Below are 57,038 nucleotides of genomic sequence, written 5' to 3'. Positions count from 1 at the left end.
AGACGATGTTCCAGATCTCCAGGTAGCGCTCGTTTTCCCCGCCCGGATAATTTTCCGGATCGTCATCGGCCACGTTGTTATACTGCTGGCCGCGGTCAAAAAAGATCTCCGTATCCGGACCCGATGGCCCTTCGCCGATATCCCAGAAGTTGTCTTCAACCTCAAAGATATGCGACGCCGGCACGCCGGTCTTTTCCCACAAGGCCTTGGCATCTTGGTCCTTCGGGTAGACCGTGACATACAGTTTCTCTGGATCAAGCGCGAACCATTTCGGGCTGGTCAGCAATTCCCACGCCCAAGGAATCACTTCTTTTTTAAAATAATCCCCGACGGAAAAATTCCCCAGCATCTCGAAAAAGGTCAGATGGCGGGCAGTCTTGCCGACGTTTTCGATATCATTGGTCCGAATGGATTTCTGCGCATTTGTGATCCGCGGGTTCTTCGGGACCACGGAGCCATCAAAATACTTTTTCAGCGTCGCCACGCCAGAGTTGATCCACAAAAGGGTCGGATCATCCACTGGAATCAGGCTGGCTGAAGGCTCAACGTCATGCCCTTTTTCCTTGAAAAAATCCAAGAACATCTGGCGCACTTGGCTGCTCGATAATTCTTTCATCTGTTTTCCTCCCAAAATAAAAACACCGCTGCATATTCAAGGACGCTTGCGCGCGGTACCACCTTGTTTGCAACGATGTTGATCGTTTACCACTTCATTGATGTATTCACTTGATGATCAGGGAGCATGCTCGACATGGACCACACGGCTCTCAGCAATACCGCATTTTCTGGATGGTCAGCCAACTCGAACACATATCCTAACAATGGCTCATTATACGAAGAGAGACAGGGCGTGTCAAACAAGAAAGGGTGCGGAGCGCGGCGTTCAGGTCTGAGCAGCTAGTGCGGCCTAGGCGCGTATGGCGCTTTTAGCCATGCGTGCCCAGGTCGACTAGATGCCTCAGACATGCCGCGCGGAGCCCAACTGAAAAGGGTGCGGAGACCCGCGGGATGGTGGAACAGCTAAGTCGGCTCAAGCGCTTGAGGGCGCTCTTTGCCATCGAGCGTTTGAGTTGCCTAGATGCTTCCACCATGCGGGCCGGAGCCCGACTGAAAAAGGTGCGGAGACCCGCGGGATGGAACACCTAACCCGCCTCGGGTGCATGAAGTCCCCTGCCATCCCGGCGCACCTGCTCTAATTCAGCTCGATCCGCACCAATTTCCGATACCGCTGCTGCTCAAACGGTTGTGCCACCGCCGCCCGATAAAATGGTGACAGCTTCAACAGCGAGTCCCCCTTTTGATAAGGCGCGGCCGCAACCTCATCCCCTTGCGTCAATTCGGCGCTTGACCGCTGCGTTGGGAAGGTCAGGCCAAAGCGGTTTGGCAGATACGCCGGCAGCGTTTCTGGCACCGCGTTTCCCCAGGCAAACAGCTGTAAAAAGCCGCCGCCCAGCAACCATTCATAGTCCCGAGCTGTCGGCAACGCAAACCCGAAGCCGCCGAGTTGTTTGACCAGTGCCGCCTTGGTCCAGCGATGCTTGAGCGCGACCTGATAATGATGGCTGCTGGCCAAGCGAAGCACGACCTGGCCCGCGGTCAACACCGCCGGCCAAGGCTCTTGGGCCGCGGGATCTAGCGAGGTGGTCCGTGGCTCGATCAGTGACAGCACGGTGGGCTTGTACGGCACATAAGCAAAATGATTGCCGCGAAAAACCTGCGTGGTCAAATTGATCTGGCCGATCACTTCCTCATCGCTGGCCACGCTGCTGCGGGCAACCAGCATCGGCGGCAAGTCCACCACGGCAGGCGCACTGAGCTGATCACGCATCTCCTGGCTGGAAAGACCCAGCGACTCGGCCAACCCGGCAAGCTCAGTCGGCAGTGGCGTCTCAATACCGAGCTTGACGTGGCGCTGACCTGGCACGAACCGCAACCACTCGCCACCGATCAAAGCGTCGAAGGTCTGCAGCACCTGGCCAAAATAGCTGACGCTCACCGGCACCAACGCATCAACTGCCAAAAGTGGGCTGAGAAAATACCGCGTGAGTTGTTCAAAGATAAAGCGGCGCCGGTCATCCGGCAAAAGCCGCCAATTGTCCATCAAAAGATCCTGGCTTGCCATCATTTTCCTGCTTTCACACGTTGACGAAACGGTCAGTATTCCTTCTTGTTTTGCTTCCGCGCGGTGCGGGCCGCGTCACGTTTTTCAACCCGGCGATTGAACCAAGCCTCTTTGTCCGCGGCTTTCTTGATCTTTTTCTTGTAGCCTGGCATCTTGGTCTTGGCGGCCTTGGCTGCCATGCCCTTGATGCGGCCCGATCGCGTATCGGCTTGCGGCTTGCGACTGCGACGCCGATCACGATCATAACTATCGACGATGCGGCCATCCTTGACCTGCTTTGGGGCAAAATGAATCCCGAGATGCTCCAATTCGGCGATCTGCGCTTCTTGACCGGGTTCATACAAAGTGATCGCAGTCCCTGAAAGGCCATTGCGCCCGGTCCGCCCCACCCGATGAACGAAGAACTCGTTGTCCTTTGGCAGCTCCGCGTTGATCACCAGCGACACACCTTCGATATCGATGCCGCGGGCGGCCAGATCCGTCGCCACCACGTATTGGAACTTCTGGTCAACGACTTCCTTCATCACGCGCTTGCGTTCACGTGGTGGCAGGCCGCCATGAATCTTCGCCACTTTCAGGCCTTGCTCGGTGAGGTAGTGATGAATCGCATCCACCGAGGTCTTCGTGTTCGCAAAGATCAGTGCGAGAAACGGCTCGCCCATTGTCAGGAGCTGATACAGCAATTGATTTTTATCCCGTCCCTTGGACGCGATCAGCAGATTCTCGACGGTATCGGCGATCACCGACTGCGGCTTGATCATGATCGTGGTGGGATTCGCCATGTATTTTTTCAAAAATGGCTGGAGCTTTTGCGGAATCGTGGCGGAAAAGACCAACATCTGCAGGCCAGCCGGGAAGGTCGACGCGATCTTATCCACATCGCCTAAAAAGCCCATGTCCAGGGTCATGTCGGCTTCATCGACAACAAAGACTTGCGCCGTGTACGCCGCCAGCGCCCCATCTTGCATTAAGTCCAGGACGCGGCCTGGTGTGCCAATGACCAAATGGGGCTGTTGATGATGTAATTTGTCGATCTGTTTTTGCTTGTCGGTGCCGCCGACATAGTTTTGCATGCGCAAGCCCGGTATGAACTGGCCGAGCTGCTCGGCGACGGTGAAAAGTTGGGTCGCCAGCTCCCGTGATGGCGCCGTGATCACGGCCTGAACCTCATCCTTGGCCACGTCGATGTGCGACAAGATCGGCACCAAAAAGGCATGCGTCTTGCCTGAGCCAGTCTGACTTTGGCCGATGATGCTTTCGCCGCGCAAAACGGCTGGAATGACCTTGGCCTGAATCGGCGTCGGCGTGGTGATCTTCATCGCGTCCAGGCCCTGAAGCACTTCGGGACGCAAGGTGTACTGAGCAAATTGATTAGCCATTTTGTCCTGCTTTCTGGTAAGCCTCGACCAACGCGGCCAAGGCGGTGATCATCTCATCGATCTCCGCTTGGTCCTGGGCGTTTGCGCCGGATGCCAAGGGGTGCCCGCCGCCATTGTGCGCCTTGGCCAATTCGTTGATGATTGGGCCTTTCGAGCGCAGATGGACGCGATAGGTGCCGTCTTTTTTCTCAACGAACTCCAGCCATGACTGGACTTCCGCTAAGCGGCCAGGGGTGCTGACTGCCGCGGAGACTTCATCATCCGCAAGCCCCAAGCCTTGAATCGTTGCTTGCGGAATCACGACGCTCGCTGCGCCGGCGGGGGTGACCGTCAGATGATCGAAAACATAGCTCTGCAGGCGCGCTTGGGCCAGTGTCAGAGAATTCATCTGATTGTTGACCTTGGCCGGATCGAAATCCTGCTTGATCAGCTCCGCCGCGACTTGGAACGTATGCGGTGTCGTGTTGTTGTAGAGGAAGCGACCGGTATCGCCGACGATGCCGCCATACAGCATCCGCGCGGCGGCCGCGTTGACCGTCAAAAGGCCATCGCTTGCGGCGACCAGATCATAGATCAGCTCGGAGGCCGAACTGGCATCGTTGTCGACCCAGTTAAGCTTGGCATACGGATCGTCATTGGGATGATGATCGATCTTGATCAGCATTTTCCCCGTCGTGAAGCGGTCATCCGACACCCGCGGCGTATCGGCAGTATCCGTGACGATCACCAGCGCGTCTTGATACAGGTCATCGCCGATTTCCTGCTCCTGGCCAAACCAGGCGAGGTCGCCTACTTCACTGCCGACTTGATAGATGTGTTTCGCCGGAAAACTGGCCCGCAAGATCTCGGCCAAACCGATCTGGCTGCCAAGCGCATCGGGATCCGGATTGATGTGGCGATGGATGATGATCGTGTCGTATTTTTGAATCTCGGTTAAGATTTCTTGTTGAATCATTTCTGGTTCCTTTCTAGTAATTGACAGGTCACGATGGCCTTTGCGACTGGCAAGCCATCTGTTTGAAGGTCGATATCCAGCGTCCCCTCGTGCTTCGTGAGCTCAAGCGGCGTGACGGCGATGTTAACGATCGACTCGAGCTGAATCGGCCGAAAAGTCGTCAGCGACAATTGTTCGATCAACACGTTGCGCCGCCCGGTCGCGTTCAGGAATTTCGTCACACATGAGTTGACCGCCTCGCTCAGCACCCCAAAACTCAAGGTCCCCAGCGCGTTGGTCATCATTGGCGTCGTGTGCAGCGCAAATCTGGCCGGTTGATCTTCCGGCGCACCGACCGTGGTGAGCTGAGCGATCACGGAATCCGCGATCGTGGTTTTGTCCTGGCTGTTGTGGCCAAGTTCGGCCAAGCTGGCAAAAACAGCGCTGCGCGTCACGATACCGAGGAGTTGCCAGGAGTCATCGACCACCGGCATCACATTTTCACCATTGCCTTGCATCGTGTGGCCCACTGTCGTCACCGACAGATAAGGCTTCACGGTCTGCGGGTCCTTGAGCATCACGCGTTCAAGCGGTGTGGTCTGTTTTTTCCCGGCGATCTCACGGGGCGTCACAATGCCAACAAGCCGGCCGCTTGTCGTGATGATCGGCAAGACAAAATCGCCGCGATCGCCGCGCAACGCAGAAAAATCGGCCACGGTCTGATCCGGATGGGCGATCTTCGTGTCCTTCAGCGGGGTGTAGAGCGAGGCCACCGTCATGATATCCTGCTTGATCGCCTGGTCGGACAGTGCGCGGTTGATCATCGTGGCGACGGTGAAGGTGTCGTGACTCGTCTGCAAAACAGGCAATTCAAACCGGTTGGCCAGCTTGATCACGGCATCGGAGGTCATAAACCCACCGGTGATCAGGACCGCCGCCCCATTTTGGAGCGCCAGGCGCTGGGCATCTTCGCGATTACCGATGATCACCAAGGAATTCTTCGTGATGTAGCGCAACATTTCGTCTGGCGTCATCGCGCCAATGACAAATTTATCCAGCTTCTTTTTCAAGCCGGCCGATCCGCCCAAAACGCGCGCATCGATCAGGGTGACGAGGACCTTGAATGTCAGTGAGTCGATGTTGTTGATCGGTTTTTGCTCGATGCGAATGGTCCCGACACGCTCGATGGTCGAGACGAGGCCGGTATTTTCCGCTTCCTTGATCGCGCGATAAGCCGTGCCTTCGCTGACTTTTTCGCGTCTGGCGATGCGGCGCACGGAGATCTTCGTGCCGACTGCCAAGTTCATGATGTAGTTGAGAATCTGTTCGTGTTTCGTCGCCATAGCGCTGCCTCGCTTCACTGTATTCCGCTTCAGTATACCATACGGCTGCGCGCCTTTGAGCACGCGGGTCGTTGTGGTTGTGGTCTTTTGTTTTTGCAGCAGAGTACGGGCAGACTCCGGCCTCACATCGAGGACATGTCCTATCACCCTGGCCGGCCTGCTCTCTGACGGTCACCCCATGAGTCGATCCGCCTCAGCGTAAAAGCGGAAACAGCCACGCTCAGCCGTCAACGTGCCTGACTCATAGGAAGACTGAGGCTCTGCCGGAATGATCGTCGCATCGTTCTAGGCTGGATGACAGAATTCATATGAATCGTATGCACCGGCTGTTCTGCTTATAGGATGCACACAGCGTCCTCACAGAACTTCCCTCACACGTCCAGATCCAGATTCACGTACTGCGCCGGCTCCAGGCCTGTCATGGTGATACCGAGCAGCCGGACGCCGGCTGGGCGTTCGGCGCGCTCTTGCCACAAGGACCAAGCCTGGTCGAAGAGCTGCTGGCGATCCGCGATGAAATGATCGAGGGTCCGCCGCCTTGTTTGCGTCTCAAACTCGCTGTCGCGGACTTTGAGCGCCACGACTTTGCCATGCATTTGGTGCCGTGCCAAGGCGTCTTCCACCATGGCGGCCAGCGCCTCTAACCGCTCGCGGACCTGTGTCTCCGTGGTCAAAAACGTGCGGTAAGTCTCTTCCTTGCCGATGGATTTGGCCACGCGCCGTTCGACCGGCCGCAGATCGATGCCGCGGACGTGTTGATACAGGCCGAAGCCGAATTTGCCAAAAGCGTCGATCAACTCACTTTGCGAAAAAGCCCGCAGATGCGCCCCATCGATCGCGCCCATCGCCTCAAGTTTCGGCAACGTCTTTTTCCCAACACCGCGAAACGCCGCGATCGGCAAGGCGTCCAAAAACAGTTGGGCCTGGGCTGGCATGATCACGGTCCGGCCGCGGGGCTTGTTGTATTCCGACGCCTCCTTGGCCAAAAACTTGTTGTACGACAGGCCAAATGAACAAGTCAATTGGGTCGCTTCACGGATCTGGTCTTGCAGCCACAGCGCCAAGGCGACCTTGCTGGGAAAATCGTGGTTGGCCGTGACATCCAAATAGGCTTCATCCAACGCAACAGGCTCCATCAAGTCCGTCACCTGACGAAAAATATCGTGAATCTGATGCGACACCGCGCGGTACTTGGTGAAATCCGGATCTTTGAACGTCAGCAAGTGTTTCGGCACCAACCGCAATGCCTCATTGGCAGGCATCGCAGAATGCACGCCATACTGCCGGGCCACGTAATTCGCGGTCGTGACGACCCCTTTTCCGCCAGTGGTGCGTGGATCATGCGCAATCACCAGCGCGCGGCGACGCAACGCCGGCGCGTCACGCATCTCGATCGAAGCGTAGAACGCATCCATGTCAACATGTAAGATCCGGCGCTGGGTGTCGTTGCGCATCGGCAATTCAAATAGCGCCATGATGCGCCCTCCTTCCCGCGAAAAAAAGCCGGGGCACCGCTGCCACCGACCGTTTTCTTTCATTGAACCAGGTAAAACCAGCGCGTTAATCTGCCATTTGAATGCGCGTCGGTTGCCAGTACCAGCTGGACCCTGTTTTCGCCAAGAGCTGACTGGCTTCGCGTGGCCCCATCGACCCTGGCGTATACGTCAGCATCGTGCTGTCTTTGCGCCAGGCGCTTTCGATGACATCGACAAAGCGCCAGGTCTGCGCCAACTCATGCCAATTGGTGAAGTTGGTCTGATCGCCTTCCAGCGCATTTTCGATCAAGCGCTCATAGGCTTCCGGCGCGCGCGCCGTCACCTGCGCGTCGTGCTGATAATGCAATTCTTCTGGCATCAAACTTTGCGCTTGGCCGATCGTTTTGCCGTTGATCTGCAGCGTGAAGCCTTCCGTTGGCTCGATATAGATCGTCAGCGCCGACGCCTTAGCATCATCGCCGAACAAGCCTGTGCCGACCGGTTTGAAGGTGACCGTGATCTGGGTCGACTTGCGCGTCAGGCGCTTGCCCGTACGCACATAGATCGGCACCCCGGCCAATGCAGGCTGGTCGGTCAGAATTTTTCCTGCAACAAAGGTCTCGGTCAGCGAATCCGGCGCCACGCCATCTTCGTCGCGGTAGGCCTTGATGTTGGTGCCGGCGATCGTCGCCGCCCCGTATTGTGCCCGGACAAAATTCGCCGCCGCCTCTTCTTCAGTGTATAGATGCAGCTGCTCAAACGCCTCGCGCTTGACCTCGTGAATCGCTTCCGGGGTCATCGCCGCCGGTTTGGCCATAGTCAAAAAGCCCAGCAACTGCATGACATGATTTTGCACCATATCGCGCAAGGCGCCGGCTGTTTCATAATAACCGGCCCGCGTCTCAACGCCGACCGCTTCGGCCAGCGTGATCTGCATGTCCTGAATATAATCCTTGTTCCAGATCGCCTCAAACATCGGGTTGGCGAACCGCAGCGCCAGTAGCGCCTGAGTCATTTCCTTGCCGAGGTAATGATCGATGCGATAGATCTGCTCTTCGTGGAAGGTCGCCGTGATCGAGTCATTCAAGGCCTTGGCACTGGCAAAATCATGGCCAAACGGTTTTTCGATCACCAGCCGGTTGAAGCCATTTGGAGCCAGCAGCGCCTCGGACTTGATGTGCTCGGCGATTGTCGAGAAGAAATTCGGGGCCATCGCCATGTAAAACAGCCGGTTGCCCGCCGCCTCATACTGATCATCCAGCTTTTGCGCCAGGTCCTTGAGCGTCACATAATGCGCCGCGTCCGTGACATCGTGCGACTGGTAATAGAAATGCGAGGCAAACGCCCGGGCCAGCTCGAGCGTGTAATCGGAATCATCTTCCAGCGCGCCGCAAATAATGTCCCGGTAATGCTCATCACTCCAGGGCCGCCGGGCAGTGCCGATCACCGCAAAATGATCATGCAAGATACCGCGCTTGTACAGACCAAACAACGCGGGATACAGCTTGCGGCGGGCCAGATCGCCCGAGCCGCCAAACAAAATAATGACTGCGTGTGTTTCTGTCATGTTCGCTCCTCTTTAGATCGCAAGATCCACAAAAATATGATTGGCACGCTTCAATTCGATTGGCAGTATTTTGCCAGTGCGCGCCTGTTGAAGGCTGATCGTCTCGTCATCCTTGGCCACCACGGTGAAATGATCTTCAATGTGCAGGCCAAGGCCAAAAATATAATCGATCAGCGCCGCTTCGTCGACGACCCGCTCAATGTGCCCCTTTCGCCCCACTTCAAGGCTGGCCAGCGGGACCCGGCTCTGGTCAAAATAATGGCCATCGCCATCTGGAATCACGCCGCCATGGGGACAATATTGCGGATCCCCCAGCATTTTGGACAGGCGTAGCGCCATTTCCGGTGTTGTCGCGTGTTCCAGTTTTTCCGCCTCCTGGTGAATGGCATCGACGGGGTAGCCCAGTGACTGCACCAAAAAGACTTCCCAGAGACGATGATTGCGCACTAATAGCGCGGCATTTTTCTGGCCGCTTGCCGTCAGTTTGATGCCCTGATACGGCGTGTGGGTGACATAGTGCTGCTCGACCAGCTTGGCGATCATCTCACTGACGCTGGCGGCGGAAACATCAAGACCGCTGACGATCTGTTTGTTGGAGATCAGCGCCGTGTCGCCGCCGAGTTCAAAAATCATTTTTAAATAATCTTCTTTATTTGGTGTCATTATCTACCCTTACTTTTTGTCCGTGATGTGTCCTCTCTATTATGCATGAACTCAGGCAAAAAAACACGCCTTTTACCTAGGCGTGTTCATCACAATTCTGATAATCCAGCGTGGCAGGAACCGCCTGTGCGATCAGGTGACGGGCCGTGGGTGCGCCGACACCGTATTTTTCAAGAAGGGGCTTGGCGTGGCCCTTTGCGTCCCAGCTAGAAAACAAAAAGTCCAAGCCGCTTGGCGACCTGAACTTTTTGGCTAGCATGACTGCAAATTAGTTGTGAACGGATGGGCTGGACTCGGTGCCTTCGTACTCATCGAGCACGATCTGCTTCATGTCCGCGATCAACGGTTCAACAGGGTTGGTGACCGTGCAGTTGTCTTCGTAGGCAAGTTCGGCGATACGATCGACATTCTTCAGCACGTCTTCCTTGCTGATGCCCTGATCCTTCAAGCTCATCTTCACGCCGACGCGGTGCGCCAGATCGATGTAGGCTTGCGCAAAGGCTTCAACCAGTTCAGCCGTCGTGTTGCCCTTGAGGCCGAGGTAGCGGGCGATCTCTGCGTAATCTTCATCCGCACGGAAGTAGTTGTACTTGGACCATACAGCACGCTTCTTCGGGGTCTTGGCGTTGTAACGCACGATATGTGGGAAGGTGATCGCAATGCAACGTCCGTGAGGCAGATGGTAAGTCTGGCCAAGCTTATGGGCGATACTGTGGTTAATGCCCAGCAGCGCGTTGGCAAAGGCCATCCCTGCAATCGTCGAGGCGTCATGCATCTTCGCCTTCGCTTCGAGGTCGCCATTGTAGGACAATTCGAGGTTGTCAAACGCAAGCTTCAACGCCTGCAGCGAGAGGCCACGGGTGTAGGAGCTGGCCATCGTCGACACAAAGCTTTCGGTAGCATGGCAGATGACATCCAGACCGGTATCCGCAACAACCTTTGGTGGCACGGTCTCGATGAACTGCGGATCGATCAGTGCAACGTCTGGGGTCAGCGCATAATCAGCCAATGGGTACTTGATGCCAGTCTCGGAGTCTGTGATGACCGCAAATGGGGTCACTTCAGAACCGGTACCAGACGTGGTCGGGATGCAGACAAGCTTGGACTTGGTCGGCTTCGGGAACTTGTATGTCCGCTTACGGATATCCAAGAACTTCTGCTTTGCGCCGAAGAAGTCGCCATCGCCATCATAGAACAGCCAGATGCCCTTGGCCGCATCCATGACGGAGCCGCCGCCGATCGCAACGATTGCGTCCGGCTTGAAGTCTTTGGCAATGGCTGTGCCTTTGTAAACGGTGTTGCTGGAAGGATCTGGTTCAACATCGAGGAAGGTCTGAACATCGACTGGGTTGGTCCGGTTTTTCAAAACATCTTCAACGATGCGGACATACCCGAGTTTTTCCATCCCACGGTCGCCGACGATCAGGACGCGGTCGAGGCCGTCCATCTTCTCCAGGTAACGGACCGAGTTGCGTTCGAAGTAGATCTTCGGTGGCAATTTGACCCATTGCATGTTGTTGCGGCGCTTCGCTAATGTCTTGATATTCAGCAAGTCGATCGTCCCCACGTTATGTGAAATTGAGTTACCACCATACGAGCCGCAGCCAAGTGTCAGAGACGGGATCATTTCGTTGTACAGATCACCGATCCCACCGAATGTGGACGGGGAGTTAACAAGGACACGGCATGCCTGCATCTTGTCTGCGTAATCCAAGGCCAGATCTTCATCCGCGGTGTGAATGATCGCGGTATGGCCCAGGCCGCCGATGTCGAGCATGGTCTCGCAAAGTTTGAAGGCATCTTCATGGCCTTCCGCTTTGAACATGGCCAAAACTGGGCTGAGTTTTTCATGGGACAGTGGCCACTTGTCGCCAACACCTTTGAGTTCAGCAATCAGAAGCGGTGTGTCCTTTGGTACATCAATGCCGGCCCAGTTGGCGATCTGCCAAGCACTTTGACCAACGATCCGCGGGTTAACAGCCATGCGATCTTGATCGATAACTGTTTCGGTCAGTGCCTTGATGTCCTTTTGCTTAACGAAATAGGCACCCTGCTTCGTGAATTCCGCCTTCACCGGTTCGTAGATGGCGTCATCGACGATGCAGCCCTGCTCGGAGGCGCAGACCATGCCGTTATCAAAGCTCTTGGACAAAACGATGTCGTTAACGGCCTGTTTGATGTCAGCTGTCGCTTCGATGTAGGCAGGCGCGTTCCCGGCACCAACGCCCAGCGCTGGCTTGCCTGAGGAATAAGCGGACTTGACCATGCCAGGACCGCCAGTGGCCAAGATCGTCGCAATGCCAGGATGATGCATCAGCGCTTGGCACGCCTCGATGGAAGGAACCGGAATGAACTGCAACGCGCCTGCTGGCAGACCAGCTTTAACGGCTTCGTCGCGGATCACTTCCAGGGCATGCGCGGAAGACTTTTGTGCGCCCGGATGGAATGAGAAGATGATCGGGTTACGGGTCTTGATCGCGATCTCAGACTTGAACATGGTCGTTGAGGTCGGGTTCGTCACTGGGGTCACCCCAGCGATCACGCCGATTGGTTCCGCGATCTGAATGATATTCTTCTGTTTGTCTTCACTGATCACGCCAACGGTCTTGTCGTCTTTGATCGAGTGCCAGATCTCTTCAGTGGCGAACATGTTTTTGATCGCCTTGTCTTCATAGACCCCACGGCCCGTTTCTTCAACGGCCATCTTGGCCAATTCCATATGATGGTCAAGGCCTGCGATCGCCATGCGGTGAACGATATGGTCGATCTTCTTTTGGTCGAAGGTCTTCATGATCTTGAGCGCTTCCTGGGCGTTTGCCACCAGTTCATCGATCATTGCATTAACGTCGAGCGTGGTGTCTGCCTTACTGTCTTTCAGCATCCGGATCCCTCCACAAGTTGTTTAAGAATTTTTGTTAACCATTTCACAAAACACATGATACACAGCCTTTGTGATTTTGTAAACAATTTTTGGTGAATTTTTTCACGGAAATTTTGACGGTGGCGGCATCACGCGCTGTATCAACCTTTTCATTTTTATTTTCATCTGTTTGTTGGTGAGCTTGAAGCGCATACATCGGCCGGATCTGAACACGTCGAGGCCCGGATTCATGGGTGGTGCTTCTGCGCAACCGCGCCAGCCGAGTCACCGGCCAGCCCGGATTCAAGTCCACGCGGCTGGTCCAACGCAAAAAAAGACGCACTAGCCAAAATGGCCAGTGCGTCGTGTGCGACTAGGATCAGTCTTTGTTTTCGCTATCGTCGTTGGTCTCGCTGTCATCCGCTGCGGACTGATCATCGTCTGCAGGCGTGTCTGCGGAATCATCGTTTGCCGGTGTGTCGTCCTTGGCGGCTGGCGCAGCAGTGCCTGCAGCCGGCGTGCCATTTGCCGCACCGTTGACCGTGCGAATCGCGGTCAGGTTGAATGTGAGATAAACGCCATCAAGATCAAGGTCAACGGTTTTTGCGTCCTGATCGATACTATCGACCACGCCGTGCAGACCACCGATCGTCACGACCTTGTCACCTTTTTTCATGTTGTTAAGCATATCTTGGTGCTGCTGTTGCTGCTTTTTTTGCGGCCGCATCATGAAGAAATACATGAATGCAAACAGCAGGACCATCGTAATGAGCATACCGCCGATTCCCAATGTAAGGCACCTCGTTTCAAAATTTGTTCATTGACCACTGTACCAGAATAACCAGCCTTGCGCTAGGGGCTTGAGACTGATTTCGGTCGTGAACGGTCAAAACGCCTTGGCGTTTGGCTGATCATAGCCGTACTTCTCGAAAACTTCTTCGCGTAGATCAAGCAGTGCATCGTCGGCGATCGCCGCCCGCACGCGCTTCATCAGGTGAAGCAGGAAATACAGATTGTGGTAGGTCGTCAGCCGAATACCAAACGCCTCGCCCACATGGACCAAATGGCGAATATAAGCGCGTGAATAATTACGGCATGTGTAGCAGTCGCAATCCGGATCAAGCGGGCCAAAATCATGCGCGTACTTGCCATTTTTGATCACGAGTCGGCCGCGGCTGGTCATCACCATCCCGTGGCGAGCGATGCGCGTCGGCAAGACACAATCGAACATGTCGATGCCGCGCAGTGCGCCATCGATCAAAGCATCCGGCGAACCGACGCCCATCAGATACCGCGGCTTGGTCTCCGGCAACAACGGTGTCGTGAAGTCCAGGACGTGATTCATTTCCTCTTTGGACTCCCCAACGGACAGGCCACCGATCGAATATCCCGGAAAATCCAGACTGACCAGATCTTTGGCACTTTGCGCCCGAAGATCCTTGAACCCGGCGCCTTGGACGATGCCAAAAAGGGCCTGCCACTCCGGATTTTTATGCGCCTTGAGTCCGCGCTCCGCCCAGCGGCTCGTCCGCGCGACGCTTTTGGCCACATAGTCATAGCTTTCGAAAAACGGCGGGCATTCGTCCAGACTCATCATGATGTCTGGCCCCAGCGCATTTTCGATCGCGATCGCTTTTTCCGGCGACAAAAACATCTTGGCGCCGTCGATGTGATTCTTGAAATTGACGCCTTCTTCGGTGATGTCGCGCATGTGCGCCAGCGAAAAGACCTGAAAACCGCCCGAATCGGTGAGGATGCCCTTGTTCCAGTTCATGAACTTGTGCAACCCGCCGGCCTCTTCGACCAGCTCCGGCCCCGGCCGTAGCCAAAGATGGTAGGTGTTGGCCAAAATGACGCCAGCCCCCATTTCATCCAGCTCTTCCGGCGCCATGGTCTTCACCGAAGCCTGGGTCCCCACTGGCATAAACATCGGGGTCGGAAATGTACCGTGCGGGGTGATGATCTCGCCAAGCCGCGCGCCCGAGTGTTTGTCTTGATGTATGAGATGGTACTTGATCGCAGGTTCCATAAAAACTCCTTTGCTGAAACGAGTTGTTTGAGTCCCGCCCGCTGAGCCTCTATAATAAACAGTGGAAGGGGGCCGTTGGACTTACAATGCCATTGCCGCTGGATGAAGGGGCGGCCGCCTGAGAGTGAACGATCTGACACGAAATGTTTCCCGCAGCGATGCGTTAGAAAAAATCGAGTTTAGTCGACTTCGCACAGGGCCCTTTCCACTAGGAGCTGAGACAATTGTCCCGGCTCCCTTTTTGCGTGCCACAAAGCTGATCGCCTTTTAGGCACTGCCGTTACTGCAGTGTCGTGGGCCAAATGTCTGGGTCCGAGCAGCTACGGCGCTACGCTTACCTGTCGGACCCAAGCGCGAGATTTGTCCCACTTTCTTTTAGCGATGAATGTACATCGCGTCACCAAAACTGAAGAAGCGGTATTTTTCCTCGATCGCGTGATGATACGCGTTCAAAATGTTTTCGCGGCCCGTGAAGCTGGCGACCAGCATCACCAGTGTCGACTTTGGCAAATGGAAGTTGGTGATGAAGGCGTCGACCAGCCGCCACTGATAACCCGGCTTGATGAAAATATCGGTCCAGCCAGAATCCGGGTGGATCTCGCCATCATACTTCGTGCCGATCGTCTCCAGCGTGCGAATCGACGTGGTGCCGGTGGCAATGATCCGCCCACCGTTTTTCTTCACCTCGTTCAGCGTATCCGCCGCTTCCTGGGAAAAACGGTAGAATTCGCTGTGCATCTGATGGTCCTCGATATTGTCTTCAGAAACAGGCCGGAATGTCCCTAGCCCCACATGGAGCGTCAAATAAACCAGCTTAGCCCCTTTGTCCTGGACCTTTTGCAGCAATTCCGGCGTCCAGTGCAAGCCAGCAGTCGGCGCCGCAGCGGAGCCACTTTCCTTGGCATAGACGGTCTGGTACATTTCAGGATCTTCCAATTTTTCCTTGATGTATGGCGGAAGCGGCGTTTCGCCCAGCTGCTCGAGGACTTCCATGAAGATACCCTCGTAGCTGAAGCGAATCATTCGGCCGCCGTGATCGAGCTCTTCGGTGACCGTGCCCTTGAGCAGGCCGTCGCCAAATTCGATCTCCGTGCCAACTGGGGCTTTGCGCGCCGGCTTCATCAGCGTTTCCCAGTTATCGCCTTCCGTGTTGTGAAGCAGCAAGACTTCCATATGGGCGCCGGTCTCTTTTTTGACCCCATACAGCCGCGCCGGCATCACGCGGGTATCGTTCATCACGATCGCGTCGCCTGGCTGGATATAATCCAAGATATCATAAAAATGTTTATCCTCGTAGGCCCCCGTGTCAGCGTTGAGTACCAAGAGCCGGCTGGCATCGCGCTGCTTGAGCGGCGTCTGGGCGATCAGTTCCTGGGGCAGATCATAATCAAAATCTTCAGTGGTTAGCAAAATAGATCCTTCCAATCATTTTTCAGTGTAGGCAAACCCAAGATGTTCATAACCAGCAGGCGTCACCATGCGGCCCTGCGGCGTGCGTTTCAAAAAGCCGATCTGCATCAAATACGGTTCGACCATCTCTTCGATCGTCGCGCTTTCCTCACCGATGTTTGCGGCAATCGTGTTCAACCCGACCGGCCCGCCATCGTAGTCGCGAATCATGATCGAAAGCAGTTTGCGGTCGATCTGATCGAGCCCAGAGCCGTCGACTTGCAGTTGATCCAGCGCATGATCGACCAGTGCGACCGAGATCTCGTCGGCCTCGGCCACCTCTGCGAAGTCGCGGATCCGGCGCAGCAGGCGGTTGGCGATGCGCGGCGTCCCCCGCGAGCGGCGCGCCAATTCTAGGGCGCTGGCTTCCGGCAGTGTCATGTTGAAAATACCGGCCGACCGCTGCACGATCTGCGTCAATTCCTCCGGGGCATAATAAACCATATGGCCCGTGATGCCAAACCGGTCGCGCAAGGGCGCAGACAGCATCCCCGCCCGCGTCGTCGCACCGATCAGGGTAAATGGCGGGAGCGGAAAATGCACCGGATGCGCCGTCGGACCCTGCCCGACCACGATATCGACGTAAAAGTCTTCCATCGCCGAGTACAGCATCTCTTCGATCGGTTTGGGCAGGCGGTGTATCTCATCGATAAAAAGCACGTCGCCTGGCTGCAATTCATTGAGCATCGCTACCAAGTCGCCGGCTTTTTCGATTGCCGGGCCAGAAGTCGTGCGAATCCCAGCGCCAAGCTCGTTGGCGATGACGATCGCCAACGTGGTCTTCCCAAGACCCGGCGGCCCATAAAGTAGCACGTGATCCATCGCCTCTTCACGCTTTTTGGCGGCCTTGATGTAGATCGCCAGCTGCTTTTTAATGGCGGACTGGCCGATATAATCATCGAGGCGCTGAGGGCGCAAGGTCCGCTCAATTGTTTCATCATCGCCTGACGCTTCATCCGAAATAAGCCGTTCGTCTGCCATCATGCGCTCCTTTCATCTTATTGACTCAACAGTTTCAATCCGGCGCGCAGATACGCGTCAGTCGTGGTAGCCGAAGCCGCCGCAAGTTTTGGCTGCACCTTGGCCACCGCTTTTTCCGGATAACCCAGCGCCACCAGCGCCGCCAGCGCATCGGCCAGCGCCGGATCGAGGTCGTCGGGCACCTCTGCAATGCTCGCCGCAGCCGGCACGGCCAGTTTTCCCTTCAGATCCAAAATGATCTGCTGCGCGGTTTTTTTGCCCACGCCCGGGAATTTCGTCAAGAATGCGGCATCGCCCTGCGCGATCGCCGCAGCCAGCCCGGCCGCGTCAACATTAGCCAAGATCGCCAGCGCCGACTTGGGGCCGATGCCGGTCACGGACAACAGCTGATTGAAGGTGCGCTTGGCCTCTTCTGTGGCAAACCCATACAGTGTCTGATCATTTTCGCGGATGATCAACTGCACGTACATCGTGACCACCGCGCCTTCGTGAAAATCATAAGGATCGGCGCACAGCAATCGGTAGCCGACCCCGCCAACATCCAGCACGACATAGGCCGGCGTCACCGCAGCGACGCGGCCGGTTAAATACTCGTACATACACGCCTCTCTTTTCCGTCCATAGTTTCGGTCTATTGTAGCATAGATTCACTTTTCATTTTACCGCACGCTGGCCGCGATGTGACAAAATCGTTCGCCTTGCCGACCCAAAAATCGGTCCCGCGCCCGAGCGCCATCGGTAGGCAGGACCGGCCCCCTCTGCTAAAATTAAAGAACGGAGGAAGGGGGATGGCGATGAGCCCAACAGTCTCAAGGCGCCTGCTTAATGTCACAACGCTGCTCGTTCTTTTAGCCACGATCGGCCTGACGATCTATTGGTGGCGGCTCGGCGTTTTTGCCGACCTGCCGCATCTTCAGGCCTATCTCAACGGTAGTGGCCTGCTTGGGCCGCTGATCTTCATCGTCATTCAGATCATCCAAGTCGTTATTCCAGTGATTCCCGGCGGCGTTTCGCTGGCAGCCGGCGTGGTCCTGTTTGGCCCGTGGAGCGGCTTTTTATATAACTACCTCGGCATCTGCATCGGCTCGATGATCAATTTCCTGCTCGCCCGCCATTACGGCAAGCCGTTCATCATGCACGTGATCTCGGAAAAGACATACGATAAATACATCGGCTACACCACCAATCAGAAACAGTTCGACCGCCTCTTTGCGCTGGCGATCTTCCTGCCTGTTGCGCCGGATGACGTCCTGTGCCTACTTGCCGGATTGACCAAAATGAAGACCCGGACGTTTACCTGGATCATCCTCCTGGGCAAACCCGTCACCATCGCCGCCTACTCTTGGGCCCTCGTGACAGGCGCGCAATGGCTGATGAGGCTGTTTGGCTAGGGTGCGGAGCCGAGCGTTCAGGGGTGGACGGCGGTGCGCAGGCCCGCGGGATGGTCGCGGCGCCCGACCCGTTCACTGATCAAAAAGACACGCTGACCGTTTTTCCCGTCAACGTGTCTTTTTTGCATCCTGGCGCATCCCCCTATATCAAGATATCGGCGACATTTGCGCGGCGGTGGTCCCCCATCCCGGGAACATGCTACGATGCGGGTAAACAATGAGGAGGCACTGTATGTCAGACATGACTGAAAAGGCGCGCTCGTTCACCGAGCACCTTTACCAACCTTACGCACCGGAGCTCGTCGAAGAGCGCGATGAAACGATCAAGAAGGTCTACGATTACAACCACATCTACCCACTGGACCGACCGGCACGTGAAGCCAAGTTGCGCGAGATTCTCGGCGGTGTCGGCAAAACGCCAGTGATCGAGCAACCTTTTTTCACCACCTATGGCTCAAACACGACGGTCGGCGATAATTTCTACATGAACGTCAACGGAAAATTGATGGACAGCGGCAAGATCACGATCGGCGACAATGTCTTCATCGCGCCAAACGTCTGCATCATCACCGAGCAGCACCCGCTGAATGTCGAGCAGCGCAACGAAGGGCTCGAGTACACGCATCCTATCACCATCGGCAACAACGTCTGGATCGCCACCAACGTCAATGTCCTGCCTGGCGTGACGATCGGCGACAATTGCGTGATTGGCGCCGGCAGCGTCGTCACCCGCGACATCCCGGCCAACAGCCTCGCAGTCGGCGTGCCCGCCAAAGTGATTCGCCACTTGGACAACGCCAGAGAAGACTAGCGCAACAAAATAGCCTCACCATTTCGCATGAAAAATGCGAAACCGGTGAGGCCTTTTTGATTCGCGCAAAACGACGCGTCAGTACCCAGTCGGTAATTGGGCAAGTAGCCGTGCAAGCGTACTGATCGGCAACCCGACCACGTTGTAAAAATCGCCGTCGATTTTTTTCACGAGCAGCGCGCCTTGTCCCTGGATGCCATATGCACCTGCCTTGTCGCGGTACTCACCGGTCGCCAGGTACTGCTCGAGCTGCTGGTCAGTCAGCGGCCAAAAGGTGACGGCCGTCGAGACTACCGCGCTGACGGTCTGGCCACGGTAAGTCGCAAATATTCCGGTCAAAACGTGATGCGTGCGACCACTGAACGCTTGGAGCATCGCCTTGGCCGCCGCCTCGTTTGCGGGCTTGCCCACCAGCTGTTCGCCGTCGACCACCATCGTGTCCGCCGCGATCACCAGGGCCTCTGGATACAAGACCCTGACCGCCTCGCCTTTTGCCTGGGCCAGCGAGCGAACATACGGCGCCGGCGCCAACAGGGGCAGCGCCCGTTCATCGATCGGCGCGGGCACATGCGTGAAGGTCGGAAACAGGCGGTGCAGCAGCTCGATGCGCCGCGGCGATTGACTGGCCAAAACGATCATTGGTCCACCCCGCCGGACACGTGACTGTCCTGAATGCGCTTGAACATTTTTTCCAAGTCTTGGTTGGAAAAATGGACCAGCACCGGCCGACCATGCGGGCAGTTGAATGGATTTTCGCAATCCGGCAGCCTGGTCAAAAGCGCCTGGGCCTGCTGATGATCCAAATGATGATTGGCTTTGATCGCGCGCTTACAGCTCATCATGATCGCTGTTTTTTCGCGGAACGCGGCGACACTAAGTTTGCCGTCGCGCAGCAGCCAGTCGATCATCTCCTTGATTGTCTCCTCCTCCTGCCCCGCTTTGAACCAGGTGGGGTGTTGGCGGATGATGAACGTGTTTTGGCCAAAATCCTCGAGGTGGATTCCAACGGCGGCCAGCGTCTCGAAATGGTCGCGGATGAGCGCCGCATCACTGGCCGGATAATCCAGCACGATCGGTACCAACAGCGCCTGCTGGTCTGCAGCCACCTCGCCGATCGCCTGGCGGTAAAATTCATAGTTCACGCGTTCCTGCGCGGCGTGCTGATCCAAAATGTACAGCCCGCTTTCATCTTCGGCCAACAGGTACGTGCCATGGACCTGGGCGAGATACGTCAGGGTCGGAAAACGCGGGGTGTCGCCGGCAACGCGGGCGGCCTCCCGGGCAGTCTCGTCGGAAACACCAGTCAGGTCGTCGTCAGACTCCGAAGCCGCAGCCGGCGCCGGGCTTGGCGTGCGCGTTGCAAGCGCCGCATCCCAGGCGGCCAAGCGCTCCGGATGATCAAAGATCGGCGCACTTGGCAGGTCGTCGATGCCCAGGCCAAATGACGAATCGACCGGTTGGCCAGTTGATTCAACCTCGACGTCGCCGTTGTTTTCCGGGACCGGGTGCGCGGTCTGCCCGGTCTGCCCGGTCTGTCCGGTTCGCCCGGTCTGCCCTGGCATGGCCGCGGGTGCCGTTGGCGACTCGCTAGATGCGCCATTGCTTGTGCCTGACGTTTGCCCTGCCCCTTGCCCTGCCCCGGCATCCTGGCCCCACTGCGCGGCTGGTTCGTGCACCGCAGAGGCCGCATTCAGATCGCGGGTCAGCGCATCCATGTCCACCGGGGTGCGGCCGCGCAGATTGGACAAGGCATCCGGAATCAGATTTTCCTTGGCCAGGCGCTCGCGAATGCTCTGACTGATCAGCGCGCGCAGCTGATCCTCCTTGCTGAGGCGCACCTCGGCCTTGGTCGGATGGACGTTGACATCTACCAGCAGCGGATCCATCGCGATGTCGATCACCGCCAGCGGATAGCGCCCGACCATGAGCTTCGAGCCGTAGCCGTCGATCACCGCATGCGTCAACTTGTAGTTGCGGATGTAGCGGCCGTTGATCATCAGCGAGATATACTGCTGGCTGGCGCGCGTGGTGTCAGGCAGCGACACATACCCGCTGACCTTAAAGTCGAGGTCTTCCCCTTCGAAAAATAGCATCGACTTTGCCGCCGAAACACCGTAAATGCCCGCAAGCGTCTGCTGCAGGTCGCCATGGCCAGCGGTGCGGCTGACCATTTTCCCGTTGTGGCGCAGTGTGAACGCGACTTCTGGATGGCCCATCGCCAGCCGGTTGACGATATCCACAATGCGCGCCAACTCCGTGTTTTGCGACTTCACATATTTCAGCCGGGCCGGCGTGTTGAAAAAGAGATCCCGCACGATCAGCTGCGTCCCGCGCCGACTCGCGGTCTCTTCCGTCGTCAAAAGCTTGCCACCGCGCAAATGCGCCTTGGTGCCCAAGCCATTGTCCGTCGCCGTGGTCATCGTGACATCGGCGACCGCGGCGATCGACGCTAAGGCCTCGCCGCGAAAGCCGAGCGAGTGCACATTGAACAGGTCGCGCGTCGTCAAGATCTTTGACGTCGCGTGACGCAAAAAGGCGGTCGGCACATCTTCTGCCTCGATGCCGATGCCGTTATCCAGAATCTCGATCAGCTTCAATCCCGCCTCTTCGACGGTGATATCCACCTGCGTCGCCTGCGCGTCGATCGCATTTTCCGCCAGCTCCTTGACGACACTGGCAGGCCGCTCGATCACTTCCCCAGCGGCGATCTGGTTGCTGAGCGTTGCTGATAATTGATGAATCTTGGCCATAAGATCACTTCTTCTTTAAATGCTTTTGCAGGTCATAGATTAAATTCATCGCGTCCATCGGTGTGGCCGCCAACAGGTCAAAGGCGGTCAGTTTCTTGATCACCGGATCGTTTTTCGGCCGCACCGGCTCGGGCTCAAATAAACTGAGCTGCGCCTCGGCTTCCTTCGTTTCCGGCACCGGCGCGGCCTTGTCGACACTGCTGCTTTCCAGATGCGTCAAGATCGTATCCGCCCGGCTCAAGAGATCCGCCGGCAGCCCTGCCAGCTTCGCCACATGGATCCCGTATGACTTGTCGGCAGGCCCCGGCAGCATTTTGTGTAAAAACACCAAGGTGCCGTTTTGCTCGACGGCCCCGACATGCACATTGCGCAACTTCGGCAGGCTGTCGGACAGCGCCGTCAATTCATGATAATGCGTGGAAAACAGTGTTTTGGCGTGGACGTGGTCGTGCAGGTACTCGATGATCGCCTGGGCCAGCGCCATCCCATCATAGGTGGCGGTGCCGCGGCCGATCTCATCGAACAACACCAGTGAACTCGCTGTTGCATGGGCCAGTGCGGCATTAGCCTCCATCATTTCGACCATGAACGTACTTTGGCCCGCCGCCAGATCATCGGCAGCGCCAATGCGGGTGAAGATCTGGTCGAAAACAGGCAGTTGCGCGTCATCGGCAGGCACAAACGACCCCGCCTGCGCCATGATCACGATCAAGGCAAGCTGACGCATGTACGTGCTTTTCCCAGACATGTTGGGCCCGGTGATCAACAGCATATCCGTGTCGTCGCCCATGAGCACATCGTTGGGGATGTACTGTTGGGCGCCAAGCACATGCTCGACGACCGGATGGCGGCCGCCGTGAATCGTGACGGTGTGGCTGCCGGCATGCATCACCGGCCGCACATAATGTTCCGCTTCGGCCACCACTGCAAAACTCTGCAGCACATCCAGGCTTGCCAATTGCGCCGCCAATTTTTGCAGCCGGCCGATCTGCAGCTTGACCTGTTCGCGGATCTCCTGGAACAGATCGTATTCCAGCGCGGTGGATTTTTCCTCCGCCTCCAGAATCAACGTCTCTTTTTCCTTGAGCGCCGGCGTGATGAACCGCTCGGCGTTTGTCAGCGTCTGTTTGCGCTCGTAACGGTCAGTCGGCACCTTGGCGAGGTTGCTGTTGGTCACCTCAATGTAATAGCCAAAGACCTTGTTGTAACGAATACGCAGGTTGTGGATCCCCGTTGCCTCGCGCTCCGACGCTTCAAGATCGGCGATCCATTGCTTTGAATTTTGCATCGCGTCGCGGTATTGATCCAGCTGCGCATTGTAGCCGCGCATGATCACCCCGCCATCCGTGATACTGATTGGAGGCTCCGGCTCGACGGCGCGGCGAATGAGCCCCGCCACATCGGCCACCGGATCCAATTCCGCCCGCAAGTCTTTGAAGCTCCCATCATCCAGCTTCGCTAAAATATCTTGCAGCGCCGGCACCTGATCCAGACTCGTTTGCAACTGAATAAGATCGCGCCCATTGACGTTGCCATATGCGACGCGCCCAGCCAGCCGCTCCAGGTCATAGACTTTGGTCAGCCGGTCTTGCAACTCGCTGCGCTCAAAAAAGTGATCCAGAAGCGTCTGCACCTGATCTTGGCGGGCCGTGATGTGGCCGAGGTCCAATAGCGGCCGTTCGAGCCACTGCTTGAGCAGCCGGCCGCCCATCGCCGTTTTGGTCGCATCAAGAATCGCCAGCAACGTGTCGCCTTTGCGACCCGTGCGACTGTTTTTCAAAATGTCCAAGTTGGTGCGGGCATCTTGATCCATTTCCAGATAATTCGCGGGCTGATAGAAAACGGCCTTTTGAATGTGGGCCAGGCTGCGCTTTTGCGTCGCCAGCAGGTATTGCATCAACATGACCGCCGTCGCCTTGGCCAGCGGGTCCGCCAGATCCTGGCTGACATAGCTGGCCTCGGCAGTCGGCTGACTGGCGGGCTGTTTGGAGAGCAGCCGCCCGCCACCAAGCAACTTGGCATCGTCTTCGGCCAGGTCTTCCGGCACCACGACCTCTTTGCTGCCCAACGCCCCAAGCTCATTTTGCAAGGTGAATTTCGACGTCAGCGTCGCCACTTTCAGCTCGCCGGTCGACAAATCCGCATACGCAAACCCATATTGACCCTTGTCCGGCACCACCGCGGCCAGATAGTTATTGCTTTTAGCTTCGCCAGCTTTGACATCCATCGTGGTGCCTGGGGTGACCAGCTGAATCACTTCGCGCTTGACCATCCCCACCGCCTTTTTCGGATCCTCCATCTGCTCGCAAATGGCGACCTTGTAGCCATGGTCGATCAGCACGTCGATATAACTTTGCACCGCGTGATGCGGCACCCCACACATCGGAATCGGGTCATCCGCACTTTTATTCCGCGCCGTCAGCGTCAGCTCCAGTAGCTGCGAGCCCTTGATCGCGTCGTCATTGAATAATTCATAAAAATCCCCGATGCGATAAAACAAAAACGCGTCCGGATATTGATCTTTGATCGCCTGATATTGCTGCATCATCGGCGTTTCGCTTGTCTTTTGCGGCATCGCCCTCGTCGCTCCTCACATTCTGCTTTGGTTCAATTCTAACATTGATGGCAACCCCCTGCGCGGTCAGGTTCGGGGAAAAACGGATGGCGGGGATGTCACAGGCCTGCCCGGCATCTCGTGGCCTAATTGACCCGTGAATCAAAAAAGCCAGCCACAACTTCTGGCTGGCCACTGAGATTATTGCTTCAAGTGATAACTATACGTTGCGATGATGACATTTTCCCGACTGGCAAACGCCGCCCGCAACCGCACATTCGTCTGGTTATGCAAAATGTTTTGCCAAGGCTTCTTCGGCACGAATTGCGGAATCAAGACCGTGGTCGTGAAATCGCGTTTAGCCGCATTTTTCGAAATAATGTCGACAAAGCGAATGACCGGTTGCTCGACGGAGCGGTAAGACGAATGCACGTCGACGAAACGGACATCCGGGAAGTCGCGCTTAAATTCCGCCTGTGTCTCTTGTTCCTTGTTCGGGTTCTCATCCATCGACACATGCATCGCGATCACATAATCCCCGATGGTCTGCGCATAATTCAGCGCCCCGCGCGTCACCCGCGTCACATTGCCGACCAGCACAATGACGGTCGAGCCGGCATATTCGTGAATCTCGGTATCCGCTGGCAGTCGCAACTGAGCCGCGACTTTGGTGTAATGATCATGAATTTTATAAAAGACAAACACCAGCGATGGCATGATGATGAAAAATGGCCAAATGTCTGGCAAGCGATAAACGAAGAGAATCACCAGAATCGCAAAGGAAATAAACGCCCCGGCAAAGTTGGCGAGGCTTCGGCCGATCCAGCCTTTGCCGCGCTCGCGCCACCAATGGCGAATCATCCCTGTTTGCGACAGCGTGAACGGGATGAACACGCCGACCGCATACAGCGGAATCAGGCGTTCGGTCGAGCCCTGGAACAATGCGATCAAAAGCCCTGACCCGACAGCCAGCGTCATGATCCCGTTGGAATAGCCCAAGCGATCCCCGCGGTCCATGAACATGTGCGGCACGAATTTATCCTTGCCCATGTTGAAGGCCAGCACCGGAAACGCCGAGAAGCCGGTGTTCGCGGCAACAGCCAAGATCAGCGCCGTGGCAAACTGAATCACATAATACATGATGCCTGTGCCGCCAAATGTGACTTTAGCGACCTGCGACAGCACCGTCACCTTGGCTTCGGGCACGATGCCGTACCAGTAGTTCAAGAATGTGATGCCGGCGAAGAAAAAGCCCAAGATCGTCGCCATGATGGCCAGCGTGGCCGCGGCATTATGCGAACGCGGCTTCTTGAAGAATGGCACCGCATTTGAGATCGCCTCGACCCCAGTCAAAGAACTGGACCCACTGGAAAACGCGCGGAAGATCAAGGCCATCGAGATGCCCGGCACGACCGAACCGACGACCGCCGTTGCCTTGAACGGAATGGCCCCGGTGGCGATCTGAATCAGCCCCCAAACGATCATCGCCGTGATGGTGATCACGAATAGGTAAACTGGAATCATCAAAAACGACGCCGACTCGCTCATCCCACGCAGGTTCATCGCCGTCAAGATCACGATGATCACCAGTGAGATCAGCACCTGGTGGCCGTACAGCGCCGGAATCGCTGAGGTGATCGCCTCCGCGCCGGCCGACGTTGAAACGGCCACGGTCAGCATGTAGTCGATCAACAGCGACCCGCCTGCCGCCAGCCCCGCATTTTGCCCGAGGTTCTGGCTCGCCACGACATACGCCCCACCGCCGCTTGGATAAGCGTGAATGATCTGGCGGTACGACAATGTGAGCGACAGCAGCAAGATCAACACAAACGCCGCGATCGGCAGTGAATACCAGATTGCCGCAGCCGACAGCGTGGTCAGGACCAGGACGATCTGTTCGGTGCCGTAAGCCACAGACGACAGCGCGTCTGATGACAACATGGCCAGCGCCTTGAACTTGCCGAGCTTTTGCCCGCCTTCTTCAGATGATTTTAGCGGCTTCCCCACCAAAAATCGTTTGAGATGCAACATATATGACACTCCGTTCCCCGATGTGCGAGTTGATTAAGATTTCGTAAACAAACATACGATATTCTAGCGCAGCCCGTCGTAAAAGCCAAACTTCTTCGCAAAAACGGGCCAAATGGCGGTCTTGCGACTGTCATTTGACCCTTTGGTGCGTATTCAGAAAGTGATCCGTGCCGCCTTTTGTCGCGAGGTGCTCAGGCGGCCGAATGCGCGACTGGCAGACTGATGATCACCAGGTCATGGACCCCGATCTTATGGTGGACCTGCCCCTCGATTTCATCCTTGGCCGCGTGGTTCACCGTCAGCTGCGCGGTCTCGGTGTTGGCAAACAGTTTGCCGATCACAAAATCGATCTCGTCTTGGCGGATGTTTCGCTTCTCATGGGTCATCACCACATCGATCGACTTGAACCCTTCGATGTAATGCACATGAACAGACCCTAATGTATAGAGCCGAAAAGTTTTGACTGCGCTTTTGCCATAAAGGTAACGCACGGTGTACGGCAGCATTTTATGCAGACTTGCATTGAGTCGAATCGGATTTTCAACCAATTTCATAATGATCAGCTCCTTTATTTAATTTTATCATAGCGCGCCGGGCAAAATATATGGTTGCAGCGTATTTTGCGGGCGTCAGCCTTGTGTGACGCCGCCCGCAGTCTGAGGCGCGGTCGGTAGCCAAGGTACCAGCCACCTTCTCCAGTTCCGGCCCCCTCGCCGTTATTCCCGCGCCGGGCCACTCACCACGGCAGCGGCCCGGCGTTTTCCGTGAACGTCCCGGTCGCGCCGCTGTCATCCAGCGCCATTTTGATGATCTGCGCCGCGCCAGTTGCGACATCCTGCATCCCCGCCGGCGCCGCCTGAGTCACATCGCGGCCGCCAAAGCCCGTCGCCGTCCAACCCGGATTGACCGAATTGACCGTGATTCCCGTCGAGGCGAGTTCCTTGGCAAACGTGATCGTCGCAAAATTTGCGGCGGCCTTGGACGCCTGATAGCCTAGCGAATTCACATGGTAGAATTGCGACGTCGGATCCGTGGCCAAGCCAAGCGACCCCATGTTAGAAGTGACATTGACGATCTTCGCCCTGTGCGTCGCCTTCAAAAGCGGCAACATCACCTGCGTCACATCTACTAGGCCAAAATAATTGACGGCCATGTCCTGCCGCGCGAGATCCAGCGCCAACTGACTGGCCGGCTGATGATGATCCACCGCAATGCCGGCATTGTTGATGAGGACGCTGAGGTAGCCGAACTGGGCGCGAATCCAGTCCGCCGCCGCGACGATCTGCGCGTGATCCGTCACATCCAGCTGAACCGCATCCGCCGTGATGCCTAGATCCCGCAACGTCGCCACAGCCGCCGCCCCTTTTTCCGCGTGGCGCGCGCCGACTAACACATGGTGGCCGGCCGCGCCGACCCCCTTGGCCGTTTCAAAGCCTAAGCCCTTGTCCGCCCCGGTGATCAGGGTGATGAGCGGTCGTTGATCCGTCATTCATGTCGCTCCTTTCTGATTCGCCTGAATTATACGCGCCTTTTGATACTTGTTAAAACAAATTTTTTACAATTAAAAACGCCTCGGTGCGTGCCGAGACGTCAATGCGGGCAAGATCAAAAATCTAAATAATAGTAGATATCCGTTTCTCCGCGAGCGCGCGTGTGGAAATAGTCATTCGTATTAAAGCCACCAATATGAAAACCGTAATTCAGGTAAAAACGGTTGGCGGCCAGATTGGAGCCTTGTGCGACGGTGCAAAATCCCCGCGCCCCTGCCGCTTGGGCAAACGGCCTAGCAAAATCCATCAGCTGATGGGCAAGACCCAGTCGACGTTGGGGGACGTTGACCTTCAGATCAGCGAGATACGTGTATTTGGTCCAGCGATTCTCAAACGTCGCCAAGGCCACGCATTCGTCGCCGGCAAACGCCCCGATGGCAAACCCCTTTGCGTCGATGTCGGCCAGCTGATAATTTTCTTCAGGGAAGGTCTGCTCGCGCACATGGGCGTCTAAGACCTCATGGTGCTGCCAGCCGGCTTCATCGCGCGTGACAATAAAATGGCCAAACAGTTTGAACGGTTGGTTGGGTAGGCGGACCGCCGCCTCATCTGCTTCAGTGATGCGACGCAAGGTAAAATCTGTCAATTTGATGTTCTCCTTTACAGTGAAAGGCGCGCGCGGCGACTGCGGGCGTGCGACCACGACCCACGGGAATCAAAAAACGTCACCACAAGAATTTCGCAGCGGTTGAGGGCTGCGATGGTGAAAATGCCGCGCAACGCTGGGACGAAAAAACCGGACACGAAACAAGCCTTGTTGAATCGTGTGAATTTTTATCCGCGCGCGTTGCTCATAAAAACATTTCCCCTATCTGTTGGTGACACAATTCAACGTCGAGTCTACCTGCCGGGTGGGCGCGTGTCAACTGGCCTTGACGCGGAGAAGTTCGGCTCTATACACCGCACTGCTGTTACTGCAGTGTCGTGGGCCAAATGTCCGGGCCCGAGCAGCTAAGGCGCTACGCAATTGAGCCTGTAAGACGCAAGCGTCTAACGGGCTCATATCCAATCACCTGGTCCAAAGTTCGGACCTGGCGCTTGGAACACTTACCTGTCGGCCCCAAGAACGACATTTGTCCCACTTCCAAAAAAAAGAAAGCCGAGACCGCAGTCCCAGCTTCCTTATTGTTGGCGTGAGGGCTTACATCATGCCGCCCATGCCTGCTGCCGGATTGCCGGCGCCGGCTGCCGCGTTGTCTTGCGGTTCTGGCTTGTCGGCAACGACCGCTTCCGTGGTGAGTAGCAAGGCGGCAACAGAGGCCGCGTTTTGCAGCGCAGAACGGGTCACCTTGGTCGGGTCGATGATGCCAGCTGCGGCCATATCTTCCCAGCTGTCGGTGGCGGCATTGTAACCGAAGCCGTCCTTTTCCTTCTTCATGCGATCGACGATGACGGAGCCTTCCTTGCCAGCGTTTTGCGCGATTTGGCGAACAGGTTCTTCAAGGGCGCGCAGCACGATGTTGATCCCGGTCTGAACGTCGCCTTCCTCTTTGAGGGCCGCGACTGCCTTGATCGTGTTCACAAGGGCGGTGCCACCGCCGGCCACGTAGCCTTCGTCAACCGCTGCACGGGTCGCGTTCAGCGCGTCTTCGATCCGATACTTGCGCTCCTTGAGCTCCGTTTCGGTCGCCGCGCCGACTTTGATCACAGCCACACCGCCGGCCAACTTGGCCAAGCGTTCCTGCAGCTTTTCTTTGTCAAAATCGCTGGTGGTGTCTTCGATCTGCTTGCGAATCGTGGCCACGCGTTCGTCGATAACCGCCTTGTCGCCGGCGCCTTCAACGATGGTCGTGTTGTCCTTGGTGACCGTCACTTTGCCAGCCTGGCCAAGTTGCTCGATCTTCGTGTCCTTGAGATCAAGGCCAAGATCGGCGGTGATGACAGTTGCACCAGTCAAGGCAGCGATGTCTTCAAGTTGCGCCTTGCGCCGATCGCCAAAGCCTGGAGCCTTGACCGCAACTACATTGAACGTGCCACGAATCTTGTTCAAAACAAGAGTCGGCAGCGCTTCGCCATCCACGTCATCCGCAATGATGAGCAGCGCCTTACCCTGCTGCACGATTTCTTGAAGCAGTGGCAGGATGTCTTGAATGTTAGAGATCTTCTTGTCGGTGATCAAGATGTACGGATTGTCGAGGTCCGCTTCCATCTTGTCGTTATCAGTGACCATGTACTGAGACAGGTAGCCGCGATCGAACTGCATCCCTTCAACAACGGACAATTCGGTCTGAATGCCTTTGCCTTCTTCAATGGTGATGACGCCATCGTGACCGACTTTTTCCATCGCATCTGCGATCAGATTGCCGACTTCCTGGCTGGAAGACGAAACAGAGGCAACCTGCGCGATCTCTTTTTTACCAGAGACCTTGTGCGAGATCTTGTGCAATTCATCGACAGCGGCCTGCGTCGCCTCTTCGATCCCGGTGCGAATGCCAACAGGGTTTGCGCCGGCCGTGACGTTCTTCATGCCTTCGCGAATGATGGCCTGGGCCAAAACAGTCGCAGTGGTCGTCCCATCACCGGCGATGTCGTTCGTCTTGGAAGCAACTTCCGCGACCAACTTGGCCCCCATGTTCTCATAGTGGTCTTCCAGATCGATCGATTTGGCGATGGTCACCCCATCGTTGGTGATCTCAGGAGAGCCGTAAGATTTGTCCAAAACAACGTTGCGGCCTTTAGGACCAAGCGTGGTCTTAACGGTATCCGCCAACTTATCAACGCCGTCCAGCATTGCACGCCGGGCGTCTTCACCGAATTTGATTTCTTTTGCCATGTGTGAAATTCACCTCATATATTTTTCAACGTTTGACCGGAGCAACTGTAAAATCGAGTTTAGCCCGCGATCGCCATGATGTCCTTGTCGTGCAGGACCAAGTACTTTTCGCCTTCGTACTTGACTTCAGAGCCGGCATACTTATCGTAAACGATCACGTCGCCGACCTTGACACTCATCGGCAGGCGCTTGCCATCCGGCGTGAGGCCGCCTTCACCGACAGCGATAACTTTGCCGGATTGTGGCTTCTCTTTGGCGTTGTTGGCCAAAACGATACCGCCGACAGTCTCTTCTTCCTCTTCAACGACTTGAACGATGACACGATCTCCTAACGGTTTTAACAAGACGATCCCTCCATACATTGATTTCGATTTAGCACTTTGTATTGTTGAGTGCTAACACAATTGTCAGTATACCGAGACGAGTGCTAAAATGCAACCCCGTTTTGCATCCCCGTCTGGAAAAATGCCCCAGATCTTGCCGCCATGCCGCAGGGGCCAGGCGGTCTGGTATACTAGCGGTATCAAAGACAAAGGAGACGTTCACATGTCACTTCGCAAACACGCGTTGACGATCATCGCCGCGTTCATTGCCGCCGTGGCCGGCAATGCTTTACTGACGTCGTTGCTAAAAGGGGCGGCCGGCTTATGGGCGACCACCGCCTTGTTGCTGGTGCTCACGATCCTGGCTTGGCAGCGCGAACGCCACTTGGTGATCGCCAATGCGATCGAGACCCCCGGCGTTGCGGGACGCCAGGAACAAGTCCTGTGGGGCATGATCGGCATCGCCATCGTGCTGGCGTGCGAATTGCTCGGTGCCTTCATTGAAGTGCGTCTCTTCCACCAAGTCCAGACCAGCCAAGCCGTGAGCCAGACCATGGCCGCGATGATGACCGCCCCAGGTTATGCCGTTGCGGTGGTGATCTGCTGGCCGATCTTGCAGGAGCTGACCTTTCGAAAAGTCGTGTTCGGCGATCTGGCGGAGACCACCGGCGTATTTGGCGCCGCGCTGATCTCGAGCCTGCTCTTTGCGCTCAGCGTCGACCCTGCGCACTGGTTTACCCAGACGCTGGTCGGCCTCGCGCTGGCCTATCTTTACCGCCACACCGGCAGCCTGGCCACGCCACTCATTGCCAACATTGGCACCACCGCGTTGACGCTACTCTACGCATTTTCGCGCTAAGCGGTCCGGCCAAATCTTTAACGAACCGTTAAAAAACGGCCAAAACACCCCAACGCACGAGGCAGGCAGGTATTCTGATGGCAGAGGAAGTGGGTAAAAATGGAAACACGTCAGCAGCACCGCCAGCAGCGGCCCCCCCGCATCGCGGGCAAATTGATCATTTTAGTCGTCATCGCCGCGCTGTTTGCCGTCGCCGCGTATGGCTTGCGGCTCTACAGTCAGGCGCGCTATGCCGCCGATCAGACCTACCACGGTGTTGACGGCAAAGTCGCCACCGAGATCCAGCAGAAAAAGCCGTTTGCGGCCTTGCTGCTGGGGGTGGATACGGGCGCGCAGGGACGCGTCGACAAGGGCCACTCCGACACCATCATCATCGCCGTGGTCAACCCTGCGAAAAACCAGACGACCATGGTCAGCATTCCGCGCGACACTGCGGCGCAGATGATCGGCACCAAGTCTTTCAACATGCAAAAGATCAACGCCGCGTATAACATCGGCGGCTCAAAAATGGCGATCGACACGGTTTCCAGTTTGGTCAACGTGCCGATCGACTACTACCTGACCATCAACATGGGCGCCTTGCAAAAAGTGGTCGATGCAGTCGGCGGCATCGATGTGACCGTGCCTTTTTCCTGGACCGACAAAAACACTGGCGGTCAGACGTTCACCAAAGGCCCCGCCCATCTCAACGGCGACATGGCCTTGGCCTTTGCCCGCATGCGCGATGAAGATCCGCAAGGCGACTATGGCCGCCAGCAGCGCCAGCAGCAGGTGATCAAGGCGATCTTGAAAAAGGCAGTCTCCGTGTCGACCCTGGCCAATTTCAAGCCGCTGCTCAAGACGCTGTCCACCAACATCGCCACCAATTTAAGCTTTGATGACATGACCGCCCTGCTGCAAAATTATCGCGGCGCGGCCAAATCGATCAAGACGGACCACCTGCAAGGCAAAAATGCTTGGGTCTATCCCGGCCCTTCCGCCTACCAGATCGCGCCGACAAAAGAAATGCAGCGTGTCTCAAACGTCCTGCGCACCGCGCTGGGGCTGAAGACCGAAACGCTGACGAATGAAGAAACAAAGCAAAACGCGGCCAACACTGGCTTTGATTGGAACAACGTCACCACCGTCCAGACCTACACGATCTTCACTCCGGCGAATTAGGCATGCCGCCGATTTTTCCAAGAAGACACAAACGGCGCTGAGAGCTCGCACTCCCAGCGCCGTTTTTCGTGTCTATTAAAGATCGTCGTCTAGCTCGGTTTCCTTGAGCGTCGGACCATAATGCTGCAAGAAATAGATCAGCGTCTGCAGTTCTGTTGCCAGATCCACATTTTGCACACGGACATAACTCGGCACCGAAATGCGCAGCGGCGTGAAATTCATGATGCCCTTGATGCCCGCCACGACCAGATCATTGGTGATCGCCTGCGCCGCATCGGTCGGCACGGTGAGAATGACGATCTCGATCTGTTGCACGCGGAGCTGTTCGATCAGTTCATCCATCGGGTACACCGGCACGCCGCTTTGAATCGTTCCGGCGATCTTCGGGTCCACATCAAACGCCGCCGAGATCCGGATATTATTGGCCTGCCGGAAGTTGTAATTGAGCAGCGCGTGGCCGAGATTGCCAACGCCGACCAAGGCAACGTTGGTCAGGCGATCCTGATTGAGAATCTTTTTGAAAAATTTGATCAGGTCCATGACATCATAGCCATAGCCGCGCTTGCCCAATGCGCCAAAATATGAGAAGTCGCGGCGAATCGTGGCCGAATCCACTTTGACCGCCTCGGACAATTCAGTCGACGAGATCTTGGTCGTCCCTGAATTGGCTAAAAAGTTCAGATACCGGTAATACAATGGCAGGCGTTTTGCCGTTGCCTTTGGAATGATCGTTTCCGCCATGAAGTGCCTCCTGCGTGGTTTTTTGTTTTCACAAGCCCCGTGCTTGTGAACTGTCGGACATGCTTTCAATAGTATAGTAAACGACATTGTGAATGGATGCAAGCACGACGCCTCGGTTGCGCATCGAGCTTCACGAGCGGCACCACCTCAGTTGCGTCGTTGTGCTATGATGAAAGGGATATTCACGCGAAAGGAACACGAACATGATCATCTTACAGGCCCAAAACGTCGGTCGCACGTTTTCCGGCAACGACCTCTTCACCGGCATCTCACTTGAGGTGCAGACCGGCGCCCGCGTCGGCTTAGTCGGCCCCAACGGCATCGGCAAGACCACCCTGCTGGAGATCTTAGCCGGCCTTCACGCCCCAGATGGCGGCCAAGTGACGACTGGCAAAAACGTCTCCATCGGCTATCTCGCCCAGGACTCTGGACTCGACTCCCAGCGCACGATCTTCGACGAGATGCTGACGATTTTTGCCCCGCTCATCGCGATGGAAAAACGGATGCACGACATGGAACGTCAGATCGCGGATCCGACCGCCGCAAACGACCCCGCTGCTTATGAGAAATTACTGGCGCAATATGACCAGATTCAGCACGATTTTGCCGACCAAAACGGCTATGGCTATCGAGCCGAGATTCGCTCAGTGCTGGCGGGATTCAATTTTCCCGAAGCCACCTTCGACATGCCGATTCACACACTGTCAGGCGGCGAACGCTCACGTCTGGCCCTGGCCAAGCTTCTGCTGGAAAAACACGACCTGATCATTCTCGATGAGCCAACGAACCACTTGGACATCGACACCTTGGCGTGGCTTGAAGGCTATCTGAAAGGCTACGCGGGGGCCGTGCTCACCGTCAGCCATGACCAATACTTCCTCGATCACGTCGTCACCGAACTTTACGAATTGACCGCTGGCCGGGCCGTGCACTACACGACCAACTATTCCGGCTACCTCAAGCGCAAGGCGGAAAACAAGGCGCTTGAATGGAAAGCTTACGAGAAGCAGCAAGAAGAGATTCACAAGCTGGAAGATTTTGTCGCCAAAAATATCGTCCGCGCCAGCTCCACCAAACAGGCCCAAGCGCGCCGCAAGCAACTAGAAAAAATGGTGCGGCTGCCAAAACCGGCCGGCGATGACAAGTCCGTTCATTTTCGGTTCACGCCGGACACGACCAGCGGCAACGAGGTCCTGCAGGTCGCAGCGGCCACCGTCGGCTACGAAGCCGCTTCCCCGATGGCCGGCCCAATCGTTTTTCAAGTCAACAAAGGCGACCGGGTGGCGATCATCGGCCAAAACGGCGTCGGCAAGTCGACCCTGCTCAAAAGTGTGCTGGGCCAGATTCCATTTCTCGCCGGCCGCTCGCGCTTTGGCACCAACGTCACAGTCGGTTACTACGATCAGGATCAACACCAGCTGCACTGGAACAAGACGGTTTTGGCCGAGATTTGGGATGACCATCCCACCATGCCGGAAAAAGACGTCCGCGCCGCCCTTGCCGCCTTCCTTTTTGATGCCGAGGATGTGACGAAGACCGTCGCCGATCTCTCTGGCGGCCAAAAAGCGCGTCTTGAGCTGACCAAGCTGGCGCTTAAGCACGACAATTTCCTGATTCTCGATGAGCCGACGAACCACTTGGACATCAACTCCAAGGAAGTGCTCGAAAATGCGCTCGCCGATTTCACCGGCACCGTGCTGTTCGTTTCCCATGACCGGTATTTCATCAATGAACTCGCGACCACGATCGTCGACCTGACCCCGGATGGCAGCCACCTGTACCTTGGCAACTGGGACTATTACCAGGAAAAATTGGCCGAGACACAGGCCCTTGAGGCGGAAAAAGCGGCAGACGCCCCCACCGAAGCGGTCGCGCCGACAGCCGCAGCGGTCGATTATCAGCAATCCAAGCAAGACGCGCGGGAACGACGCAAACGTGAACGGCAAGTCGCCGATATCGAAACGCAGTTGACCGACTTGGCGGACCAAACACAGGCCGTTCAGGAGCAAATGACCGCGCCAGCCGTTTTATCGGATTACGTTGAGATGCAGAAACTGCAGACCCAGCTCGATGCGTTGACCGCCCAGACCACCGAACTGGAAAGCCAATGGGAAGAAGCCAGCCTCGCGCTGGAGGAACTTTCAGATTAGTATTTGCTTCATATTAAAGGTGCCTCGCAGCATTTTTGCGAGGCACCTTTTGTCGTCACTTACTCTCGGCCGGTTTGTGCTTCGATTGCGGGCGTCCTTCCATCAGCTGAAAACGAATCGCCGGGGGCAAAAGCGACAGGTCATACATGTGGGCGCGGTGAGTCGTGATCTGGCGGCGCTGGTCATTGAGCGCGGTGAGCCGTTCATGACGATACACCGGGTCCTTCACCAGCTGTGAATCCACCGGCGGCAACACGGCGTCGCGAAACGCCGGCGTCGAGATGACCTTGATGCGGCTCGGGCGCGTGAGCACGTAGATCGCCGGGGAAAGGGCTTCGATCTGGGCGATGCTTTCCTTTATGATCTCTTGTTGCTTTTTTTGAACTCTCTGCAGAAATTCTTGGACATGCGGGCTCAGGGTCTTGGCCGTGCGTTTTTGAGCCGCTTGAAACAAGACAAGTGACACTTCTTCGTGAATATACGTCGTTGTCTGATCTTCTAAAGTTCGCTTAGCCTTTTCGTGTTTATTGAAATAAGCTTCCTGAACTCTCAGCCAGTGACGTGTGATCTCGACCACTTCTCGACGTGAATTATGATGAATCTGTTTGATCTTATTGCGTTGGACAGTAGACAACGGCTGTGAGAACGCTTGAACATGGCCCATCAGGCTCACCCGCGTGCCAATGTTCGTCAGTAACCTCACAAGTGTCGGCGTTGCCTCTACATAGATTGTTTGATAGTCAAGATTCAATTCCTGCTCCTGACTATCAAAGAAACGCTCCGGGGCAATGCGTAAGACATCAACGGTCGTCTCAGTATCCCGCACTAATACCTTTAGGGTTGTCGCGCCAAGTAGCCATCCCGCGATCCCCAATCGACTGATTCCCATCTTCATCGGCCTCTCCCTTCCTCTCACGTTAAGCTAACTATACAACGGATCTCGTTAAACTAGTGTCAGATAGGCTTGGGACGACTGGCCTCACCAATCTGGTTCACAGAAATAGAATACGCGATCGAAGCGGAAACAAACTTGTTGACAAGAAACCGCTTACTATATAAAATAAAGTAGAATTCTCGATTGCAGGTGTAGGCCCTGCTAACCTACTGCTCTCCTGTACAATTAGTCGGAGATCCACCCGGTGCGCCGGGTTCCGAGCATCATCAGCTTTTCCCGGGGCCACTTGGGCTAGGTCCGCTGACTTAGTTTAAGTGGTATGAAGCCACGACGGTCACCATTACTACTATAGTGACTAGAGGTAGCGACAGTTCCATCGCCGTTACCCGCCAAGGTGAAAAGGGTCCCGCCAGTTGTCACCGTGCTGGCGGTCACATAGGGCACTGCAGTCACGTAATCGCATCAAGTTAAAAATGGGGCCTTTCGGGGCCTCTTTGTCGTGGGCTGGGCGAAAAAAGTCTCACTTTTCCCAAAAATTTCGAACCACACAAAAATTTTCCAGCCATATAAAAATGCAGCGCCGATTTTTCCGGCGCTGCATTTTGTTAGTCTCATGATTTTAGGCTTCACTCGCCTGCGGAAGATCCAATCCCGGCACCGCGTTCAGCGTCGCATCGGCGAAGTGACCCTTTGCCAATTCAATGTGCGCGGCAGCTCCGATCATCGCGGCATTGTCCCCTGTCAGCCGAAGTGGCGGCACGATCACATCCACATTTGGAAAAGCCTCAGCCAGCGCGGCAGTCAATTTTTCCTTCAAGCCTTGGTTCGCCGCGACCCCACCGGCGACGATCAATTGCTGAACCGGATACTGCTGAAGCGCCTTGATCGTCTTGTGCGTCAGAACATCTGTGACCGCCGCCTGAAAGCTAGCCGCCAGATCATTTTTATCCAACGTTTGCCCCAGTTGATCGGCGTGATGCACCGTGTTGATAAACGCTGACTTCAGCCCACTGAAGCTGAAATCCAGGTTATCTTCTTGATCCATCGCGCGCGGAAAATCAAAGGTGTCCTTGCCCTGATGCGCCATGGCATCGACCTGCTTGCCGGCGGGATACGAAATACCGAGCACGCGCCCGATCTTGTCGTAAGCTTCCCCAGCGGCATCATCGCGGGTATCGCCGATGATGGCAAATTCGCCGGGCGCTGAAACAGTCACCAGTTCCGTATGTCCCCCCGAGACCACCAAGGCCAACAGTGGATAGACCAGCGGCTTCACGAAGCGGGCGGCATAGATATGGCCGGCCAAGTGGTTGACGGGAATCAGCGGCAGATGATGGGCGAAGGCGACAACCTTCGCCGCAGTCACGCCGATCAAAAGCGAGCCGACCAACCCGGGGCCATAAGTGACCGCGACCGCCGTGAGCTCGTCAAAGGTCACCTCGGCCTCGGCCATGGCTAAGTCGATGCATTCGGTGATCTGCTCAACATGATGGCGGCTCGCGACTTCGGGCACAACACCACCGAACCGTTTATGCGAGTTGATCTGGGTGGCGATGATGTTGCTCAAGATCGTCTCGCCATTTTCGATCACCGCCACCGACGTTTCATCGCAGCTACTTTCAAAAGCTAAAATCAGTTCCCGCTCAGCCATCTTTTTCCCCTTCTAATTCAAAGGTAACCACATGTCCATCGCGTCTTCGTGATGCGCCACATAGTACCCCTTCTTGATCTTGCCATCCTTAAAGCCCAGCGCATGATACAGCGCCTGGGCCACCACATTGTCCGTTCGCACCTCAAGCGTCATTTTCGCCGCCCCACTGGCGATCGCTCGATCGATCATTTCCTGCATCAAAAAGCGACCGAGTCCCTGATGCTGAAACACCGGCGACACGGCGATATTCGTGATGTGGGCCTCGTCTTTGCTGAACCAGCAACCCACATAGGCGGCTAACTGGCCATCTTCCGTTTCGGCAACAACATACAGCGAGTGCGCCGTTTTGCGTAGCTCGGAGATAAACGCCACACGATCCCACGGCGTCTCAGCATAAATGCGGCGCTCAAGATCCAGCGCCGCATCGATATCATCGGTCGACATTTTCCGAAGATGATAGACCCGCGCCTTGATCGTGACAACTTGGGGCTCAAACAACAGATCATCTTCTCCGCCGCGGTCAAACCATGATCTAAACTTTCTCAACATAAGGCTCATGTCCTGTTTCTTGATGTGTTTTCAGCCAGGTAGTCTCGGCTTCGGTCAGCCGCAAATAGCGCGGCACGAAAGCATCGATGTCTGCGACCGGTGCGGCGACCCGCCCCAATGCGCCTAACCGACTGGCGCGCGGCAAGGCCGAGACCGGATCCGCAAACCGCGCGAGACTCCCGAGTTGTTCAACAATCGTTTCCCGCATGCTCAAGGCGTCCGGGCCGGTGAAAACGGTTAGCTGACCGAGGGCGGCGATCTGTGCCAACACCTCAGTTAGCGCAAGATGCCGATCCGCGATCACCGTTTTGAGCCGGCCATCATCCGTCCATTGATACCCGCCGGCAAAAACATTCCCGCGCCGGGCATCCATCAAGGCCACGATCAGCTCTGAGGTGTGGCGTTCACCGGCAGCCAGCGCCGCCAGACTCGAGACGCCAACTAACTCTTTATGCAGGGTCGAGGCAAACGTCTTGGCCGTCGTGACCGCGATGCGCAATCCCGTGTAGGACCCGGGGCCTGCCGCCACCACGAACCGATCGATGTCGTCTGCGCCCAGCCCACTGGCCGCCAGCAGACTTTCAATCGTCGGCAATAATTGCTCGCTGTGATCTTTCATCCGCCGGTTCAGGGTGGTCTCGGCCAACAGTGTCGCATCTTCCATGACCGCCACACTCATCGCCTGCTCAGATGTATCTAACGCCAGCAGCTTCATGAAAAGTCCTCCCATCATATCTTTGTTGATTGTAACACAACCTGAGAAGATGCAAAGACGGGCGCCGGTTCATGTCTGCCCCGCGCATAAAAAAAACCGAGGCGATCGCCCCGGCGTGTGATGCTAAAACGCAATATGCGGTTTGACCCGCTCGACTGTTTTCAAAACAGCATAACCCAATGCGACGTTGATCGGCAGCTCGATCAGGTTCTTGACCGTGCGGATGCCGATGATGCCCTGCCATGGCGTGCCCATGATGTTCAGCCACAGCGTGTTCAAAAAAATGTTGGCGATCACCATGACCAACACGAACGGAATGATCGTGCGAACCAGGCTGACCTTCCGATCGTGCAAAAACAGGCCATACAGAATCGCGGCCACGGCGGCGGTCAATGTGAAGCCCGGGAAGTTGTTCCCCGGTGAAAACAAAATGGTCTTGAATTGATCTGCAAACGCAGCATCGACCGCGCCCCACCATGGCCCAAGGTAATACCCCATCAGAACCGTCGCCAGAAACGCCGGCGAGATCTGAAGCCACGTGTTGCCAAACGAAAACCGGCTCAGGATCACGGAAAAGACCATGAACATGGCCATGTACACCACGGTGCGGGTGGACATTTTGGGACTGGACAAAGATAAAACAGGTTGTTGCATGATGACAATCTCCCTTTGTAGGAGACGCCTAACCCAATAGGCGAATGCGGCTGCCGTACCGCGGCCAAAGCCTTCGTCCGCTGTTCACATTCCGTTCCAGCGGCACTTAACGCACGGCAACCTACTCCTTTATTTTTTGGTGCGGCTTCATCATACCGCAGCCTTCATGAAAAGAAAATATTCGTGTTTTGCCGCTCTGCCATGAAAATGGGATGGCCCTCATCGCGACTTCACCGCCCACTCAGCAGCGATTCAGGCGCCCGTCGCTTGCGTTTTTTGGCGGTACGGCATAAGCTCAGAGCAAACCCGAAAAAAGGAGCTTGCGCAATGAAAAAAATTCTTGTGCTCCATACCGGTGGCACGATCTCGATGCATGCAGATGCAAGCGGCGCCGTTTTGCCCAGCGAGACCAATCCACTTTTGGCGATCGACGCGGCAATGCCGGCCGATGTCACGTTGATCACCGAAGAGGCTTTCAACCTGCCTTCCCCGCACATCACCCCAGAAAAGATGCTCGCCCTTTCCCTGCGCATTCATCAGGCGGAAGACGATGGCATCGATGGCGTCGTGGTCACCCACGGCACCGATACGCTGGAGGAGACCGCCTATTTTCTCGATCTGACCCTAGACAGCACGATTCCGGTCGTTGTAACGGGGGCGATGCGCTCAGCTAACGAGATTGGCACCGATGGCAGTTACAACTTTATTTCTGCCATTCGCACGGCGGCCAGTGATGGTGCCCGCGGCAAAGGGTGCCTGGTCGTGATGAACGATGAGGTCCACACCGCGCGTTTTGTGACGAAAACACATACGACTAACGTGGCGACATTCCGCACCCCAACCTTTGGCCCAATCGGCTTGGTCACAAAAAATGGCGTCCGCTTCTTCCAGGAGCTGATCAACTATCGCGCCTGCCCGATCGATCATGTCGTTGCGAACGTCTTTTTGCTCAAAGCGTACGCCGGCATGGACGGCACACTTTTCGACGCACTGCCAGAGAACACCAACGGCCTTGTGATCGAGGCGCTGGGCGCCGGCAATCTGCCACCTGCCAGTCTCCCAGCGCTGGGCCGCCTGCTTGCCCGCGGCGTCCCGGTAGTTCTGGTCTCTCGCTGTTTCAACGGCGTGGCGGAAGACTTTTACGATTACGAAGGCGGCGGCGTGCAGCTCAAACAAATGGGCGTGATCTTCTGCCAGGGTTTGAACGGCCAAAAAGCACGGATCAAACTGATCGTCGGGTTGTCCGGCGGCAAGACCGGCGCTCAACTCGCCCGGTACGTGAACAATGCCGTTAGCTGATTTGTCGCTGACAACGCTGTACCACGAGCTCGCGCAACAAGGTCCATCCGGCTGGTGGCCCGCCGACTCAAAATATGAGATCCTCGTCGGCGCCATTTTGGTGCAAAACACCAACTGGACCAATGTCGCAAAGAGCCTCGCTAATTTACGCACCAGCACCGATTTTGATCCAGCCAAACTTGCGGCCATGCCGCAAGCAACGCTGATCGAGCAGATTCGCCCCAGTGGGTTTTACCAGAATAAGAGTCGGGCACTCCTCGCGCTGTTTGCTTGGCTGAAACGCCGCAACTTCGACCTGACCGCGATCGCCCAGACCCCGCTTGATCAATTACGGCCGAAGCTTCTTGCGCTACCCGGCATCTGTCAGGAAACGGCGGATGCCATGCTACTATTTGTTTTCGACCACCCAGTATTTGTCGCCGACACCTACGCAAGACGGCTGTTCGCCTGGCTCGGCCAGCCCACCGCCACATACAGCGCGTTGAAAGCCAAAACGCATGAAGTCGACGCCTGGCCGCTTCACGACGCGCAGGAATTGCATGGCCTGATCGATAATTATGGCAAAACGGTGAAAGATCCGATGACTTTTGCGGCCAGTTCACTGGCTGGCATGCAGCTGGTTCTGTGAGGCCGATGAGCCGGATTAATTTTTCGCCATTCAAAAAGCACCACAGGACGCCGCAGCAATTTGCGTGTGCCTGTGGTGCTTTTTGTTGTGTGCACCTCAGCGTCGGTCGCGCCAACGCAGCTGGGCTTCGGCATTCACCACGCCAGCCGTGACCACCTGATGCGCCGTGTCCAGGCCATCCGCACTGACGGTGAATTGCGCCTCGGGCTGCGTCCCATAAGCGACTTCCCGGGCATATTTGATGCTAGCGCCGGTCAGTTCATGCGAATTGAGAAAATCCGCGCCGAGCGAATCCTCCATCCAGTCTAAGTACCGGGTGTTGTGCACATGGCCATTCTCGTCGATGTCAAAATACCGCACGCGATATGGCACCGCCTGGACGTCGCCGCTCAGCTTGGCCAGCCGCGGGAAGCGTTTGACGTGGGTGTCAAATGGGGCGCCGACCCGCTCAGCAAAATCGGCGATCACCGGAATCAGCTTGCGCGTCGTCAGGTCCATCATCACCCACGCGCCTGTGAACCGCAGCAGTTCGTCGCCGGCCACATCCTTGATCCAATAGTCGCGATAGGTCATCAATTTGTTGTACGTCGTCGCGGCAGTGCCCAAGATCAATTCTTCTTCGGCTTTTGGCATCCGGTTGATCGTCATTTCGTATTGTGTGATCACCCAGCCTGCGCCGTGTTTGGCTAGGGACGAAATGCCGGCGTCGAGTTGATCCAGTTGGTGCTCAGACCCCATCAGCGCGATATCAACGGCACTGCCCAGCGAGATCTGGCCTTTTTGATTGCCCAGATACACTGGAACTCGGTATGGCTCTTCATAATTCATTCTGCATCCCCCTCATCCAACTCGTGATAGGCGTTGTAGACGACTTGTTTCTTGACTCCGTTGCGTTTGGCCACCGTCTTGATCGCCTCATTCGGCCGGGCGCCGGCCACAATAGCAGCCTCAACTTGCGCCTTCAGCGGTAAGTCTGGCGCCTGCAACGGCTGATCCGGGGCCCCAGCCACCAAGATCACGAATTCCCCGCGCGCCTCTTCCGTCATCGCCGCCGCCAATTCGCTGAGCGAACCGCGCAGAAACTCCTCGAACTTTTTTGTCAGTTCCCTGGCCAAAACAGCTTGGCGATCGCCGAACACGGTCTCCATCATCGTCAGCGTCTTGGCGACCCGAAACGGCGATTCGTAAAAGATCATCGTGGCTCGCTCGTTGTTCAGGTCCTCGAGTGCCGTGCGCTGCTCTCCCTGTTTTCGCGGCAAAAAACCGTAAAACAAGAATGGCTGCGGCACTAAGCCGGACGCGATCAATGCGGTCAACCCGGCATTCGGGCCAGGGAGCGGCACAACTGGCACGCCAACCTCGATCGCTGCGTGCACTAATTCCTTGCCCGGATCGGAAATGGACGGCATGCCGGCATCGGATAGTTGGGCAATGTTCTGCCCTTCTTGAAGGCGGGCCAAGAGCTCCGGAATCCGCGCCTGCGTATTGTGTTCATGAAAACTGATCTGCTTGGTGGCGATGTCAAACCGGTTGAGCAACTTTTGCGTGTTGCGCGTGTCCTCAGCGGCAATCAGATCGACGGCCTGAAGCGTCTCGATGGCGCGTTGCGTCATGTCGCCCAGATTGCCGATCGGCGTCGGCACCAAATATAGCGTCCCACTGTCATGCGCGGCAAAACTCGACACGCGCTGCATTATTGCTCACCATAGATGATATCGACGCAAAAGGCGCAGGGTTCATCATCGATTCGGCGCTGGCCATAATAATAGGGGCAGACATGAAAGCCTTCTTCATACAGGCTTTCGAGGTTCTGCTTGGATCTGGACAGTTCAACATCGCCGTTGGAGCGATGCTCGGGACTATTTTCCATCGCCTGCAGGTGCTCGCGCAGGTGCTGGTTCTCCATTTCAAGCTCCGAATTTTTGGCCAAAACATCTGCCATTTCGGCCTTGATTGCCCCGAGTTGGGCAAGGATGCTGGACGTTTGCTGCTCCAATTTGACGATGCCGTCGTATAGCGCTTTTTTTTCCATATCTATCCTTCTAACAAAGTGAGTATCAACTGCTCCGTGGTGGACTGAAAGGTGACGTTTTGGCTGAGCTGGACCTGCGCCATGAGCACCGCGCTCAAGGCACCTGCTAGCTGTTTTTCCGACTGGTCCGCCAGCAGCTCGATCAAGGGGCCACCGAACGTCGCGGGCACCTTCGCGTGAAAATGTTGATTCAACGCGTCTTGGTAAACAAGCGCGATCAGCGACAGCAGGACCTGCTGATCGGCCGGCTTTGGTGCGAGCGGTACCAGCGTCGTTTGCACCTGCACAAAGGCCTCGTCGTCATGGGCGGCGACCAGCCCGATCACAGTCTGGACCTTGGCCACCTGTTGCTGAAACGTCTCATCAGCTGCCAGGGTCTGGGCCGTCTGCACATCCGCACTCAAGGCCGCAGCCGCTGCGGCAAGCGAGGGCGCAACGCCACTTTGATCCAGCGCCGCGATCACGGTCTCGCGACGTGGCGGAGGAAAATTGATCACTTGCGCCCGTGACAAAATGGTCGGTAGCAACTGATTTTTCGCCGTGGTGGTCAAGATGATCACCATCCCTGGCACCGGCTCCTCGTAAAATTTCAAGAGGCTGTTAGCGGCCTGGGCGGTCATTTTATCCGCATCATCGATGATGAACACACGCTGATTGCGCTCGACCCCTGTTTTCGCCATTTCCGCCTTCATGTCGCGAATGTCATCGACCTTCAGGCTGCGCAGCGTCGTTTGCAGGATCACCACATCCGGATGATTGCCCGTCAGCACCCGCTGACATTCACTGCAGCTGTAATCCGGCTCACCGTTTTCCTGGACATGTTCACAAAAAAGGCGCAAGGCGATCCACACGGCCAAGTCATGCTTGCCGGTTCCGCTTGCACCGTTAAATACATAGGCCTGCGACAACTGTCCGCGCGCGATCACTGAGGCAAACTGGCGGACCAGCTTGGGCTGCAGGGTCGCAATATCAGAAGCAGCCATTAGAACCGCTCAAATTGTTCGATTGGCAGCACAAACACGGTCGCGCCACCGACTTGCACTTCGATCGGGTAGGACATGGTGCTATCCGCGGTGGTATCCAGGTGGACTGGCGGGGTCATGAACTGTTCACGCGTCTGCGCGCTGTCTTTGATGATCTGCAAGACCTCATCGACACGCTCGTCTTCGATCCCGATCAAAAACGTGGTGTTGCCAGACTTCAAAAAGCCGCCCGTCGTCGACAGCTTGGTCGCCCGCACGTTTGCGTCGATAAACTCGCTTGAAAGCAGATTGCTATCCTTATCCTGAACGATTGCTAAGATCAATTTCATGATGATTCCCTCCTTAATTGCTGGTCATGACTGCCAATCTGAGACTAAATGTTGCTGCAGGACGCTGAGACACGCGGCAATCACCTGCGGCAGCGGCTGCGTGGCGTCGATCGTGTGAATGCGGGTCGGCGAAGCGGCCGCCAGATCTAAGTAAGCCTGCCGTACGCGCAGATGAAACGCCTCTTTTTCCTGATCCAACCGGTCGTATTGCCGCTCGCCTTGATGCGCCTTGATGCGGGCCAGCCCCACTTCACTTGGCACATCCAGGTACAACGTCAGATCCGGCTGCCGACCCGCTGTCGCAAACAGGTTGATGGCGCGCACCGCGTCTTCCCCGATACCGCGCCCGGCGCCTTGATAAGCGATCGAGCTGTCGACAAATCGATCACAGATCACCACGCGCCCCGTCGCCAGCGCCGGCTCGATCACCTCGACCAGGTGCTGTCGGCGTGAGGCCGCGTATAGCAACGCCTCGGTCCGCGCATCCATCGCAGTGTTGGCCGGGTCCAAAATGAGCTCGCGAATCTGTTCGGCGATCGGTGTGCCGCCTGGTTCGCGGGTCAAAACGGCCGGCTGGCTCAAATGTGCGTTCAATCGTGGCATCAACCCGTTCAAGACACTTGTTTTGCCCGCGCCGTCGGGTCCCTCAAAAGTGATCAATTGGCCCACGCCAACGCCCCCATTTCTCATCCAGTTACTCCTAGTTTACTTGAAAAACGACGTGAAAGAAACTGCCAGCCTTCGGAAATCATGCCCGCGTATCAAAAAACGGCCGGGTCGCCCCGGCCGTCCGTCGTTTAGCGGCCATTTGCCGCGCTGAGCTGCTCGGCCGCCGTTTTTTGAATGATTGCTCCGGAGACTTTGCGTACCCGGGCCTCCCGGTATAAAAAGTCAAACAGGGCTTCCTGCAAGGCGAGGCTGGCGCGGGTCTGCTCATCGACCTCGCGAAAGGTCCGCAGCAAATTTCTTTGATGCGCCATGCGGCCGCGAACATCGGTCACGGCGTCCATCAACGCCTGGTCCGCATTTTCCTTGATCGCCGGTTTTGCTTTGAAAAACATCGCGCACCTCCTATAACTCAGTGCGGCCCTCGACCGCCTTCAACAAGGTCATCTGGTCGGCATACTCAATGTCAGAACCCACCGCCAGGCCATGTGCCAGGCGAGTCACCTTGATGCCAGCCGGCTTGATCAAGCGTGCCAGATATTGCGCGGTGGCTTCCCCTTCTGGCGTGGCGTTGGTCGCAACGATCACTTCGCCTACCGCCGCATCATCTTTAAGCCGCTGCAAGAGACTTGAGATGTTGAGGTCTTCTGGCCCGCGCCCATCGATCGGGCTGAGGACGCCGTGCAGCACATGATACAGGCCGTGATAATCCCCGCTGCGATCGATGCTCATGACATCTTTGGGCTGTTCGACCACCAAGATCGTCTTGTGGTCCCGGCTGGGGTCCTTGCAGATCGCACACGGGTCCTCATCCGTAATATTGCCGCAGATCGAGCAGTAATGCAGGTCGTTTTTGGCGGCCGTCAAGCTCCTGGCGAACGTCTCGACGTCCTCTTTGTTCATATCGATGGTGAAAAAAGCGAGCCGGGTCGCTGTTTTGCTGCCGATACCCGGTAACTTCATGTAACTATCGATCAATTTTGCGATTGGATCTGGATATTGCATCTTAACCTCGCTACATCGGCAAGCCTTGTGTGAACTTGCCCATCGTCTTTTGTGTCTTTTCTTCGATGTCAGAAAGCGCCTTGTTGACCGCTTCGATGATCAGATCCTGGAGCATGTCCGGGTCGTCAGGGTCGATTGCCTCGGGCTTGATGGTCAGATCCTTCAGCTTCTTGTCGCCGGTGAAGACCACGGTCACCATGTCTTCAGCCGACGTGGCGGTGAATTCGGTCCGGTTGAGTTCATCCTGGGCCGCCGTCATGTTACTTTGGAGCTTCTTCATCTGTTTCATCATACCTTGCATATTGCCCATGCCACGCATAGTCGTCACCATTCCTTTTTAATCATTTTTGATCGTGATATTGTCTGCCTGCCCAAAAAGGTCGCCGATCGTCTTCACGACCGGATCCTCTTGCGGCTTTTTCTTGGCCTGCGTCGTCGGTGCGCCTTTCGTCTTCAGATAGGTGGTGCGAATCTCTGGCCAATCCACGGCCTCGACCAAGACGATGACCGGGCGTTTGCCAGTCAGCCGCTCCAGCCCATTTTCCAGTTCCGCCATCAGGGTCTCGTCGCTGTTGGCGCGCGCGACGAAGATGTCGAACTGAAATTGGACGATCACCCCATCCGGACTGGCCGCGACCGGCTTTGAGACGTTCATCATCGCCCGTTTTGGCGGCGTCAGCATGCTGAGCAGATCCGGCCAGACCTCCTTGAGCGATTCGAGATCGCCTTTGGTGGCTTTTTCCAAAATCGGGTAGATGTGCGCCTTATCGACCTGCTTCGGCCCTTTTTTCCGGGCTGACCCTTTAGCTGAGGCCGGCGCACTTTTCGCAGTCAGGCGCCCCATCGCTTCCTTGAGCGTCGTCACCTGTTGCGCCAAGTCCGCAACTTCTTGACTGCCGGCCGGGTCGGCTTGGGCGACCAGCGCGCTCACCGCTGGCCGCTCGCCTAAGCGGACCGTTGCAACTTGAAGGTACAGCGCCGGATGATTCGTCAGCCGCAACTGCTGCTGCGTCTCATTGAGCACGTCGATCATGTGGTACAGCTGGTCGGCGCTCAACTGGCCGGCCAGGTCCTTAAAGGCATCATCCAACAGCGCCGCCTGGGTCGCATCGATCAAACTCGGGGCCGCCTGATAGACCAACAAGTCGCGCAGATATTCGATCAGGTCCTCGATCAGGCGTCCCGCGTCCTTGCCCGCCGCAAGCAACTCGGCGATCGTCGTCAGTGCTTTTGCCACATCGCGGCTCGCAATGGCCGCCAGATACACCCCAAGCTCGGCGGTGCTGGCGCTGCCGGTCACATCCAGAGCATTTTCCGTTGTGACGTGATCGTCGCCAAACGCCATCACCTGGTCGAGGATGGACAAGGCGTCACGCATCCCGCCTGCCGCCGCCCGGGCGATCACCGCCAGGGCCGTATCGTCGTACGTGATGCCTTTGTCGTCGAGAATGAAGGCCATCCGTTTGATCAGGTCTTCCGGCGTGATTCGGCGAAAATCAAACCGCTGGGTCCGCGAGATAATGGTCGCTGGAATTTTTTGCGGCTCCGTCGTGGCGAGAATGAAAACCACATGCGCAGGCGGCTCTTCCAGCGTTTTGAGCAGCGCATTGAACGCGCCGGTCGAAAGCATATGCACTTCGTCGATGATGTAGACCTTGACCCGCGCCTGGGTCGGGGCGTATTTTGCCTTGTCGCGAATGTCGCGGATCTCATCGACGCCGTTGTTGGACGCGGCATCGATCTCGATGACATCCGTCAGGCGCCCTTCGTTCATGGCCACACACAGCTCGCAAGTATTATCCGGCTCGCCATCTTGGAGGTGCTCACAATTCAACGCCTTGGCCAAGATTTTGGCAACCGAGGTCTTGCCCGTCCCGCGCGGCCCCGTGAAGAGATAGGCGTGGCTGGTCTGCCCGGTGATCAGCGCATTTTTCAGCGTCCGCACGATTGCCTCTTGCCCGATCACGTCGGCAAATTGTTGCGGCCGCCAGACCCGGTACAATGCTTGATATGCCATCATCACGCCTTCCTTTCAAAGTGAAATCGTCTTGTCTCAGTGTACCATAATATCGGTTTGCTCGACCCGTTGTCGCCGGAAAATCGCCAGTGGCAAATAAGCCGGAGATGGACCGGAAATGAGTCGGAAACGAGTCGGAGAGCGCGGTCAGACCCAGTGGAAAACTGTCGCCCCATTGGCCCAGGTCACCAGCCCGCAGGCGAAAAATAGTTTGCCACCGTCCTCGCCCACAGAAAAAGGAGCCACCCGCAGGCAACTCCATGAATAATGGCATAAAACAAGAGGCACATGACGAACTCACCTTAGTGCTGCTTCCTTCCGGATCTGACACGATTCGATGAGCCATCATTGCCTCAAGGCCTTACGGCAAAAACAATTATACCTGCTTTGATGACTTTTGACCAGCCTGTTTTCGCTTGCGCCGCTCACGAATGCCGCGGAAAAATGTTTGTAGCAGCGCGGCAGCCTCCTGCGCCCGCACCCCTTCAACCACCGTGACTTGGTGATTGAACCCGGTGTCGCTCAGCAGATCGACCAAACTACCGGCCGCGCCAGCCTTTGGATCGCGCGCGCCAAAATAGCAGGTGCGAATGCGACTGTTGATCATGGCCCCAGCGCACATCGGGCACGGCTCCAGCGTCACATACAGGTCACAATCTTCCAGCCGCCATGTATGCAGTGTCATGCACGCCTCTTGAATTGCCAGGATCTCGGCGTGGAGCGTGCTGTCCTGGGCATGTTCGCGCAGATTATGGCCGCGCCCCACGACTTGCCCGTCATGCACGATCACTGCCCCGATCGGCACTTCGCCGATCGCCGCCGCGTCCTCGGCCTCTTCTAGCGCGAGCGCCATCCACCGGTATTCATTTTCCATGTGAGGCTCGCCTTCTTCCTATGCTACAATGGGGGTGAAACTTTTCTGTGAGGGACGATCATTGACTACTATTTTACCATTACTCAAGCAATATTTTACCGTCTATGAAGCACCGCCGTTTCCGGCTGACACAATAACCATGGCAATTGATGGCCAGGTGATTGCCGTCGCAAAGGGCGATCTATCGCCGCGGGAACTCGCGCTTTTGTCTGCGTTGGTCCCACAGCTGAAAAGCACCCACCCGTGGGCCCTTTATTTGCAAGGCCAAGGCCCGGCTCCGAGCAAAAAAGAGGTCCGGTTCCTTCAGTTTGCGGTGAGCTTTGAAAAAGCGGCGGCCAGCGAGGCGGATTGGCTCGAAGCCTTCATCTCGCTGTTCACCAGCAAGGCCACGGGCTTTTTTCTCACCTCAGGGCGCGGCGTGATCGTGGAGCCACAATCCAAAACGCCAGCAAGCCTCGATGAGCTGCAGGGCATGATGGATACGCTCGACACAGATTTTGGCACCAAAACACGGCTTTTTGTTGGCCATTTTTGGCAGCCGAGTGATGAGATGCCAAATCTTTTTGCCGAAGAGAGTCGCCTCGCCGAAAGCACAAGCGGGCGCCTGGAAAATCTGCAGAGTATCGCGTTGAATTTTTACACGCAAAACCCGCGCAGTCGCAGCACGATCATGAAGACGCTGACGACGCAGATCAGCCAAGATGATCTGGACATGAAACCCGTCATCAACGCGCTGTACCAGAATCAGGGTAACTTGACCGCGGCGGCCAAGGCGCTTTACCTGCATCGCAACACTCTGCAATATCGAATCGACAAATTTCAGAGTCAGACCGGTTTTTCCCTGAAGCAAATGGATGATCTGGTGCTTTGCTACCTGCTGGTGCAGGGCAAGTAGAAAAATGCGCGCAGCCCAAGATTTTTCGGCTCCGCGCATTTTTATTTGTCAGATGATCGTCTTGATGCCCATCACGATCAACAGCAGCGCCATGAATGGCTTGAGATAGTTCGCGAACTTGCCGCTGGTGAGATGTGTCATCAAGTGCGGTGCGACCAAGGCTCCGCCGAGCGCCCCGATCATCAGGCCGAGCCCAGCATGCCAGTCGACCGCGCCGCCGGTCAGATGCAGCAGCGCGCCGACTAGCGACATGAAGACCAGCACATATGAAGACGTCGCCGCGGCGTCCATCATATCCAGGCCCATCATCAAGAGTCCGGCGATGATCGGCCCACCGCCGGACAACCCCGCGATGCCGACCATCAGCCCGCTGAGCACGCCGAATAAACTGGCCAGCCAGCGCCGCTGCTTTGGGGCACCGCCGTTTTTTTGAAAGAGAATGTTCACACCAAGTCCAGCTAAGATCAGGCCGATCACCCATTTGTAGATCGTTTGCGGGATATAGGGTGCAACCAGCGAACCGACGATCACAGCCGGCAGCGCCGCCAGCAACATCTGATTGCCGAGCTTCACGTTCACCTTGCCTTGGCGATAATAAGTGAAAGCCCCGAGCGCGAGCGATGGTAGCGCGGTGACCAGCGAGGTGGCTGCCGCCGTATGCGGATCAAGGCCAAAAACCGCGGTCAAGACGCCTAGGTAAAATGCGGCCCCGCCGCCGCCCATCGAGATCACAAAGACCCCAATCACAAATCCAATCACGAGCAGCCCAACGATCATCATCTAGAAGATCTCCCTTGTTGTGAATTGGTGCCGCCGCTATCTGAAAAAAGCAGTATACTGATGGCATCGTCAATTACACATTGTAGTTCACATTTACTAGTTGTAAATACCGGCAGAAAATTTTTTCGGAGGTCACTATGTCTAAACAAGTGCTGACTCAAACGCGCATCATCGAATGCGGCATCGCATTGATCAACAATGGCAGCGCAGTGAGCTTTGCCAACATTGCCCGGGAACTCGGCACCAAGTCGCAGGCGCTTTACCCCTACTTCGCCAATCAACAAGCCCTCAGTTACGCGATTCTCGATCAAACAGTTGCGAGCCTCGTCGAGCGTTTGAAAACGGATCTGTTCGGCAAGACCGGTCGCGAAGCGTTAGTCGAATTTGCACTGATCTGCCGCAGGGTCTGCCTGGAACATCCCCGCCTCAGTCAGTTCATCGTCGCCTTACCGCGAAGCGAGGATGCAATCGCAGATGAACCGGTGGCCGCCTTTCGCACGCTCTTGACCCAATCGGTCGCGGCGGTCGTGGCCAGCGAGCGGGCACGCCTGCTTGGCGGCCGGCTGCTGCGGGATCTGATCATCGGCGAGTTGATCAATATTTCCTCCGGCTGGTTCAACAATGCGGAGCTGCCGCAAGAAGACAGTTTTCGCTGGATGATCGAACGCGGCATCGATGCACTGACAGTCGAAGACCGCACGCCAACAAAATAGCGGCGTCGCCCAGTCTAGGCAAACGCCGCTTCAAGTGGAATGAGGGTCGGTCGAGCGAGTCAGGCCGACGCCTTTTGTGCATGTAAAATATAATAGCCATGGGCCTTTTGCAACACGACCGCGTCTCCAAATGTCGCCTTCATCAACTTCAAGGCCGACGGGGCGCCTTGTTTTTTCTGCAAAACGACGAACAGCTCGCCGCCTGGCAAGAGATGCGCCAGGCTCCCGCTCAGGATCGCGGACACCACGGCCTTGCCTGCCCGCACCGGCGGATTGGTGACGATTGCCGCAAACTGGCCTTCGATCGCGTCGTAAACAGAGGACTCAAGAATCTCAACGTTCTCGACCTGATTCGCCGTCGCGTTGCGCTTTGCCAAGGCGAGCGCTCGTTCGTTCACGTCGCTCATGACGACGTGGCGCGTCGGCAGCGCTTTGGCCAGACTCAACCCGATCGGCCCCCAGCCGCAGCCGACGTCCAGCACCGGCCCGGCAATCAGCGTCTGCGCCATGACCGTGTCGATCAGAGTGCGACTGCCGAAATCGACCGTGTGCTTGGAAAACACGCCGTTGTCGGTGGTGAAGGTCAGCTGATGGCCAGCCAAGTCGAATTGAAAGGTCTGCTCGTCATGGGCCAGCGCCGGATCATTTTCAAAATATTGTGTCATTCATTGTCCCGCTTTCCTGCGCGACTCACCCAATCGGAGACTTTATCGATAAAGTCCAGCCGCCGTGCCAAGATGCCGCCGTTGGACTTTGGCGCATCGACGCGTGTGTTCACCAGCAGTAAGATCTGCAGCAACGTGAACAGCAGCGAGTTGCGTTTTCGGTACGCGACATATTTTGGCACCCAGGTGGTCACATATTTATTCTTATAAGAGCGTAACCCAGCGAAGCCATAAAAGCGATAGCCATATCGATAGACTAGATGCGCCATTTTTTCTTCCAAAAAGGCGTAGTCGGACTTGCCGACGTTGGCCAGGGGTGCCATGCCCATATCAAACTGGGTGTACCCGTCCGCCTTGGCCTGCTCAAACAGGTTGATAAACACCGCGTCCATGATGCCACTTGGCGCTTCTTCGCTTGAGCGCATCAAGTCGATCGAGGTGATATTTCCGGCCGTCATCGGCATGGCCGAGGCAAACGCAACGATCTGGCCGGCCGTATCTTTGATGACCGCGATTGGGGCGCTGTTGAGGTAATGCACATCGAAAAAGCCAAGCGAGAAGCCTTTTTCAGGGCGCTCCGCGAGCCAGCTGGCGGAAACGGCCTGCAGCTGGGCCATGGTCCCGGCGTCAAACGGCGGCTGAAGCCACTCGTAGCGGTAGCCTTCGCGCTCAAATTTGTGCATCAAGGCCCGCTCCCCTTTGCGCTTAGTGCCAGCCAAGGTGAAGGCGGTGACGTCGACGTACCCTTCCTCACCAAACTTCATGAAGTCAAACCCAAATTCATGAAGCAACATTGTCAGCTCTTCGGTGATCTCGTAAAAGACCAGAGAGAGGTTCTGCGCGTCGGCCGCCCGAATGAAATCGCCGATCGCATGTTTGACCTCAGCCGGATCGCCGATCGGTTCCCCCAGCACGACCAACTTATCCGTTTTTTTGCGAAACAGGAACATCACGCGGTCTTCGCCGTCCACCTGATAAAATCGCACGCGCTTGTCACGGGTGAACGCCAGATGCGAGATCTCGTTGCCGCCGAAGCGGTCGATCAACGCCTGGATGCGTTTTTCATCATACGGATCATCCAGCGTCTTCAGCGGGCGCGACAAATAGTGGTAGATCAACGCCAGCGTCAGCGCCGCCGCGATCACGCCCACCAGCGTCGTGAACCACATCCGCTCTGACGGAAATAGAAAGACTTGCGGCACCGGCCGCCGGTGATGAATGCTCGGCGCATTATAAAACGCGGCGATGCCGTAAAACAGTGCCGTCAGCCCGAAGATGCCACCATCGATCAGCCGATTACCCCACGGAAAATCCATCCGGTCGCGCGTCAATTCTTTTCGGGCAAAGAAACCGGCAATCAAAATGATGGCCAAAAAGGCAATAAAGCGGCCGCTTGCCCCGCGATGCAGCGACCAGACCAGCGCCCAGGCCATCACCGCCATGCTTGGCAAAAATGCCCGGCGAACGCGACTCGCCACGCCTCGCGCCAGCCCAAAGATGATGAAGGCCATCACGATGTTGGTCACGCGGCTGAGAAACAGGAAGGTATAGGGATAAAGGCGCGTATACAGGTGATTATGCATCGCCGCTTCCGGAATAACGCCGCGCAGCAAGAGCATGATGGCGGAAAAGTACATAAAGACGACCAGGAGGCCAAACGTCACTTTGCGAATCACCTGCATCGGCAAGCCTTCCAGGAACTCGTTGACCCGCCGGCCGGCATCCTCGATGAACAGCACCGCGCCAATCACAAACGGAATCACATAGTAGAACAGCCGGTAAAAGAGCAGCCACACCATCGCAAGGTTAGGATCCACGCCGATCGTCCCCAGGCCCATCAGCATGAACACATCAAAGGAGCCCAGCCCACCAGGCACCATCGACAGCACGCCGATCACGTTGGCGACCAAAAACAGCGGCAGCACATGCAGCAAGTTGATCTGCACATGCAGCATTGCGCCGATCATAATGAAGAACCACGCGCACCCGCCCCATTCCAGGAACGAGCCGAGCGTCAGCCGCAACTGACGCGCCAGTGGCATATCCGCGAAAAACCCCTTGTTGGTCAAATGCGTGATCAGCATCAGCACCGGAAAATACGCCGCACCGCCGATCAGCCAGACCCAGTAATCGGTGTACATCTGGCCGATGCCAAAGCCGAAGATCATGATCAGTGCGATCATGGACCACAGCGATAGCCCCGCAAGCAGAAATAAGGCGATCTTTGAAATGGCAAACAGGATCTGTTTTTGCGTCGCGCCCTTGTGGTAAAAATTCGCCCGCAGACTAGCGCCGAGGAAGCCGCCGAAGCCCAGGATGTTCGTGAAGGAGTTGACGATCCAGCCAGACCGCACGATGTAGCGCGGCTTGAACGTCCCCGGCAACATCTCGACGATCGTGAAATCGTAGTTCAGCATCGGGAGCACCGCGACCAGGCCGACGCCCGCCATCAACAGCAGCGACAGCGGCCCCTGAGAAGCCAAGCTCTCCTTCATTGCGGCGCCATTCAGGTCATTGGCAATGCGGCCGAATTCAAAGAAGACCAGCACCAAGACGGAAAGCACGAACAGCACTTTCAGCAGTGTGAGATGGGCGCGCACCCAGTCGACCACGCGCATCGCGACTTTTTTCAAGATCGATTCCTCCGTTTCTTATCTTGACCATTATATCGAAAAGCGGCGGGCGATACGGTAACAAAAGCGTAAGGCACTGGCCGGTGAAAAGTCACGTCGGAGGTACTATGCGCGGCGATACAGCCATGGCAAGCGGTTGGCATCACGAGCGTACTGACTGAAATACGTGTCGTTTCATCATTTATGAATGGCAATCTTTCGCGTAGGCCTATACGCCTCGGCCTCACATATCGAGTAAGTATATGCGCATTTTCTTGTTGACATTTGATGCGTATACGCGTATTGTTTCGATAGTGGGAAGGAGGAAGGAAGTTGGTTCAACATCAAGCTAAAGATGTGCTTCAACTACTCAAGGCAAACGGCTTCAAGGAGTTGAAGAACAGACAGCGTGGCGACCCTCATCGTTACACTGACGGCAAAGGCCATATGATCACAGTTCCTTATAGCCAGCTCAAGGACAACCTTGCACCGAAAACGTATGACATGATACTGGCGCAAGCGGGTCTCAAATAAGGCCTCGCAACCCAACTTCCAACCACATCATGGAAAAACCAAACTATCTCGTCTACCCAGCCGTCTTCGATAACGTCGACAACGAGGGCTACTATACCGTCACGTTCCCGGACGTACCTGATACGATCGCGCAGGGTGCAACGCTTGAAGAGGCTGTTAAGAATGCGCCTGACGCCCTTGCAGTTGCCCTGCCAGACTACAAAGAGTATCCGGCGCCAACCCCCATCGTGGACGTGCAGGCGGCCAACCCTGGGCTGTTGGTAAGTCTCGTCGGCGTCGATATGCTGGCTGCCCGACGAAAAATGCGCGATGTGACCGTTCGCAAGAATGTGACAATTCCGCAGTCGCTTGATGAGGAAGCACGCGCGGCAGGAATCAATTTTTCAGAGACATTAACTGAAGCACTCGAGGAAAAGCTGGGCATTTGATGGATGCGCAGCTTTTTATTTTTCCCCTCTTGCCCCTGACCAGCCAAATCTGGCAAAAGTTTTCAGGCACAAAAAAACGCGCACAACCGCCGCCATTGCTGGCATGCGGTGCACGCGTTCTCGTTCAAGCAATCAATAAAATTACTTGAGGGTAGTAAGAGCACATCGCGCCACACCAACGTTTGCGGCGCCTTGTACCGCATTTGTACCGTATTTTG

54 protein-coding genes, 1 other RNA gene and 1 riboswitch (1 of these 56 running past the window's edge) are annotated in these 57,038 nt (G+C 56.3%); of the genes, 11 read left to right on the top strand and 44 right to left on the bottom strand.

Going from position 1 to position 57,038, the window contains the following annotated elements; translation table 11 throughout:
• From alaS to ruvA, 14 genes are all read right to left on the bottom strand, one after another.
• Window positions 1-616 carry the 5' end (the start) of an alanine--tRNA ligase gene (gene alaS / locus EKM95_RS04075; protein ID WP_125696563.1) on the bottom strand. 2,024 nt of this gene lie to the left of the window's left edge, so the window shows 616 of its 2,640 coding nt (coding positions 1-616); its start codon is at window positions 614-616; its stop codon lies off the left edge, out of view.
• 576 nt (window positions 617-1,192) lie between these two features.
• On the bottom strand, window positions 1,193-2,122 hold the full coding sequence (locus EKM95_RS04070) for a hypothetical protein (RefSeq protein WP_164510080.1): 930 nt from the start codon (window positions 2,120-2,122) through the stop codon (window positions 1,193-1,195).
• Between the two features lie 32 nt (window positions 2,123-2,154).
• A complete protein-coding gene (locus EKM95_RS04065; protein WP_125696561.1) occupies window positions 2,155-3,501 on the bottom strand; it encodes a DEAD/DEAH box helicase in 1,347 nt (448 codons plus the stop codon).
• Window positions 3,494-4,456: a DHH family phosphoesterase gene (locus tag EKM95_RS04060; RefSeq protein WP_125696560.1), complete on the bottom strand. Its 963-nt coding sequence runs from the start codon at window positions 4,454-4,456 to the stop codon at window positions 3,494-3,496. The genes EKM95_RS04065 and EKM95_RS04060 overlap by 8 nt, the downstream gene beginning before the upstream one ends.
• Entirely contained in the window at window positions 4,453-5,778 is a 1,326-nt protein-coding gene (locus EKM95_RS04055; protein ID WP_125696559.1) for a DRTGG domain-containing protein, read from the bottom strand. Before EKM95_RS04055 ends, EKM95_RS04060 begins: the two co-directional genes overlap by 4 nt.
• Before the next feature lie 371 nt (window positions 5,779-6,149).
• Window positions 6,150-7,253: a DNA polymerase IV gene (gene dinB, locus EKM95_RS04050; RefSeq protein ID WP_125696558.1), complete on the bottom strand. Its 1,104-nt coding sequence runs from the start codon at window positions 7,251-7,253 to the stop codon at window positions 6,150-6,152.
• 85 nt (window positions 7,254-7,338) lie between these two features.
• Window positions 7,339-8,820 (bottom strand): glucose-6-phosphate dehydrogenase, encoded by a 1,482-nt coding sequence (gene zwf / locus EKM95_RS04045; RefSeq protein ID WP_125696557.1) that lies wholly within the window; start codon window positions 8,818-8,820, stop codon window positions 7,339-7,341.
• A gap of 12 nt (window positions 8,821-8,832) precedes the next feature.
• Window positions 8,833-9,483 (bottom strand): metal-dependent transcriptional regulator, encoded by a 651-nt coding sequence (locus tag EKM95_RS04040; RefSeq protein ID WP_125696556.1) that lies wholly within the window; start codon window positions 9,481-9,483, stop codon window positions 8,833-8,835.
• 268 nt (window positions 9,484-9,751) lie between these two features.
• Window positions 9,752-12,364, bottom strand: a complete 2,613-nt coding sequence (gene adhE, locus EKM95_RS04035) for a bifunctional acetaldehyde-CoA/alcohol dehydrogenase (protein ID WP_125696555.1) — start codon at window positions 12,362-12,364, stop codon at window positions 9,752-9,754.
• A 358-nt stretch (window positions 12,365-12,722) separates the two neighbouring features.
• Entirely contained in the window at window positions 12,723-13,118 is a 396-nt protein-coding gene (gene yajC / locus EKM95_RS04030; protein ID WP_125696554.1) for a preprotein translocase subunit YajC, read from the bottom strand.
• Window positions 13,119-13,229: 111 nt separating this feature from the next.
• Window positions 13,230-14,372, bottom strand: a complete 1,143-nt coding sequence (gene tgt, locus EKM95_RS04025; protein WP_125696553.1) for a tRNA guanosine(34) transglycosylase Tgt — start codon at window positions 14,370-14,372, stop codon at window positions 13,230-13,232.
• A 375-nt stretch (window positions 14,373-14,747) separates the two neighbouring features.
• Window positions 14,748-15,785, bottom strand: coding sequence for a tRNA preQ1(34) S-adenosylmethionine ribosyltransferase-isomerase QueA (gene queA, locus EKM95_RS04020; RefSeq protein WP_125696602.1), 1,038 nt, complete (start codon window positions 15,783-15,785; stop codon window positions 14,748-14,750).
• Window positions 15,786-15,797: 12 nt separating this feature from the next.
• Window positions 15,798-16,802: a Holliday junction branch migration DNA helicase RuvB gene (gene ruvB / locus EKM95_RS04015; protein WP_125696552.1), complete on the bottom strand. Its 1,005-nt coding sequence runs from the start codon at window positions 16,800-16,802 to the stop codon at window positions 15,798-15,800.
• 17 nt (window positions 16,803-16,819) lie between these two features.
• Window positions 16,820-17,401 (bottom strand): Holliday junction branch migration protein RuvA, encoded by a 582-nt coding sequence (gene ruvA / locus EKM95_RS04010; protein ID WP_125696551.1) that lies wholly within the window; start codon window positions 17,399-17,401, stop codon window positions 16,820-16,822.
• Window positions 17,402-17,596: 195 nt separating this feature from the next.
• Between ruvA and EKM95_RS04005 the strand changes: the two genes are divergently transcribed.
• On the top strand, window positions 17,597-18,193 hold the full coding sequence (locus tag EKM95_RS04005) for a TVP38/TMEM64 family protein (protein WP_125696601.1): 597 nt from the start codon (window positions 17,597-17,599) through the stop codon (window positions 18,191-18,193).
• 232 nt (window positions 18,194-18,425) lie between these two features.
• The gene (locus EKM95_RS04000) at window positions 18,426-19,004 is read left to right on the top strand and encodes a sugar O-acetyltransferase (protein WP_225423166.1); all 579 of its coding nucleotides are present in this window, start codon (window positions 18,426-18,428) and stop codon (window positions 19,002-19,004) included.
• A gap of 78 nt (window positions 19,005-19,082) precedes the next feature.
• On the opposite strand, the gene EKM95_RS03995 is transcribed toward EKM95_RS04000, so the two are convergent.
• From EKM95_RS03995 to groES, 9 genes are all read right to left on the bottom strand, one after another.
• Window positions 19,083-19,643, bottom strand: a complete 561-nt coding sequence (locus EKM95_RS03995; RefSeq protein ID WP_125696550.1) for a Maf family protein — start codon at window positions 19,641-19,643, stop codon at window positions 19,083-19,085.
• Window positions 19,640-21,754, bottom strand: a complete 2,115-nt coding sequence (gene mutL, locus EKM95_RS03990) for a DNA mismatch repair endonuclease MutL (protein WP_125696549.1) — start codon at window positions 21,752-21,754, stop codon at window positions 19,640-19,642. Before mutL ends, EKM95_RS03995 begins: the two co-directional genes overlap by 4 nt.
• A gap of 4 nt (window positions 21,755-21,758) precedes the next feature.
• A complete protein-coding gene (gene mutS / locus EKM95_RS03985; RefSeq protein WP_125696548.1) occupies window positions 21,759-24,329 on the bottom strand; it encodes a DNA mismatch repair protein MutS in 2,571 nt (856 codons plus the stop codon).
• Between the two features lie 180 nt (window positions 24,330-24,509).
• On the bottom strand, window positions 24,510-26,339 hold the full coding sequence (locus tag EKM95_RS03980; protein WP_125696547.1) for an APC family permease: 1,830 nt from the start codon (window positions 26,337-26,339) through the stop codon (window positions 24,510-24,512).
• 191 nt (window positions 26,340-26,530) lie between these two features.
• Window positions 26,531-26,893 carry a DUF1827 family protein gene (locus tag EKM95_RS03975; protein ID WP_125696546.1) on the bottom strand — a complete coding sequence of 121 codons (363 nt, stop codon included), beginning with the start codon at window positions 26,891-26,893 and terminating at the stop codon, window positions 26,531-26,533.
• Between the two features lie 182 nt (window positions 26,894-27,075).
• A complete protein-coding gene (locus tag EKM95_RS03970; protein ID WP_125696545.1) occupies window positions 27,076-27,828 on the bottom strand; it encodes an SDR family NAD(P)-dependent oxidoreductase in 753 nt (250 codons plus the stop codon).
• Window positions 27,829-27,944: 116 nt separating this feature from the next.
• Entirely contained in the window at window positions 27,945-28,475 is a 531-nt protein-coding gene (locus tag EKM95_RS03965) for a GNAT family N-acetyltransferase (RefSeq protein ID WP_225423164.1), read from the bottom strand.
• A 555-nt stretch (window positions 28,476-29,030) separates the two neighbouring features.
• On the bottom strand, window positions 29,031-30,662 hold the full coding sequence (gene groL / locus EKM95_RS03960) for a chaperonin GroEL (RefSeq protein WP_125696544.1): 1,632 nt from the start codon (window positions 30,660-30,662) through the stop codon (window positions 29,031-29,033).
• A 59-nt stretch (window positions 30,663-30,721) separates the two neighbouring features.
• Window positions 30,722-31,006: a co-chaperone GroES gene (gene groES / locus EKM95_RS03955; protein ID WP_125696543.1), complete on the bottom strand. Its 285-nt coding sequence runs from the start codon at window positions 31,004-31,006 to the stop codon at window positions 30,722-30,724.
• A gap of 202 nt (window positions 31,007-31,208) precedes the next feature.
• Between groES and EKM95_RS03950 the strand changes: the two genes are divergently transcribed.
• On the top strand, window positions 31,209-31,844 hold the full coding sequence (locus EKM95_RS03950) for a CPBP family intramembrane glutamic endopeptidase (RefSeq protein WP_164510078.1): 636 nt from the start codon (window positions 31,209-31,211) through the stop codon (window positions 31,842-31,844).
• A gap of 99 nt (window positions 31,845-31,943) precedes the next feature.
• On the top strand, window positions 31,944-33,005 hold the full coding sequence (locus EKM95_RS03945) for an LCP family glycopolymer transferase (RefSeq protein ID WP_125696541.1): 1,062 nt from the start codon (window positions 31,944-31,946) through the stop codon (window positions 33,003-33,005).
• 75 nt (window positions 33,006-33,080) lie between these two features.
• Here the strand turns inward: EKM95_RS03945 and EKM95_RS03940 are convergent, their stop codons facing one another.
• Complete coding sequence (locus tag EKM95_RS03940) at window positions 33,081-33,746, bottom strand: redox-sensing transcriptional repressor Rex (protein WP_125696540.1); 666 nt, start codon at window positions 33,744-33,746, stop codon at window positions 33,081-33,083.
• Between the two features lie 203 nt (window positions 33,747-33,949).
• On the opposite strand from EKM95_RS03940, the gene EKM95_RS03935 reads away from it, so the two are divergent.
• Window positions 33,950-35,896: an ABC-F family ATP-binding cassette domain-containing protein gene (locus EKM95_RS03935; protein WP_125696539.1), complete on the top strand. Its 1,947-nt coding sequence runs from the start codon at window positions 33,950-33,952 to the stop codon at window positions 35,894-35,896.
• Between the two features lie 55 nt (window positions 35,897-35,951).
• Here EKM95_RS03935 and EKM95_RS03930 read toward each other — a convergent pair whose 3' ends face one another.
• From EKM95_RS03930 to EKM95_RS03910, 5 genes are all read right to left on the bottom strand, one after another.
• Window positions 35,952-36,791 (bottom strand): hypothetical protein, encoded by an 840-nt coding sequence (locus EKM95_RS03930; RefSeq protein ID WP_125696538.1) that lies wholly within the window; start codon window positions 36,789-36,791, stop codon window positions 35,952-35,954.
• Between the two features lie 619 nt (window positions 36,792-37,410).
• Complete coding sequence (gene tsaD / locus EKM95_RS03925; protein ID WP_125696537.1) at window positions 37,411-38,442, bottom strand: tRNA (adenosine(37)-N6)-threonylcarbamoyltransferase complex transferase subunit TsaD; 1,032 nt, start codon at window positions 38,440-38,442, stop codon at window positions 37,411-37,413.
• A gap of 12 nt (window positions 38,443-38,454) precedes the next feature.
• Window positions 38,455-38,991, bottom strand: coding sequence for a ribosomal protein S18-alanine N-acetyltransferase (rimI, locus tag EKM95_RS03920; RefSeq protein ID WP_125696536.1), 537 nt, complete (start codon window positions 38,989-38,991; stop codon window positions 38,455-38,457).
• The gene (gene tsaB / locus EKM95_RS03915; protein WP_125696535.1) at window positions 38,975-39,706 is read right to left on the bottom strand and encodes a tRNA (adenosine(37)-N6)-threonylcarbamoyltransferase complex dimerization subunit type 1 TsaB; all 732 of its coding nucleotides are present in this window, start codon (window positions 39,704-39,706) and stop codon (window positions 38,975-38,977) included. Before tsaB ends, rimI begins: the two co-directional genes overlap by 17 nt.
• Before the next feature lie 123 nt (window positions 39,707-39,829).
• Window positions 39,830-40,360 carry a folate family ECF transporter S component gene (locus EKM95_RS03910; protein ID WP_125696534.1) on the bottom strand — a complete coding sequence of 177 codons (531 nt, stop codon included), beginning with the start codon at window positions 40,358-40,360 and terminating at the stop codon, window positions 39,830-39,832.
• Window positions 40,361-40,396: 36 nt separating this feature from the next.
• Window positions 40,397-40,491, bottom strand: a riboswitch (THF riboswitch).
• A gap of 196 nt (window positions 40,492-40,687) precedes the next feature.
• On the opposite strand from EKM95_RS03910, the gene EKM95_RS03905 reads away from it, so the two are divergent.
• Complete coding sequence (locus tag EKM95_RS03905; RefSeq protein WP_125696533.1) at window positions 40,688-41,659, top strand: asparaginase; 972 nt, start codon at window positions 40,688-40,690, stop codon at window positions 41,657-41,659.
• On the top strand, window positions 41,646-42,287 hold the full coding sequence (locus EKM95_RS03900; RefSeq protein ID WP_125696532.1) for an endonuclease III domain-containing protein: 642 nt from the start codon (window positions 41,646-41,648) through the stop codon (window positions 42,285-42,287). Before EKM95_RS03905 ends, EKM95_RS03900 begins: the two co-directional genes overlap by 14 nt.
• A 96-nt stretch (window positions 42,288-42,383) precedes the next feature.
• Here the strand turns inward: EKM95_RS03900 and EKM95_RS03895 are convergent, their stop codons facing one another.
• From EKM95_RS03895 to tadA, 12 genes are all read right to left on the bottom strand, one after another.
• On the bottom strand, window positions 42,384-43,115 hold the full coding sequence (locus tag EKM95_RS03895; RefSeq protein WP_125696531.1) for an acyl-[acyl-carrier-protein] thioesterase: 732 nt from the start codon (window positions 43,113-43,115) through the stop codon (window positions 42,384-42,386).
• Window positions 43,112-43,981, bottom strand: a complete 870-nt coding sequence (rsmI, locus tag EKM95_RS03890; protein WP_125696530.1) for a 16S rRNA (cytidine(1402)-2'-O)-methyltransferase — start codon at window positions 43,979-43,981, stop codon at window positions 43,112-43,114. The genes EKM95_RS03895 and rsmI overlap by 4 nt, the downstream gene beginning before the upstream one ends.
• Window positions 43,981-44,319, bottom strand: coding sequence for a DNA replication initiation control protein YabA (locus EKM95_RS03885; protein WP_125696529.1), 339 nt, complete (start codon window positions 44,317-44,319; stop codon window positions 43,981-43,983). The genes rsmI and EKM95_RS03885 overlap by 1 nt, the downstream gene beginning before the upstream one ends.
• A gap of 2 nt (window positions 44,320-44,321) precedes the next feature.
• The gene (holB, locus tag EKM95_RS03880; protein WP_125696528.1) at window positions 44,322-45,302 is read right to left on the bottom strand and encodes a DNA polymerase III subunit delta'; all 981 of its coding nucleotides are present in this window, start codon (window positions 45,300-45,302) and stop codon (window positions 44,322-44,324) included.
• The gene (locus EKM95_RS03875) at window positions 45,302-45,631 is read right to left on the bottom strand and encodes a cyclic-di-AMP receptor (RefSeq protein WP_125696527.1); all 330 of its coding nucleotides are present in this window, start codon (window positions 45,629-45,631) and stop codon (window positions 45,302-45,304) included. Before EKM95_RS03875 ends, holB begins: the two co-directional genes overlap by 1 nt.
• 24 nt (window positions 45,632-45,655) lie before the next feature.
• Window positions 45,656-46,321, bottom strand: coding sequence for a dTMP kinase (gene tmk / locus EKM95_RS03870; protein ID WP_125696526.1), 666 nt, complete (start codon window positions 46,319-46,321; stop codon window positions 45,656-45,658).
• Between the two features lie 107 nt (window positions 46,322-46,428).
• Window positions 46,429-46,692: a YaaL family protein gene (locus EKM95_RS03865; protein ID WP_125696525.1), complete on the bottom strand. Its 264-nt coding sequence runs from the start codon at window positions 46,690-46,692 to the stop codon at window positions 46,429-46,431.
• 10 nt (window positions 46,693-46,702) lie between these two features.
• The gene (recR, locus tag EKM95_RS03860; RefSeq protein WP_125696524.1) at window positions 46,703-47,302 is read right to left on the bottom strand and encodes a recombination mediator RecR; all 600 of its coding nucleotides are present in this window, start codon (window positions 47,300-47,302) and stop codon (window positions 46,703-46,705) included.
• Between the two features lie 10 nt (window positions 47,303-47,312).
• A complete protein-coding gene (locus EKM95_RS03855) occupies window positions 47,313-47,621 on the bottom strand; it encodes a YbaB/EbfC family nucleoid-associated protein (RefSeq protein WP_125696598.1) in 309 nt (102 codons plus the stop codon).
• Between the two features lie 18 nt (window positions 47,622-47,639).
• Window positions 47,640-49,319 (bottom strand): DNA polymerase III subunit gamma/tau, encoded by a 1,680-nt coding sequence (dnaX, locus tag EKM95_RS03850; RefSeq protein WP_125696523.1) that lies wholly within the window; start codon window positions 49,317-49,319, stop codon window positions 47,640-47,642.
• 268 nt (window positions 49,320-49,587) lie between these two features.
• An RNA gene (ffs, locus tag EKM95_RS03845) (signal recognition particle sRNA small type) lies at window positions 49,588-49,685 on the bottom strand.
• A gap of 10 nt (window positions 49,686-49,695) precedes the next feature.
• A complete protein-coding gene (tadA, locus tag EKM95_RS03840) occupies window positions 49,696-50,193 on the bottom strand; it encodes a tRNA adenosine(34) deaminase TadA (RefSeq protein WP_125696522.1) in 498 nt (165 codons plus the stop codon).
• Window positions 50,194-50,332: 139 nt separating this feature from the next.
• Between tadA and EKM95_RS03835 the strand changes: the two genes are divergently transcribed.
• Window positions 50,333-51,088 (top strand): helix-turn-helix domain-containing protein, encoded by a 756-nt coding sequence (locus EKM95_RS03835; protein WP_164510077.1) that lies wholly within the window; start codon window positions 50,333-50,335, stop codon window positions 51,086-51,088.
• A gap of 48 nt (window positions 51,089-51,136) precedes the next feature.
• Here the strand turns inward: EKM95_RS03835 and EKM95_RS03830 are convergent, their stop codons facing one another.
• Window positions 51,137-51,868 (bottom strand): sulfite exporter TauE/SafE family protein, encoded by a 732-nt coding sequence (locus EKM95_RS03830; protein ID WP_125696520.1) that lies wholly within the window; start codon window positions 51,866-51,868, stop codon window positions 51,137-51,139.
• A 137-nt stretch (window positions 51,869-52,005) separates the two neighbouring features.
• On the opposite strand from EKM95_RS03830, the gene EKM95_RS03825 reads away from it, so the two are divergent.
• Window positions 52,006-52,581 (top strand): TetR/AcrR family transcriptional regulator, encoded by a 576-nt coding sequence (locus tag EKM95_RS03825; RefSeq protein WP_125696519.1) that lies wholly within the window; start codon window positions 52,006-52,008, stop codon window positions 52,579-52,581.
• Window positions 52,582-52,640: 59 nt separating this feature from the next.
• Here EKM95_RS03825 and EKM95_RS03820 read toward each other — a convergent pair whose 3' ends face one another.
• Together EKM95_RS03820 and mprF are read right to left on the bottom strand one after the other, a co-directional pair.
• Entirely contained in the window at window positions 52,641-53,246 is a 606-nt protein-coding gene (locus EKM95_RS03820; RefSeq protein ID WP_125696518.1) for a class I SAM-dependent methyltransferase, read from the bottom strand.
• Window positions 53,243-55,879 (bottom strand): bifunctional lysylphosphatidylglycerol flippase/synthetase MprF, encoded by a 2,637-nt coding sequence (gene mprF / locus EKM95_RS03815; RefSeq protein ID WP_379897144.1) that lies wholly within the window; start codon window positions 55,877-55,879, stop codon window positions 53,243-53,245. Before mprF ends, EKM95_RS03820 begins: the two co-directional genes overlap by 4 nt.
• A gap of 312 nt (window positions 55,880-56,191) precedes the next feature.
• On the opposite strand from mprF, the gene EKM95_RS03810 reads away from it, so the two are divergent.
• Window positions 56,192-56,392 (top strand): type II toxin-antitoxin system HicA family toxin, encoded by a 201-nt coding sequence (locus EKM95_RS03810; protein ID WP_125696517.1) that lies wholly within the window; start codon window positions 56,192-56,194, stop codon window positions 56,390-56,392.
• Between the two features lie 29 nt (window positions 56,393-56,421).
• Window positions 56,422-56,820, top strand: a complete 399-nt coding sequence (locus tag EKM95_RS03805) for a type II toxin-antitoxin system HicB family antitoxin (RefSeq protein WP_125696516.1) — start codon at window positions 56,422-56,424, stop codon at window positions 56,818-56,820.
• The last annotated feature ends 218 nt before the right edge of the window (window positions 56,821-57,038 follow it).

Origin of the sequence: Lacticaseibacillus yichunensis (assembly GCF_003946405.1) — a bacterium.
Taxonomy (GTDB): Bacteria; Bacillota; Bacilli; order Lactobacillales; family Lactobacillaceae; genus Lacticaseibacillus; species Lacticaseibacillus yichunensis.
This window is presented reverse-complemented; position numbering and strand designations above follow the sequence as displayed.

Excerpts from the sequence above, each read along its gene's own strand:
- EKM95_RS04070 (WP_164510080.1), bottom strand. The coding sequence starts at position 2,122 with ATGGCAAGCCAGGATCTTTTGATGGACAATTGGCGGCTTTTGCCGGAT.
- EKM95_RS04065 (WP_125696561.1), bottom strand. The coding sequence starts at position 3,501 with ATGGCTAATCAATTTGCTCAGTACACCTTGCGTCCCGAAGTGCTTCAG.
- EKM95_RS04060 (WP_125696560.1), bottom strand. The coding sequence starts at position 4,456 with ATGATTCAACAAGAAATCTTAACCGAGATTCAAAAATACGACACGATC.
- EKM95_RS04055 (WP_125696559.1), bottom strand. The coding sequence starts at position 5,778 with ATGGCGACGAAACACGAACAGATTCTCAACTACATCATGAACTTGGCA.
- dinB (WP_125696558.1), bottom strand. The coding sequence starts at position 7,253 with ATGGCGCTATTTGAATTGCCGATGCGCAACGACACCCAGCGCCGGATC.
- zwf (WP_125696557.1), bottom strand. The coding sequence starts at position 8,820 with ATGACAGAAACACACGCAGTCATTATTTTGTTTGGCGGCTCGGGCGAT.
- EKM95_RS04040 (WP_125696556.1), bottom strand. The coding sequence starts at position 9,483 with ATGACACCAAATAAAGAAGATTATTTAAAAATGATTTTTGAACTCGGC.
- adhE (WP_125696555.1), bottom strand. The coding sequence starts at position 12,364 with ATGCTGAAAGACAGTAAGGCAGACACCACGCTCGACGTTAATGCAATG.
- yajC (WP_125696554.1), bottom strand. The coding sequence starts at position 13,118 with ATGCTCATTACGATGGTCCTGCTGTTTGCATTCATGTATTTCTTCATG.
- tgt (WP_125696553.1), bottom strand. The coding sequence starts at position 14,372 with ATGGAACCTGCGATCAAGTACCATCTCATACATCAAGACAAACACTCG.
- ruvB (WP_125696552.1), bottom strand. The coding sequence starts at position 16,802 with ATGGCAGACGAACGGCTTATTTCGGATGAAGCGTCAGGCGATGATGAA.
- ruvA (WP_125696551.1), bottom strand. The coding sequence starts at position 17,401 with ATGTACGAGTATTTAACCGGCCGCGTCGCTGCGGTGACGCCGGCCTAT.
- EKM95_RS04005 (WP_125696601.1), top strand. The coding sequence starts at position 17,597 with ATGAGCCCAACAGTCTCAAGGCGCCTGCTTAATGTCACAACGCTGCTC.
- EKM95_RS04000 (WP_225423166.1), top strand. The coding sequence starts at position 18,426 with ATGTCAGACATGACTGAAAAGGCGCGCTCGTTCACCGAGCACCTTTAC.
- EKM95_RS03995 (WP_125696550.1), bottom strand. The coding sequence starts at position 19,643 with ATGATCGTTTTGGCCAGTCAATCGCCGCGGCGCATCGAGCTGCTGCAC.
- mutL (WP_125696549.1), bottom strand. The coding sequence starts at position 21,754 with ATGGCCAAGATTCATCAATTATCAGCAACGCTCAGCAACCAGATCGCC.
- mutS (WP_125696548.1), bottom strand. The coding sequence starts at position 24,329 with ATGCCGCAAAAGACAAGCGAAACGCCGATGATGCAGCAATATCAGGCG.
- EKM95_RS03980 (WP_125696547.1), bottom strand. The coding sequence starts at position 26,339 with ATGTTGCATCTCAAACGATTTTTGGTGGGGAAGCCGCTAAAATCATCT.
- EKM95_RS03975 (WP_125696546.1), bottom strand. The coding sequence starts at position 26,893 with ATGAAATTGGTTGAAAATCCGATTCGACTCAATGCAAGTCTGCATAAA.
- EKM95_RS03970 (WP_125696545.1), bottom strand. The coding sequence starts at position 27,828 with ATGACGGATCAACGACCGCTCATCACCCTGATCACCGGGGCGGACAAG.
- groL (WP_125696544.1), bottom strand. The coding sequence starts at position 30,662 with ATGGCAAAAGAAATCAAATTCGGTGAAGACGCCCGGCGTGCAATGCTG.
- EKM95_RS03950 (WP_164510078.1), top strand. The coding sequence starts at position 31,209 with ATGTCACTTCGCAAACACGCGTTGACGATCATCGCCGCGTTCATTGCC.
- EKM95_RS03945 (WP_125696541.1), top strand. The coding sequence starts at position 31,944 with ATGGAAACACGTCAGCAGCACCGCCAGCAGCGGCCCCCCCGCATCGCG.
- EKM95_RS03940 (WP_125696540.1), bottom strand. The coding sequence starts at position 33,746 with ATGGCGGAAACGATCATTCCAAAGGCAACGGCAAAACGCCTGCCATTG.
- EKM95_RS03935 (WP_125696539.1), top strand. The coding sequence starts at position 33,950 with ATGATCATCTTACAGGCCCAAAACGTCGGTCGCACGTTTTCCGGCAAC.
- EKM95_RS03930 (WP_125696538.1), bottom strand. The coding sequence starts at position 36,791 with ATGAAGATGGGAATCAGTCGATTGGGGATCGCGGGATGGCTACTTGGC.
- tsaD (WP_125696537.1), bottom strand. The coding sequence starts at position 38,442 with ATGGCTGAGCGGGAACTGATTTTAGCTTTTGAAAGTAGCTGCGATGAA.
- rimI (WP_125696536.1), bottom strand. The coding sequence starts at position 38,991 with ATGTTGAGAAAGTTTAGATCATGGTTTGACCGCGGCGGAGAAGATGAT.
- tsaB (WP_125696535.1), bottom strand. The coding sequence starts at position 39,706 with ATGAAGCTGCTGGCGTTAGATACATCTGAGCAGGCGATGAGTGTGGCG.
- EKM95_RS03910 (WP_125696534.1), bottom strand. The coding sequence starts at position 40,360 with ATGCAACAACCTGTTTTATCTTTGTCCAGTCCCAAAATGTCCACCCGC.
- EKM95_RS03905 (WP_125696533.1), top strand. The coding sequence starts at position 40,688 with ATGAAAAAAATTCTTGTGCTCCATACCGGTGGCACGATCTCGATGCAT.
- EKM95_RS03900 (WP_125696532.1), top strand. The coding sequence starts at position 41,646 with ATGCCGTTAGCTGATTTGTCGCTGACAACGCTGTACCACGAGCTCGCG.
- EKM95_RS03895 (WP_125696531.1), bottom strand. The coding sequence starts at position 43,115 with ATGAATTATGAAGAGCCATACCGAGTTCCAGTGTATCTGGGCAATCAA.
- rsmI (WP_125696530.1), bottom strand. The coding sequence starts at position 43,981 with ATGCAGCGCGTGTCGAGTTTTGCCGCGCATGACAGTGGGACGCTATAT.
- EKM95_RS03885 (WP_125696529.1), bottom strand. The coding sequence starts at position 44,319 with ATGGAAAAAAAAGCGCTATACGACGGCATCGTCAAATTGGAGCAGCAA.
- holB (WP_125696528.1), bottom strand. The coding sequence starts at position 45,302 with ATGGCTGCTTCTGATATTGCGACCCTGCAGCCCAAGCTGGTCCGCCAG.
- EKM95_RS03875 (WP_125696527.1), bottom strand. The coding sequence starts at position 45,631 with ATGAAATTGATCTTAGCAATCGTTCAGGATAAGGATAGCAATCTGCTT.
- tmk (WP_125696526.1), bottom strand. The coding sequence starts at position 46,321 with ATGAGAAATGGGGGCGTTGGCGTGGGCCAATTGATCACTTTTGAGGGA.
- EKM95_RS03865 (WP_125696525.1), bottom strand. The coding sequence starts at position 46,692 with ATGTTTTTCAAAGCAAAACCGGCGATCAAGGAAAATGCGGACCAGGCG.
- recR (WP_125696524.1), bottom strand. The coding sequence starts at position 47,302 with ATGCAATATCCAGATCCAATCGCAAAATTGATCGATAGTTACATGAAG.
- EKM95_RS03855 (WP_125696598.1), bottom strand. The coding sequence starts at position 47,621 with ATGCGTGGCATGGGCAATATGCAAGGTATGATGAAACAGATGAAGAAG.
- dnaX (WP_125696523.1), bottom strand. The coding sequence starts at position 49,319 with ATGGCATATCAAGCATTGTACCGGGTCTGGCGGCCGCAACAATTTGCC.
- tadA (WP_125696522.1), bottom strand. The coding sequence starts at position 50,193 with ATGGAAAATGAATACCGGTGGATGGCGCTCGCGCTAGAAGAGGCCGAG.
- EKM95_RS03835 (WP_164510077.1), top strand. The coding sequence starts at position 50,333 with ATGGCAATTGATGGCCAGGTGATTGCCGTCGCAAAGGGCGATCTATCG.
- EKM95_RS03830 (WP_125696520.1), bottom strand. The coding sequence starts at position 51,868 with ATGATGATCGTTGGGCTGCTCGTGATTGGATTTGTGATTGGGGTCTTT.
- EKM95_RS03825 (WP_125696519.1), top strand. The coding sequence starts at position 52,006 with ATGTCTAAACAAGTGCTGACTCAAACGCGCATCATCGAATGCGGCATC.
- EKM95_RS03820 (WP_125696518.1), bottom strand. The coding sequence starts at position 53,246 with ATGACACAATATTTTGAAAATGATCCGGCGCTGGCCCATGACGAGCAG.
- EKM95_RS03805 (WP_125696516.1), top strand. The coding sequence starts at position 56,422 with ATGGAAAAACCAAACTATCTCGTCTACCCAGCCGTCTTCGATAACGTC.